Genomic DNA, 57671 nt, shown 5'->3' on the forward strand with positions numbered 1-57671 from the left:
TTTATGTGCCGAATCTGCCGAAGAGCACTGTGCAGATTATTTACAAATGTACCCAGAAAAGTCCGGACAGACGCTATGCCAATATGGCGGAGCTGATTTACGACCTGAAGGAATCGCTGATTAATCCGGACGGAAATTTTGTTCATATTGTGAGCGCCAGCAATACCGGGCGCACGGTCGTCATTTCAAAGGACGAGCTGGGAGCGATCAAGGAGGGCGCGCACAGCGCAGGCGCTGCGGAAGGAAATAAGGAACAGACGGGCGGCTACGGGCAGCCGGGCAGCGCGCCGGGCTACCGGCAGACGCAGAACGGACAGGGCTACGGGCAGCAGCCGGGCTATGGACAGCCGGGCGGAACCCAGGGCTACGGACAGCCGGGCAGCCAGCCCGGTTACGGAAAGCAGCCGTACGACCCCTACGGGCGCGCCTACGGAAATCGGGGTTACGGCTACCAGGATGAATATGACAGCGAAAACCGCTATCAGGAGGACGAGGAGGATGATGGCATTCTGAACCCGAAGCTGGAGAAGATTATGACGGTGGGCGGCATTATCGTCGCGATCCTGATTGCCTGTATTTTCCTGGGTCTGGTGGCGAACGCACTCGGTCTTATCAAATTCAGTCTGCCCTCGATCTTCGGGCAGAAGAGCCAGACTGAGGAGACGACGGAAGAGACGGAGGATTCGGAGCGCGAGACGCAGCAGACGGGCGGCTCGTCCCAGACGCAGAACAACCAGGTGCAGAACCAGACGCAGAGCCAGACACAGGAGACGCAGGCTCCGGTGCAGATCGTGGATGATGTGACGGAGAGCGAAACGCAGACAGAGAGCGAGACGGATGCGGTACTGCAGCGCGGTGACCCGGTGAGCGTGCCGGATGTTGCGGGGCTGGATTACGATACGGCATATGATATGATGATGTCGGCGGGCTTTTATGTGGAGCGCCAGGATGACGAGGACAGCGCGGCGGCGGGAACCGTCATAGACCAGAGCGTTACCGGCACGGCGGTGCCGGGCACGACAGTGATTCTCCGCGTGAGTACCGGCAGCTCCTCCGGGAACGGCACGGCATCCGGAGGTAACGCTGACGGCACCTGGCAGTGTAATGTGCAGCTTGAGGCGCCGCCGGGATATAACGGCGAGGATGCAAGGCTGGAGCTGGTGCAGGGCAATGATACGACAGTGATTGCGCAGGGATCTATCAGCTTCCCCTACGACCTGACAATGACAGGAAAAGCAGGCGAATCACAGGGCACGGTTAATTTTTATGTGATGAACAGCGTAACCGGACAGTATGAGCTGGTGGCGAATTACGCAGTTCCGTTTTCACAGGTAAACTGATTTATGCAGGGAAAAATTATCAGAGGAATTGCCGGATTCTATTATGTGCAGACGGAATCCGGCGTATACGAATGCCGGGCAAAGGGTATTTTCCGCAGGGACGGCATAAAGCCGCTGGTGGGCGACAATGTGGAGCTTAACGTTCTTGATGAGACAGAGCATACCGGCAATATCGAAAAGCTGCTGCCGCGCAGGAATGCCCTTATCCGTCCGGCGGTCGCCAATATCGACCAGGCGCTGGTCATTTTTGCGGCGGCAAAGCCGAAGCCGAATCTCAATCTGCTCGACCGTTTTCTGGTGGCGATGGAGAAGCAGTCGGTAAAGTCGGTAATCTGCTTCAACAAGCAGGATATTGTAGAAAAAGAAGCATGTGAGCGGCTGCGGGAAATCTATGAAAACTGCGGCTGCCGGGTGCTGTTTGTGAGCGCGCTTACGCAGGAGGGCTTATCCGGTGTGCGCGCAATTCTGAAAGGGAAGACGACGGCGGTCGCCGGACCCTCCGGCGTGGGAAAATCGTCGCTTGTCAATCTGCTCGTGCCGCATGCGCAGATGCAGACCGGGGCAATCAGCGAAAAAATTGACCGCGGGAAGCATACCACCCGGCACAGTGAGATACTGGCGGTGGACAACGACACGTTTCTGTGCGATACGCCCGGCTTCAGCTCGCTTTCCGTGTGGGATATGGAAAAAGAGGAATTAAAGGAATATTTCCCGGAATTTGCCCCCTGGCAGGGGGACTGCCGTTTCCTTGGCTGCACGCACACGCATGAGCCGGGCTGCGCGGTGAAGGCGGCGCTCGCGGAAGGGAAAATCAGCCGCCAGAGGTATGAAAATTACCTGGAAATGTATGACGAGCTGAAAAATAAGAGAAAATATTAATGATGCCAGGGATTTTGGAAACGCAAAGCGCGGAAAAGTCCGGGGAATCATATAAAAAGGGGAACGAATATGAAAAATTTACTTGCACCATCAATACTGGCGGCGGATTTCTGTGTGCTCGGAGAGCAGATCCGGGAGGCGGATGAAGCGGGAGCGGATTATATCCATATTGACGTGATGGATGGGATGTTTGTGCCGAGTATTTCTTTTGGAATGCCGGTCGTTTCCTCGATCCGCAGGGCAACCGGAAAGCTGTTTGACGTACATATGATGGTTCAGGACCCGGAGCGTTATCTGAAGGATTTTGCCGCCTGCGGCGCGGATTCCATCACAGTGCACGCCGAGTGCTGCCGTCATCTGGACCGCACACTGCAGGAAATCAGAGAACTGGGGCTGCGCGCGGGCGTCGCCCTCAATCCGGCGACACCGCTGAGCTATCTGGACTATGTGCTGGACAAAACGGACATGGTACTTCTGATGACGGTGAATCCTGGCTTTGGCGGACAGGCGTTTATTGAGAGCAGTCTGGAGAAAATACGGACGCTGCGCCAGCGCCTGGATGCACAGGGACTGGAGACGGATATCGAGGTGGACGGCGGCATCAACCGGAAAACGCTGCCGCGCGTGCTGGAAGCGGGCGCCAATGTCATCGTGGCGGGGTCTGCGGTATTTGGCGGCGATATCTGCAAAAATGTAAAAGAGCTGAAGGAAATGATGAAATGAAGACATTGATTATCGGCGGGGGCAATATCGATTCTGATTTTGCCCTTGCTTTTATGATTGAGAATCCGCATGATTTTGTGATCGCGGCGGACAGGGGGATGGAATTTCTGCGGAAGGCGGACCGTCTGCCCGACTGGATCGTGGGGGATTTTGACTCGGCGGCTCCGGAGGCGCTTGCCTGGTTTGAGAGCAGGGGCGTGCCGGTACGGAGATTCCGGCCGCAGAAGGATTCCACCGATATGGAAATCGCCATTCTGATGGCGCTGGAGCGCGGCAGCACGCAGATTACTATTCTGGGGGCGACCGGCACCCGGATGGACCATATGCTTGGCAGTATTAAGAATCTGTCGCTGGCGCTGCGGGCGGGAGTGCCGTGCAGTATTGTGGACGCCCACAACCGCATCCGCCTTGCGGATAAGCCGCTGACGCTGGAACGGCGGGAGCAGTACGGAAAGTACGTATCGCTCCTTGCCTTCGGGGAGCCGGTGACAAATCTTACGCTGCGCGGATTTTTCTACCCGCTTGACGGGTATACTATGACATGTGACGACGCCATCGGCATCAGCAACCAGATTACGGAGGACGAGGCGCAGATAAGCTTCGATGGCGGACGGCTGCTGGTTATAGAATCGCGCGATTAGGTGAGGGCAGGCTGCGCGTCCGGACGCCTGGCGGCGGAGCTGCCGGTGTGCGTGGGAACATCGTCTGTGACAGGAGCAGCATCCGGAGTAGCTGGCGCATTTCAGTTCATGTATAAAAGGAAGTGACCATATGGCAATACCAACCAGTATTAAAACGCTTCTATCAGGAGCGGTAGTTGAATGGGCGAGAGTTGAATTTAAAGAAACATGGGATGCAGCGGCATCTTTAAAATCAATATGTGCATTTGCAAATGATATTGATAACTGGGGCGGCGGATATATTGTTATTGGTGTACAGGAAGATAATGGCAGACCGGTTTATCCCTTAAAGGGAGTTTCGACAGATAAGCTTGATGCATATCAGAAAAACATATTTGCAAAATGTAAACTGCTCAGACCGGCTTATACACCGATAATTGGTATTGAGACATATCAGGACAGGCAATTTATTGTCATATGGTGTCCGGGTGGGGATAACAGACCGTATTCATCGCCAAAGACAATGGAAAAAGATAACAAAGAGCGTATTCATTACATTCGCAAGGCGTCGAATACAGTGGAGCCTTCGGATGATGAGGAAAAGGATTTGTTCAATCTTGCAAACAGAGTTCCATTTGATGACAGAGTAAATCATCAAGCGGAGCTGGCAGATTTAAATATTACATTGATTCAGAATTATCTCAAAGAGATAGGAAGCTCACTTTACGAAAAATCAAAAACGGAAGATTTTACGGAATTATGCAGTGATATGAATATTATCAGTACACTTCCGGAATACGTAAAACCCAAAAATGTAGGTTTAATGTTTTTTAGTATGGAGCCAGAACGATTTTTTCCCTGCACGCAGATTGACATTGTGCAGTTCCCGGATGGATTAGGTGGTGACAATATTATAGAAAATACATTTAAAGGACCGATTCATCAGCAGCTTAGAGAAGCATTGCAATTTATTAAGAATTCAATCATAACGAAGAAAATTATGAAAAGCGCGGATAAGGCAGAGGCGGACTGGGTGTTTAATTATCCGTATGCGGCATTGGAAGAAGCACTGGCGAATGCTGTTTATCATCGTGCGTATGATATAAGGGAGCCGATTGAGGTAAGAGTTGAAAAGGAAATGATTGAAATTGTAAGTTTTCCAGGCCCGGACCGCTCCGTTACGCAGGAAGGATTAAAACGATACAGAGTATCAAACCGCAGATATAGAAATCGACGGATTGGGGAGATTCTCAAGGAACTGCATTTGACGGAGGGCAGAAACACTGGATTTGGTAAAATACTCAGAGCACTTGAAGAGAATGGGTCTCCTAAGCCGGAGTTTGAAACGGACGATGCTCATAGCTATTTTATTTCAAGAGTGTTTGTTCATAAGGCATTCCTGAAGAATGACGAAGTGGATGATAAACAAAAAGGAGCTGAAAAGGAGCCAAAAAAAGGAGCCGAAAAGGAGCCAAAAAAAGGAGCCGAAAGAAAGCAGGATATATTGTATAGAATGGCAGAGAATCCTGCAATAACACAGGTGAAGCTTATGGAGGAGTTCGGACTTACAAGAAAACAGGTTCAAAGGGTTATAAAAGAACTGCGGGAAGCTGGCTTGCTTGAAAGAGAAGGTTCTAACAGAAGTGGGAAATGGATTGTGAAGAGGTAATATACAAATATACCTTATGTGGAAAATATAAGCTTAACGTGCCGCTGGAAGCCAAATGCTGTCGATTCCTGTCAGAAATCGACGCACGGAAATACTTGCCAGCTTGTCGTATTTTGTGCTAAACTGTTCCATATTAGAAAAATATGTAATTATGTAGTTTAAAAATATCAATTTTCAGGAGGATAAATAGATGAAACTCGGAATCGTGGGGCTTCCGAATGTCGGAAAAAGTACCCTGTTTAATTCCCTTACAAAAGCGGGAGCAGAATCCGCCAACTATCCGTTCTGCACGATTGACCCGAACGTAGGCGTGGTGGCGGTGCCGGACGAGCGTCTGCAGAAGCTGGCAGCGCTGTACAACTCTGTAAAGGTGACGCCGGCGGTGATTGAATTTGTCGATATCGCCGGTCTGGTAAAGGGCGCGTCCAAAGGCGAAGGGCTTGGCAACCAGTTCCTTGCAAACATCCGCGAGGTGGACGCCATTGTGCATGTAGTGCGCTGCTTTGACGACCCTAACGTCATTCATGTGGACGGCAGCGTCGACCCGGTGCGCGACATCGAAACCATCAATCTGGAGCTGATTTTCTCGGACATCGAGATACTGGAGCGCAGGATCGCCAAGGTCTCCAGAGGCGCACGCAACGACAAGGCGCAGGCGAAGGAGCTGGAGCTGCTGAACCGTCTGAAGGAGCACCTGGAGCAGGGCAGATTGGCAATCACCTTTAAGACGGATGATGAGGACGAGCAGGAGTGGCTCTCCGGCTACAATCTGCTCACCGGAAAGCCGGTCATTTTTGCGGCAAACGTGGCGGAGGACGACCTGGCGGACGACGGCGCCTCCAACAAATACGTGCAGGAGGTGCGGGAGTTTGCAAAGGAGCAGGGCAGCGAGGTATTTGTTATCTGCGCGCAGATAGAGCAGGAAATCGCGGAGCTGGAGGAGGACGAAAAGAAAATGTTCCTGGAGGACCTGGGAATCGCCCAGTCCGGCCTGGAAAAGCTGATTCAGGCGAGCTACCATATCCTCGGTCTGATCAGCTATCTCACCTCCGGAGAGCCGGAAACGCGCGCCTGGACGATTAAAAAGGGTACCAAAGCGCCGCAGGCGGCAGGAAAGATACATTCGGATTTTGAGCGCGGCTTTATCCGCGCCGAGGTGGTCAACTACCAGGACCTTCTCGACTGCGGCAGCATCGCGGCGGCGAAGGAAAAGGGTCTGGTGGGACTGGAAGGAAAAGATTATGTGGTGAAGGACGGGGATGTGATTCTCTTCCGCTTCAATGTGTAAGCGGTTCTTTGCCGGTGAAAAAATGGAGTGATGAATTTTGAGTGAACGGACGATTCTTTTTCCGAATCTGGGAATTACCCTTCAGAATGTAGGAAAAACAATCAATCTATTCGGATTTGAAATCGCGTACTATGGAATCATCATTGCCCTTGCGATGGCGTGCGGAATCGCATTGCTGCTGCATGTGGCGAAAAAGACCGGGCAGAATGACGACCAGTATTTTGACGTCAGTCTGATTACGGTTATCACGGCGCTTCTGGGCGCAAGAATCTACTACGTAGTATTTTCCTGGGAATACTACAAAGACAATCTCCTGGAAATCCTGAATTTCCGGGGAGGCGGACTGGCAATTTACGGGGGCGTGATAGCAGGCGCGCTCACCGTGTGGATCTACACGCGGGTAAAGAAGCAGAACTTCGGTCAGTTCGCAGATACCATCTGCGTCGGACTTGTCCTGGGGCAGGTTATCGGCAGATGGGGCAATTTTTTCAACCGCGAGGCATTCGGAGGCTATACGGACAACCTGCTGGCGATGGCTCTCCCGAAGGAAGCGGTGCGCGCAGGTGAAATCACGCAGGAAATGCTGGAGCATATACAGGTAATCGACGGAGTGGAATTTATACAGGTGCATCCTACCTTTTTGTATGAATCCCTCTGGAATCTGGCTCTGCTTATCTTTCTGCTGTGGTTTACCAGCCGGAAACATTTTCACGGTGAAGTGTTTTTGCTTTACCTCACAGGTTACGGCATTGGCAGGGCATGGATCGAGGGGCTGCGGACGGACCAGCTTCTGCTGCCGGTGGTAGGTATCCCGGTTTCGCAGATGCTTTCCGTACTTCTGGCAATCGCCTCAGTGCTCATCATTGCCGTTCGGAGAAGAAAGGAAAGGAACCAGAAAAAAGATGAACCAAATCGAAAGTCTGAAAGTACAGATTGAAAAGGAACGCCGGAAACTGGAGGAAATGCTCAGTACCATGTCACTGACAATGGAGGATGTGCTGACGCAGAGCAGAGAGCTGGACAGATTGATGGAGGAATATATCGGTCTGACCAACTAAAACAAAAAAACACAAGATAATGTGCGCGGGTTTGCACCAGAGACAACATATGGAAAAGTGCCTGGAAACAGGCGCTTTTTTTGTTGCCATGCATGCGACAAAAACGTCCAGTGGACGTTTTTTAGCTGCCAGAGCATCCGGAGGAAGCTGCCTGCGGCAGGCCCGGAAAGTGCAGAAGTTTAAAAAAAAGAAAAAAAACACTTGTCATTTCCCTGAATCTGGTCTATTATTAATGTGTAAGTGGAGAGAAGTGGTGGATTGTGGTACAAAATGGGTGGAAAATCCCAGCAATCCCAATCCGCATCAGAGGGATGCGGTACGAAAGCAGGTGTGTCATATGTTCATGGGTGAATACAATCATGCAATAGACACCAAAGGCAGGCTGATCATCCCCTCCAAATTCAGAGAAGAGCTTGGAGAAGAATTTGTGGTTACAAAGGGATTGGATGGCTGTCTGTTTGTATTTCCCAATGATGCATGGCACGAATTTGAGGAAAAGCTTCGTGCGCTTCCGCTTACTAATAAGAGCGCAAGACAATTTTCACGTTTCTTTGTGGCAGGCGCTACGCCGTGTGAGCTGGACAAGCAGGGGAGAATTCTTCTACCGGGAACGCTTAGAGAATTTGCTGGTCTGGAGAAGGACGTGGTACTGACCGGGATGCTCAACCGGATTGAGATATGGAGCAAGGAAAAATGGAGCGAGAATAATTCGTACGATGATATGGACGAAATCGCAGAACAGATGACAGATATCGGGCTTGTCATATAGCCGGGGGAGGACTGTATGGAATTTAAGCATACCTCTGTACTTCTGGGAGAGACCATAGATGCTCTGAATATTAATCCGGATGGAATCTATGTGGACGGTACCCTGGGCGGCGGCGGACATTCTTATGAGATATGCAGAAGACTGTCCGGCAGGGGACGGCTGGTCGGCATCGACCAGGATGCGGCTGCAATCGCAGCGGCATCGGAGCGCTTAGGGGAGTTTAAAGATAAAGTAACGATTATCCGCAGTAACTACTGCGAGATGAGAGAAAGACTGGCTGGCATAGGAGTGACAGGCGCAGATGGAATTATTTTGGACCTTGGTGTTTCCTCCTACCAACTGGACACGGCAGACCGCGGCTTTACCTACCGGGAGGACGCACCGCTCGATATGAGGATGGACCAGCGTCAGACGCGCACGGCGAAGGACATTGTGAACGGCTACAGCGAGATGGAGCTATACCGCATCATCCGCGATTATGGAGAGGACCGCTTCGCAAAGAACATCGCAAAGCACATCGTGCAGGCACGGGAGGAAAAACCACTGGAAACAACTGGGGAGTTAATTCATGTGATAAAAGCGGCGATACCGATGAAAGTCCGAGCGGTTGGAGGGCACCCGGCGAAAAAGACATTCCAGGCAATAAGGATTGAGTTAAATAATGAACTGGGAGTTCTGTCAGATTCACTGGATGATATGATAGAACTTTTGAATAATAAGGGACGCATTTGCATCATTACATTTCATTCGCTGGAAGACCGTATTGTTAAAAATGCCTTCCGCAAAAATGAAAATCCCTGTATCTGTCCGAAAGAATTTCCGGTATGTGTGTGCGGCAGAAAGCCGAAGGGGAGAGTCCTTACCAGAAAACCAATTCTTCCGGGCGAAGAGGAAATGAAAGAAAACAGCAGGTCAAAGAGCGCAAAGCTGCGTGTTTTTGAACGCGAAATTTAGGAGGAAGCAGTATGGCTGCACCGCGCAGAACGGTAAATCAGAGGCAGGGTACGCGTCAGCATACCGACCGCCGTTATACAACTACATATATAGACGGCAACGTGGTGCGCCATATTCAGACCGCTCCGGGGCAGGAGCGCCAGCAGCGCGCGCGCAGAGCGCAGACGGTAAATACCCGCAGAAACCGCGAGAGGGCGACGAGCATGACAATGCCGTATGTGGCATTTCTCACTGTGGCGGCAGTCGCGACCGTATTTTTGTGCGTGCAGTATCTGCAGCTTCAGGCGCTCGGCACGACCTACCGCAGCGATATCGCGGCGCTGGAGAGCACTTTAAGCGAGGCAAAGCTTGTAAATGACAGCGCGTATGAGGAGGCGATTTCTTCCGTGAGCATGGAGGAAATCAAGGAGATTGCGGTAAACGAGCTTGGCATGGTTTATGCAAACGAGGGACAGGTGATTGTCTACAGCAGCCAGGACAGCGATTATGTCCGGCAGTATAATGAGATTCCGTAAGCTGCAGAATACAGTGAAGGGTGAGCAGATGGCAGCAAGAAAAAAAAGAGAACAGAAATTTACCAGAGAAATGCAAATAAAGCTTATGGCGATATTTGCATTCATTTTATTACTGCTTGTTATTTTAAATTTTCTTATCGCTTATATCAATGCGAAGAGCGGTGACCAGTACGCAAAGGTCGTGTTGTCGCAGCAGACCTACGACAGCAAGACGATTCCTTACCGCAGAGGGGAAATTCTGGACAGGAACGGCAATGTTCTGGCGAAAAGCGATAAGGTATACAACGTGGTGCTGGACTGCAAGGTGATTAACAGCTCGGAGGACTATATAGAGCCGACCATCCGGGCGCTCACGCAGGTCTTCGGCCTGGAGGAGGCGGATGTGCGGAACCGTATTTCCAGTGAGGAGACGAAGGACAGCCAGTATCAGATAGTAAAATACGGGATTACGCTGGAGGAAAAGCAGGCGTATGAGGATTACACGGACCTCTCTGAGGACCGCAGCCTTACACAGGCGCAGCGGGAAGAGCTGGAGAATGTGCAGGGCATCTGGTTTGAGGAGGATTATGTGCGCTCATACCCGATGGACAGCGTCGCCTGCACGGTGCTGGGCTTTTCCAATTCCCTGAACGACGGTATTTTCGGACTGGAAGCCTATTATGACGACGTCCTGAACGGCGTCGACGGAAGAGAGTACGGCTATCTGAATTCGGACCGGGAGCTGCAGGAGAATATTATCGACCCGCAGAACGGAAATAATGTCGTATCGACCATCGATGTCAATATCCAGCAGGTGGTGGAGAAATACATCGCGCAGCTTGAGGAGGAAAATAAAAACGGACCGCAGGAGAGCACGCAGGGACACGCCAGCAAAAACACGGCGGTGATTGTGGCGGACCCCAACACCGGCGAGATTCTGGCGATGGCGACGGATAAGAGCTTTGATTTAAACGACCCGCAGGATCTGTCGAGCTGGTACACGGAAAAAGAGCTGGCGGCGATGACGGACGAGGAAAAGTCGGAGGCGCTGAATGAAATGTGGTATAATTTCTGCGTTTCAGAGGCGTTCGAGGTCGGGTCCACCTACAAGCCAATCGTGGTGGCGTCAGCGCTCGACAGCGGCAGCATCACGACCAGCTTCGGCGTCACCTGCAACGGTTATCTGCAGCCGGTGGCGGAGGAGGATGCCATTGGCTGTACCGGCATCCACGGGGAGGAATCGCTGGGAGACGTTCTGAAAAATTCCTGCAACCCCGGCATGATGACCATCGGTATGGATATGGGCGTGGAGACATTCTGCGAATATCAGGATATTTTCGGTTTCGGAAAACGGACCGGTATTGATTTGCCAAACGAAAATTCCGGTTCCCTTCACGGAGTAAACAAGATGGGAATCATGGAGCTCTGCACCAGCTCCTTCGGACAGGGCTTTACGGCGACGATGGTGCAGGAGCTGGCGGCGTTCTGTGCCGTGGTGAACGGCGGCTATTATTACAAGCCGCATGTCGTGAAGCAGATTCTCGACGAGGATAACAGCGTGGTTTCCAATATCGAGCCGCTGCTGCTTTCACAGCCAATTTCCACGAAAACCTCCTATCAGCTCCGCGAGTATCTGGAGCTGGTAGTTTCGGAGGGTACCGCGACAGACGCGCAGATTGCAGGCTATGATATCGGCGGAAAAACAGGAACGGCGGAAAAGCTGCCGCGTGGAAACGGAAAATATGTAATTTCCTATATCGCTGCGGCGCCGATCGACGACCCGCAGGTGGTGGTTTACGCGGTCATTGACGAGCCGAACATTGAAAACCAGGAGGACGGCAGCTACACGAAAAATCTTGTGAAAAATATTATGCAGGAAATCCTGCCGTATATGGGCATTTACCCGACCGGGGAGCTTACCGAAGAGGAGGAGCAGAGCCTTGGTATGCAGGTGGATACACAGCCGCAGACAGAAATGGAAGTGCAGTATGTGTACGACGAGTGGGGCAATCTGATGTATGATGAGACGACCTGGGAGCCGCTTACCGAGCTGGTACCGGTGGAGGTAACAGAAAGCGGATATGAGGCGGACAATGTGTACGGCAATGTCACGCCGCCGGAGCAGTCGGACGACGGCACGGTGGACGAAAACTGGGCGGACGGCGCCAGCCAGGAAGAGCTGATATACGATGATGCCGGATGATGAGTGTCTGAATCCGCAGCGCGTCCGGACGGACGGAAGAGACAGGCAAAGCGGTAAATTATGGACATAACTCCGCGGAAGAATTCATAAATTACAATGAATATCTTCTGCGGAGCTTTTTCTTTGAGACTGAAAACTTTTCACAAAAAAAAGGTGGTCACGGTGTTTTTTGCCTGTGTGTTCGCGCTGGCGTTCCTGGCGGGCAGGCTGATTGACCTGATGCTGTTTGAATCGGAGTATTACGCGAAAAAAGCGCAGGATCTGCACGAGCGCGAGCGCGATATCAAGGCGGCGCGCGGAAAAATTATCGACGCGTGCGGCAACGTGCTTGCCACCAACCAGACCGTCTGCACGATTTCTGTCATTCACAGCCAGATTGAGGAGCCGGAGAGAGTGATACAGGTGCTGACGGAGGAGCTGGGGCTTCCGGAGGAGACGGTGCGGGCGCGCGTCGAAAAGCGCAGTTCTATCGAGCGCATAAAGACGAATGTAGCGAAGGAGACCGGCGATAAAATCCGGGAAATGAATCTGGCGGGCGTGAAGGTGGATGAGGATTTTAAACGCTGGTACCCCTACGGGACGCTCGCTTCCAAGGTGCTCGGCTTTACGGGCGGCGATAACCAGGGAATCATCGGGCTGGAGGTAAAATACGAGGACATTCTGAAGGGGAGCGACGGAAAGATCCTCACGCTCACGGACGCGCGCGGCGTCGAGCTGCCGGAGGCGGGGGAGAGCCGTCTGGAGCCGGTTCCCGGAAACGATCTTTATATCAGCCTGGATGCCAACATTCAGAAATATGCGGAGCAGGCGGCGGAAAAGGTGATGGAAAAAAAGAGCGCCGACCGCGTCTCCATCATTATCATGCGTCCGTCAAACGGAGAGATTCTCGCAATGACCGACGTGCCGGAATTTGACCTCAACAATCCATTCGAACTGAATATAGAGGTGGATGAGGAGAACAGCTCTGCCCTTCAAGCGGAGGAGACGCAGGGGGCAGCGGCGCTTCTGACGGAGGAGACGCAGGAGGCAGCGGCGCTTCTGACGGAGGAGGCGCAGGAGGCAGCGGCGCTTCTGGCAGAGGACGCCGTGGAGGCGATGACGGCTTCAGAGCAGCAGGACGCCTGGAACCGGATGTGGCGCAACGGCTGCATCAACGATACCTACGAGCCGGGCTCCACCTTCAAGATTATCACAGCCTCCGCCGGACTGGAGGCGGGCGTCGTCTCCCTTACCGACCAGTTTTCCTGTCCGGGCTTTAAAATCGTGGAGGACCGGAAAATCCGCTGCCATAAGGTGACGGGGCACGGCAGCGAAAACTTTGTGCAGGGGGCGCAGAATTCCTGTAATCCGGTGTTCATCGAGGTGGGGCTGCGGCTCGGCGTGGAGCGGTACTACAGCTATTTTGAAAAGTTCGGACTGCTGCAGAAAACCGGTATCGATTTGCCGGGCGAGGCGGCGACCATCATGCATAAAATGGAAAATATGGGACAGGTGGAGCTTGCCACCGTATCCTTCGGACAATCGTTCCAGATTACGCCCCTGCAGCTTATCACCACGGTCAGCTCGCTCATTAACGGAGGCAGGCGCGTCACGCCGCACTTTGGCGTGGAGGTGCGCGACGGGGAGGGCGCGCTTCTGAAGGAGCTGGAATACCCGGCGGGCGATGAGATTCTTTCGGAGGAGACATCGGAAACTCTGCGGTATATCCTGGAGCAGGTGGTGGACGGCGGCTCCGGAAAGAATGCCTACCTGGAGGGCTATCACATAGGCGGAAAGACGGCGACCTCCGAGACGCTGCCGCGCAGCGCCAACAAATATATCTCCTCCTTTATCGGTTTTGCACCGGCGGACGACCCGCAGGTAATCGGACTGTGTGTCATCCATAATCCGCAGGGCGTATACTACGGCGGCACCATCGCGGCGCCCGTTATCCAGGAAATCTTCGCAAATATCCTGCCCTATCTGGGGATTGAAAAAGACAATATGTAACTACTCAGCCAACAAGCCACAGACCGCCTGCTGTGCAGGTTATTCGCTGTTTGCACAGCTCCTGTCTTGCCTGGCATGCGTGAAAAGGTCCAGTGGACCTTTTCTTAGCTGTGACTTATGGCTAAACGCCATATGTCAAATATCAGAAACATCTGCTTACATGCAAGCATGACGCATCTGTTTCTGACATTTGCCGCATGGCTGAGTAGTAGTAACTTTTGGTTGCCTGATAAAGAAAAAAGACTTATAATAGGATACACACGTCTTTTTAGATAACAGGAGGATAACATAATGATAAGTATGGAAGTAGTTTTATCGCTGCTGATTTCTTTTGCGATCAGCGTGATTTTAAGTCCCTTTGTGATTCCGTTTCTCAGAAAGCTGAAGGTGGGAAACACAGAGCGGACGGACGGTGTGCAGTCGCATCTGAAAAAGTCCGGTACGCCGACGATGGGCGGTCTGATTATTCTGATTAGCGTGCTGGTGACGTCGCTTTTATTTATCGGACGGTATCCGCGCATTATCCCGATTCTCTTTCTGACGCTGGGCTTTGGAATTATCGGCTTTCTGGACGACTATCTGAAAGTAGTGCTGCGGCGCTCGGACGGTCTGCTGCCGAAGCAGAAATTTCTTCTCCAGATTGTGGTGACGACGATTTTTGTGATTTACATACTGGTGGTGGACCCGGACTGTCTGCTGATCATGCTGCCTTTCACGGGCGGAATGTATTTTGACTGTGTCTGGGTGACGGTGCCGCTGGTTTATCTGGTGGTGCTCGGCACGGTAAACGGCGTGAACTTTACGGACGGTCTGGACGGGCTTGCCACGGGCGTTACCACGATGGTGGCGGTGTTCTTTACGGTGGTTTCCATCGGCACGAAGGCGGGCATCGAGCCGATCACGGCGGCAGTCTGCGGCGCTCTTCTGGGATTTCTGCTGTTCAATTCGCACCCGGCGCAGGTGTTTATGGGGGATACCGGTTCTCTCGCGCTGGGCGGCTTTGTGGCGGGCTGCGCCTATGTGCTGCAGATTCCGATTCTGATACCGGTGTTTGGATTTATTTATATGATAGAGGTTATCTCGGTGATTATCCAGGTCCTCTACTTTAAGAAAACAGGCGGAAAACGGTTCTTTAAAATGGCGCCGATTCATCATCATTTTGAGCTCTGCGGCTGGTCCGAGACGCAGATCGTGTCCGCCTTTACGGTAATCACGGCGCTGCTTTGCGTAATCAGCCTGTGTGGTCTGCAGGTGTAAAAGAGACGGAGGAAAACAACATGGATCTACAAAATAAAAAGGTACTGGTCTTCGGGACGGGCATCAGCGGCATTGCCGCGGCGCAGCTTCTGGAAAAGATGGGCGCCCTGCCGGTACTTTTTGACGGAAATACGGAACTGAAGAAGGAGGATATCCGGGAAAAGCTTGACGGCACAGAGGCGGAGATCTATCTCGGAGAGCTGCCGCAGGATACGGCAGAGCAGCTTTCCCTGGTGGTGTTAAGCCCCGGCGTACCAACAGACCTTCCGCTTGTAAATGCGCTGCGGGAGCGCGGACTTCCCATCTGGGGAGAGATTGAGCTTGCCTACGAAAACAGCCGCGGCGATGTCCTTGCTGTCACCGGCACAAACGGCAAGACGACCACGACCAGCCTGCTCGGCGCTATCATGAAGCATGCGCGGGATTCGGTGTTTGTGGTCGGCAATATCGGCGTGCCCTACACGCAGATGGTTACGCAGACAACGGAGGATTCTGTGACGGTTGCGGAAATCAGCAGCTTCCAGCTGGAAACTATCGAGGCGTTCCGTCCGAAGGTCAGCGCGATTTTAAATATCACGCCGGACCACCTGAACCGGCACCATACGATGGAGGAATACATCCGGGTAAAGGAGCTGATTACCTTAAACCAGACGCCGGAGGATACCTGCGTGCTCAATTATGAGGATGAAATTTTGCGGGAATTCGGGAAAAGCCTTTCCTGTCGCGTCATATTTTTCAGCAGTCTGCGTACATTAGAAAAGGGAATTTCTTTAAACGGCGACAGAATTGAATACCGCGACGGGGATACCGTTATTCCCTTCTGCAGCACCGGGGAGCTGAAGCTTCCGGGAAGACATAACTATGAAAATGTGATGGCGGCTGCGGCAATGGCGCTGGCATACGGCGTATCCGTGGAGGATATCTGCTATGTGCTGAAGCGCTTCACGGCGGTTGAGCACCGCATTGAGTTTGTGGCGGAGGTGGACGGTGTCGCTTATTATAACGATTCCAAGGGAACCAATCCGGACGCCGCCATCAAGGGAATCCAGGCGATGGACCGCCCGACGCTGCTGATTGGCGGCGGCTACGATAAAAACTCCGATTACGAGGAGTGGATACAGGCGTTTGACGGCAAGGTGCGCTATCTCGTGCTCATCGGTCAGACGCGGGAGAAGATTAAGGAGGCGGCAGAGCGGTGCGGCTTTACGGATACCGTGCTCGCCGATACCTTTGAGGAGGCGTTTGATTTCTGCGCCGGTCATGCCCGCAGGGGCGACGCGGTGCTCCTCTCACCCGCCTGCGCAAGCTGGGGCATGTTCCCCAACTACGAGGTGCGCGGCAAAGTATTCAAAGAGCTGGTGCATAAGCTGGAGCACAGACCGGAGTAAAATGGGCGCCGCTGCCCGCCTGGGCAGACCTTCTGCCCCCGGTCCGTCTGCGGGAAAATTTTGTGACAGGAGTGATTGCTTGCATCCAGGAAAGAAGAATCCGGATTACACACTTCTGATAATTGTGCTTGCCCTGGTTGTTTTCGGGCTGGTGACACTGCAGAGTACAAGCGCATACAACGGCAGGGTCCGCTTTCTGGACGCCGGTTATTATTTTAAGAAACAATTATTCGCCACCGTGCTCGGACTGATTGCGATGGGAATGATTTCCCGCATGGATTACCATATATTTTCCAGATTTGCCGTCTGGGGATATCTGGCATCCCTGGCATTATCGGGCGCTGTGCTGCTGGTGGGGGATTCCTACAACGGCTCAAAGCGCTGGCTCTCGCTGGGACCGTTATCGTTCCAGCCCTCGGAATTTGCCAAACCGGCGGTGATTCTGTTCCTCGCTTATATCATCAGCAGCCGCCGGAAAAAACAGGGAAGCATCGCCATGCTGACAGGCGTTGTGGTGCTTGTGCTGCCGATCGTTGCGCTGGTGGGCACTAATAACTTAAGCACCGCGATCATCATTCTGGGAATCGCCGTGATTCTGGCGTTTGTCTCAAATCCAAAATATCTGCAGTTTGTGTGGCTCGGTCTGACAGGAGTCGGCTTTATCGCTGTTTTTCTGAGCATGGAGCAGTACCGCCTGGAGCGTCTTGCCATCTGGCGCAATCCGGAGGCTTACGAAAAAGGCTTCCAGACCATCCAGGGACTGTATGCCATCGGCTCCGGCGGTCTCTTTGGCAGGGGACTTGGCGAGAGCCTGCAGAAGCTGGGCTTTGTGCCGGAGGCGCAGAACGATATGATTTTTTCGATTATCTGCGAAGAGCTCGGACTGATGGGAGCGCTGCTTCTGCTGTTTATTTTTCTCTTGATGCTGTGGCGGTTTATGGTAATTGCCACGCACGCGCCCGATTTGTTCGGCGCGCTGATCTGCGCCGGAATTATGGGGCATATTGCAATCCAGGTGATTTTAAATGTTGCGGTGGTAACAAATACGATTCCGAATACTGGCATTACGCTGCCGTTTATCAGCTATGGAGGAACGTCCGTGCTGTTTCTGCTTGCGGAAATGGGGCTGGCGCTTTCTGTCAGCAGGTGGCAAAAAGGAAACTCCGGCATATACTAACGTATGCGTTGTATAGTGCGGAGGTAAAGGCGTGAATCGGATACAGACCAGAGGCAACATTCCGCTGTGCGGAGAAGTGACAATACAGGGAGCGAAAAATGCTGCTCTGCCGCTGATGGCGGCGGCGGTTCTTCACAGAGGAACGACGGTACTTCACCGCTGCCCGCAGATCCTGGATGTGGAATACATGAGCGGGATTCTGCGCGGGCTTGGCTGCACGGTGCGAAGAGAGGGGCAGACGCTGATAATTGATGCGCGGGAAATCTCGGATTTCTGCGTGGCGGCGCAGCCTGCCACCTGTCTGCGCGCGTCCGTGCTTCTGATGGGGAGCCTGCTTGGCAGATGCGGCTGTGCGCGGCTGCCATATCCGGGCGGCTGCACGATCGGCGAGCGCCCGATTGATTTGCACCTGCAGGTATTTGAGCGCATGGGCGCGCAGATTCTTCCGGAGGAGGAAGGAATCGGAGTGTACGCCGGAAAAGGATGCGCGAAAGAACCGGGGTGCGCCAGAGCGGATGGCGCGGCGCCGCCGGACCGGGCGCGTCTGCAGGGCTGCAGTCTGCGGCTCTCGTTTCCAAGTGTGGGCGCCACGGAGAACGCCATTCTCGGAGCGGTTCTTGCCGAGGGCACGACGGAGCTGGACGGCTGCGCAACGGAACCGGAAATTGCGGAGCTGTGCCGCTTTTTAAATCAGAAGGGAGCAAAAATCGAGGGAGTCGGCAGGCAGAGGCTTGTCATCACCGGTGTGACCTGTCTGCAGGATTCGCAGTATACGCTGATGCCCGACAGGATTGTGGCAGGTACATATCTGCTGGCGGCGGCAGGAACCAGGGGCAGGATTTCCGTGCGCGGCGTATGCCCGGAGCATCTGGGCGCACTGACGGAGGTGCTGCAGAAAAGCGGCGCGAAGCTGAAAACCGGGCGGGATGTTATCTGCATGGACGCCAGGGAGGCGTATCTTCCGGTATCCTCTGTGCGGACAGAGCCTTATCCGGGGTTCCCGACGGACCTGCAGTCCCAGCTCATGGTATTCCTGACCGGAGCGCGCGGGGTGAGCACGCTGGAGGAGCGGCTCTTTGAATCGCGGTTTCTGATTGCCGGGGAGCTGCAGAAAATGGGGGCGGAGCTTGCCATACACGGGCGGCTGGCTGTGATAAAAGGAACGTGCGGACTGCGGGGCGCCATCGTGCAGGCGCGTGAGTTGCGCGGGGGAGCGGCACTGGTAGCTGCCGGCCTGATGGCGGAGGGAGAGACCCTTGTCCTGGACAGTCATTTTATAAAGAGAGGCTATGAAGATATCTGCCGCGACCTTTCCGGTCTTGGGGCGGATATAAAAGAACTATGAGAGGTGTTTGAGCATGGAGCTGCAGAGGAGGAAAAAACGAAATCTGCTGAAGCTGCCGCTGCTGGTTTTCTTTGCTGTAGTTGTTATCGGCTTTGCGGTGATTTTCGGGCTGTTTCATATCCGCACGGTGGATGTGACTGGCAATCAGTTCTACTCAGCGGAAGAAATACAGAAAATGGTGATGTCGGATTCGCTGGCGGAAAATACGATTTACCTCACCTGGAAATACAGCGACCCGGCGGCAGCGGAAGAGCTTCCGTTTCTGAGCGCCGTGGAGATATCGATGATAGAGCCCTGGCATGTACAGATACGGGTGTATGAAAAAACAATCGCCGGGTATCTGATGTTCTCCGGTTCCAGGGTTTACTTTGATACGGACGGAAACGTGGTGGAAATTTCCGGGGAGGAGCGCGAGGGCGTTCCGCCGGTTTCCGGAATTTCCATCGGGCAGCCGGTGGTCGGTGAGGCACTGCCGGTGGCGGACGGAGGCTTTCTCGATGATATTGTGGCAAATGCCCGCGCGTTGCATCAGAGCGGTCTGACACCGGATGAGATCCACTACGACGACCAGCAGGAGCTGATACTCTACTTTGGCGAAAGCCGGGTGCTGCTGGGCGATACCTCGTATATGGAGGAAAAGCTGGAGGAGCTTTCCGCCATCTATCCGCAGATGGAGGGCATGTCCGGCACGCTCCACATGGAAAATTACACGCCGGATATCACATCCGTGCGCTTTGTTCCGGGAGAGCGCGGCGAGGAAGAGCAGGAGCTGATTATCAATCTGAACAGGACTTCCCAGGAAGCGGAAACGAATGAGGCGGGAGAGCCGGTGCAAAATGAAGACGGCACGCCACAGACGGATACGTCGGAGACGTCAGAGACCACAGCGGAGGAGGGCGGCAGCGGCTACGTGGAAGATTCCTCAAGATTCTCCACCGATGCCAACGGCAACGAAATCTATACGGACGAGGCGGGCAACACCACCACAAACCTCGATCAGCCCTATCTTGGGGACGACGGGCAGATTATCACCGACGGCTACGGCTACATCGACCCGTACACAGGCGCCTATATCCTGAATTAATGCAAATTCAAAAAATCAACGTGTCTGCGGGAGAAGCATGACATCCGGTTCCTGCAGAAGGTCTGCAAATACATGGATTGTGACCGGAGCCGGGCGGTCTGTATAAAAAACATTGAAAAAATACTTGATAATTCGCACGAAAACTTATATTATAGAAGAAATAGTGGGAAAATACTGTCATAGGACAGAGGACAAGAAGGAGGAAATACCTTGTTAGAGATTATGTCAAATGAAGCAGAGTCTGCGGCAAAGATTATTGTCATCGGAGTTGGCGGCGCAGGCGGGAATGCAGTAAATAGAATGGTAGACGAGGCGATTGCCGGTGTGGAGTTCATCGCTATCAATACAGATAAACAGGCGCTTGATTTATGCCGTGCGCCGCATACGATACAGATTGGTGAAAAAGTGACCAAGGGACTTGGCGCAGGCGCAAAGCCGCAGGTTGGACAGCAGGCGGCGGAGGAGAGCACGGAGGAGATCAAACAGGCGATCTCCGGCGCGGACATGGTATTCGTTACCTGCGGTATGGGCGGCGGCACCGGAACCGGAGCGGCTCCTGTTGTGGCAGGTCTTGCAAAAGAAATGGGTATTCTCACAGTCGGCGTTGTCACGAAGCCGTTCCGCTTCGAGGCGAAGACGCGTATGAACAACGCGCTCGCAGGCATTGAAAAATTAAAAGACAACGTAGATACACTCATTGTGATCCCGAACGACAAGCTTCTGGAAATTGTGGACAGGCGTACCACCATGCCGGAGGCGCTTAAAAAAGCGGACGAGGTGCTGCAGCAGGCAGTACAGGGAATCACAGACCTTATCAATCTGCCGGCGCTGATCAATCTGGATTTTGCGGATGTACAGACCGTTATGACAGATAAGGGAATCGCGCACATCGGTATCGGACAGGCAAAGGGCGACGACAAGGCGCTGGAGGCAGTAAAGCAGGCGGTATCCAGTCCGCTGCTGGAGACGACCATCAGCGGCGCTTCCCACGTTATTATCAATATTTCCGGAGACATTTCCCTTATGGATGCCAACGACGCGGCAAGCTATGTACAGGAAATGGCGGGAGAAAACGCAAACATTATCTTTGGTGCGATGTACGATGATACATACGCTGACGAGGCAAGTATCACCGTTATTGCAACCGGACTGAGCGACCAGAATAAAGAACAGGAACCGGCTCCGAAGAAGACGGGCACGGGCAGAAGAATCGTTCCGGATTTTAACTACCAGGCAAATACCGCCAAAACGGAAATGCCGTCCGGAATGCGCACACCGACACCGCTTGCGGGGCTGAACAACAGTGGCTCTTCCTCCACGGGAAGGCTGCGTACTCCGGAGAGCAAGGTGCAGGAGAGAGACATCCAGATTCCGGACTTCCTTAAAAGAAGATAGAAAAAGACAGGCAGGACTGCACGAAAAGGGCGGTTGTCCTGCCTTTTTGTCTCATGAGGTTTTTTGGGAGAAAACGCTTCGTGGGGCACAGGGAAAGAGAGAGTTTTAAACGGGGGATAAAAGATGAAAAAGATTGTAAAGAAGAGCCTTGGCATGCTTGTGCTGCTGTTTGCGTTTCTGATGCTTCCGACGGGACAGGCGAAGGCGGAAAATGTTGTGGTCGTGCTCGACCCCGGCCACGGCGGTGCGGAAGCCGGCGCGCGCAGTACCTGGGACGGCGTCAATTACTATGAAGAAGTTCTGAATCTGAAGATCGCCATGTACGCGAAGGAGGAGCTGGAGACTTACAGCGGCGTCACCGTCTATATGACGCGCACCACAAACACGGGCGTGTCGATGGACCGCGAGGCGCGCGTGAAGTTTGCAAAGAGCAGAAACGCGGACGCCCTGGTGAGCATCCACCTGAACAGCGGCGGCAAGGGCAAGGTGAGCGGCGCGCTCGCAATGGTACCGTCACTGTCCGGTTATCCGTACCAGGAGGCGTCGGAGGCGCAGGCTCTCGCTAAGGTTATCCTTGCGCAGCTTCACAGCAGTACGGGAGTGACGAACCGCGGCTTCCAGTACGACGATGAACTGGGCATTATTCTGTATGGAATGAAAAAGCAGAACGAGACGATTAAGACGAGCCTCGGCAAGCTGAAGGGCGTCGGTACCTACCGTCTGCCAAGCATGATTATTGAGCACTGCTTTCTGGACTGCAAAAGCGACTGCATCAAATATCTGAGCAGCGAGGCGAAGCTGAAAAAGCTTGGCGTTGCGGACGCCACCGGAATCGCAAAGTATTACGGGCTGAAAAAAGGCGGAGGAACGCAGGAGCCGCAGCCGGAGCCGGTTGTGAAAAACGGCTGGCAGACCGAGAACGGAAAGAAATGCTACTACATAAATGATGTCAAAGTAAAGAGCAAGTGGAAGTCCATCGGCGGGAAATATTATTATTTTGATGCCAGTGGCTATCTGAAGACGGGACCGTTTAAGATTGGTAAGAAAATGTACATTACCGACGAAAACGGTGTGCGCCAGACGGGGCTTGTGGAATACAAAGGCAGGCACTACTACGCCAGCAGCAAGGGAACCCTGTACACCGGCTGGCAGACGATAAACGGCAAAAAGTATTATTTCAGCCCTACCACCGGCAGGGCGCAGAAGGGGCTGAAGAAGATTGGGAAAAATACCTACTACTTCCATCCCACGACCGGCGTGATGCAGACCAAGTGGGTGAAGCTTGCGAACGGCAAAAAGATGTATTTCCGCAAGGCGGACGGCGTGCAGGTGAAGAGCAAATGGCTGCGGATCAATAAAAAATATTACTATATCGGCAGCAATGGCTATGCTTACGTGAACACAAAGAAGCGTATCAGCGGTAAGGTATATAAATTCAATGCAATCGGTGTCTGCACAAACCGAAAATAAAAGGGCGAAAGCCGCGCAGAGTGCGGCTTTCGCCGGAAGGAGGATATTATGAACAAGCCAGCACTGGTAATTATGGCAGCAGGAATGGGGAGCCGCTATGGCGGACTCAAACAGATCGACCCGGTCGATGAGCAGGGGCACATCATTATGGATTTTTCCATTTATGACGCAGTCCGCGCCGGCTTTGAAAAGGTGGTATTCATCATCAAAGAGGAGAACGAGGCGGATTTTAAAGCCTGCATCGGGGACCGCATGGAGAAGCAGGTGGAGGTGGCGTATGCTTACCAGCGTCTGAATGACCTGCCGGAGGGCTTTTCGGTGCCGGAGGGTCGTGTGAAGCCGTTTGGAACCGGTCAGGCGGTGCTTTCCGCTATCGACTGTATCGACGGACCGTTTGCGGTTATCAATGCGGATGATTACTATGGAGCAAATGCCTATCGCATGATGTATGATTATCTGACGACGCATGAGGACGATGAAAAATACCGCTATGCGATGGTGGGCTATATTCTGGAAAACACCCTCACAGAGAACGGTCATGTTGCGCGCGGCATCTGTGTGACGGATGAGAAGGGTTTTCTGACTGATATTCATGAGCGCACGCGCATAGAGCGTCACGGTGACGGGACGGCGTATACCGAGGACGAGGGAAAGACCTGGCACATGATTCTGGCGGGCAGCATTGTTTCCATGAACCTGTGGGGCTTCAGCCGCAGTATACTGCAGGAGCTGAAAAACGGTTTCCCGCGCTTCCTGGAGGAGAATCTGCCGGTAAATCCGCTTAAATGCGAATACTTCCTGCCGTTTGCCGTGGACGACCTGATCAAGGCGGGCAAGGCATCCGTGCAGGTGCTGGAGACAAAGGACCGCTGGTACGGTGTTACCTACAAGGAGGACAAGCCGGTGGTCGTGCAGGCGCTGCGCGATTTAAAGGCGGCGGGGCTGTACCCGGAGAAACTGTGGGAGTAAAACCCGTTTACGACTGTTAAAAAAAGTTCATAAAGAAAATAGAAAAGTATATACCATTTTCCTGTAAAATGGTATATACTTATTTTTGCAGGAAAAGAATCAGAGAAAACTGCAAAAAGATAAACAGGGAGGAAGATTCGAATGGCTATTTTAGTAACGGGCGGAGCCGGTTATATCGGGAGCCACACATGTGTAGAACTGCTGAATGAGGGTTATGAGGTTGTTGTAGTAGATAATCTTTATAACGCCAGCGAAAAAGCGCTGGAGCGCGTTGAGCAGATTACCGGGAAAAAAGTGAAATTTTATAAGGTGGACCTGCTGGACAAGGAAGCTCTGGCGGAAGTATTTGACAAAGAGGATATCGAATCGGTTATTCATTTTGCAGGTTTAAAGGCGGTGGGTGAATCGGTTGCGAAGCCGCTGGAATATTATCACAATAACATGACAGGCACCTTCAACCTCTGCGATGTGATGAGAAACCACGGCGTAAAGGACATTGTATTCAGCTCCTCGGCTACGGTTTACGGAGACCCGGCGTTTGTTCCGATCACGGAGGAGTGCCCGAAGGGTAAGATTACTAATCCGTATGGTCAGACAAAGGGAATGCTGGAGCAGGTGCTGACAGACCTGAATGTGGCGGACCCGGAGTGGAACGTGGTGCTTCTGCGCTACTTTAACCCGATCGGCGCGCACGAGAGCGGTCTGATCGGCGAGGACCCGAAAGGTATTCCGAACAATCTGGTGCCGTATATCGCACAGGTGGCGGTCGGCAAGCTGCAGGCGCTCGGTGTGTTCGGAAACGATTATGATACGCCGGATGGTACCGGTGTGCGCGACTACATTCATGTAGTGGACCTGGCAAAGGGACATGTGAAGGCGATTGAGAAGCTGAAAAAGAAGGAAGGCGTCAGCATCTACAATCTGGGCACCGGCAAGGGCTACAGTGTGCTGGATGTGCTGCATGCATTTGAAAAGGCGTGCGGAAAAGAGCTTCCGTATGTAATCAAGCCGCGCCGCGCAGGCGATATCGCGACCTGCTATGCAGACCCGACAAAGGCGAAAAACGAGCTTGGCTGGGTAGCGGAAAAAGGAATCGAGGAAATGTGCGCAGATAGCTGGAGATGGCAGAGCAAAAATCCGAACGGTTATGCCGATTAAGCTGTGCTGTGCATACTGCAGGGTAAGGGGCAGTTATGTTTGATATCCAGGAGGAATTAAAAAAACTCCCGGCTAAGCCGGGAGTTTATATTATGCACGACGAAAAAGATGCCATCATCTACGTCGGGAAGGCAGTCAGCCTTAAAAACCGGGTGCGGCAGTATTTTCAGAGCAGCCGCAACAAGGGTGTGAAAATAGAACAGATGGTGACAAAAATCAGCCGTTTTGAGTATATTGTCACCGACTCCGAGCTGGAGGCGCTGGTGCTGGAGTGCAATCTGATAAAGGAGCACCGCCCGAAATACAACACCATGCTGAAGGATGATAAGACGTATCCGTTTATTAAGGTAACGGTGAATGAGCCGTTTCCGCGGGTGCTTTTTTCGCGTACCATGAAAAAGGACAAGTCCCGCTATTTCGGTCCCTACACCAGCGCGGGCGCCGTCAAGGATACTATCGAGCTGATTAACAAGCTCTATAAGCTGCGCACCTGCAGCCGCGTTCTGCCGCGGGATACCGGGAAGGAGCGCCCGTGCCTGAATTATCATATCAAACAGTGCCAGGCGCCCTGCCAGGGCTATGTAAGCCAGGAGGAATACGCAAAGCGGGTGGCGCAGGCGGTGGAATTTCTGAACGGAAATTATAAGCCGGTGCTGAAGATGCTGGAGGAGCGCATGAATGAGGCGGCGGAACGGCTGGATTTTGAGGCGGCGATTGAGCAGCGGGAGCTGCTCGCCAGCGTGAAGCAGGTCGCGCAGAAGCAGAAGATCACCTCCGGCGACGGGGAGGATAAGGATGTCATCGCTCTTGCTGCCGACGACCGGGACGCCGTGGTCCAGGTGTTCTTTGTGCGCTCCGGACGATTGATAGGGCGGGACCATTTCTATCTGCGCGTCGCACCGCACGATACGCCGGGCGCGATTCTGGACAGCTTCCTGAAGCAGTTTTACTCCGGCACACCCTTTATACCGCATGAGATTATGCTGCAGGAGGAAATCGAGGATAAAGAAATCATCGAGGAGTGGCTCACAAAGCGGCGCGGCGGCAGAGTATATCTGCGCGTGCCGAAAAAGGGAACCAAGGAAAAGCTGGTGGAGCTGGCGGCGCAGAACGCACGCATGGTACTGACGCAGGACAGGGAGAAAATCAAGCGGGAGGAAGGCAGAACCATCGGCGCCATGAAGGAGATTGCCTCTCTGCTGGGACTGGAGAACGTGGTGCGCGTTGAGGCGTTTGATATTTCCAATATCAGCGGCTTCGAATCGGTAGGCTCCATGATCGTCTATGAAAAGGGCAGACCGAAGACAAGCGATTACCGCAAATTCAAAATTAAGACCGTGAAGGGACCGGACGACTACGCCAGCATGGAGGAAGTGCTCGGACGGCGGTTTGCGCACGGTCTGGCGGAGCGGGAGGAGAACGCGCAGTTCGGCAGCTTCAGTCGTTTTCCGGATCTGATTATGATGGATGGCGGCAAGGGGCAGGTAAACGTGGCGCTGCGCGTGCTGGATGAGCTGCATCTGGATATCCCGGTCTGCGGCATGGTAAAAGATGACAATCACCGCACACGCGGTCTGTACTACCAGAACGAGGAAGTCCCCATCGACCGCAGCTCCGAGGGCTTCCGGCTGATCACGCGCATCCAGGACGAGGCGCACCGCTTTGCTATTGAATATCACCGCTCGCTTCGCAGCAAGCAGCAGGTGCATTCTGTGCTGGACGACATTGAGGGCATCGGTGAGACGAGACGCAAGGCGCTGCTGCGCCGTTTTAAATCGCTGGAGGCGATACGCGACGCCTCCGTGGAGGAGCTCGCCTCCACGGAAACCATGAACCGGCAGGCGGCGCAGAAGGTATACGACTTCTTCCACTGATAATTGTGACATATTTTTTTTCGGGGCAGCGGTTTTCTGCCGTTGAAGTTCCCGGCGCTGTGTGCTATACTTTTTATAGCATAATGTCTAGTGGAGCCTGCGTCAGCAGGCACGAAGGTTAAGTTAAGGAGAAAGAACATGGCAAGCAGTGTATCACTGACCAGTATGGTAGAAAAGATGAACCTGAAGAATGTGACGCCGGAGGTAGATCTGAGCCAGATTCGCATCACAGTGCCCGACATCAACCGTGCGGCGCTGCAGCTTGCGGGTTATTTTGAGCATTTTACTTCAGAGCGCGTGCAGATTGTCGGATATGTGGAGTACACCTATCTGATGGGGCTTCCCCTGGAGGAAAAGCTGCCGGTTTACGAGCGCTTTGTTTCTTACAAGAGCCCCTGCATTATTTATACGACCAGGACGAAGCCGGAGGAGGAGCTTCTGCGGCTGGCGGTCCAGTATGGTGTTCCGGTCTTTATAACGGATAAGGAGACCTCAGCGTTTTCCGCAGAGCTGCAGCGGTGGCTGAATGTGGAGCTTGCGCCGTGTATTTCCATTCACGGTGTTCTGGTGGATGTATACGGCGAGGGCGTTCTGATCATGGGCGAGAGCGGCATCGGCAAGAGCGAAGCGGCGCTGGAGCTTATCCGGCGGGGACACCGTCTGATTTCTGACGATGTCGTGGAAATCCGCAAGGTAAGCGACGTCAGCCTGGTGGGAAGCGCGCCGGATATCACGCGCCACTTTATCGAGCTGCGCGGTATCGGTATCATTAATGTAAAGACCTTGTACGGCGTGGAGGCGGTGAAAAATACGCAGACCATTGATATCGTCATCAAGCTGGAGGAATGGGACAAGGATAAGGATTACGACCGCCTTGGACTGGAGGAGGAGTACACGGAATTTCTCGGAAACCGTGTGGTATGCCATTCGCTTCCCATCCGTCCGGGCAGAAATCTTGCGATTATCGTGGAAGCGGCAGCCGTCAACCACCGTCAGAAAAAGATGGGCTACAATGCGGCGCAGGAGCTGTACAACCGCGTGCAGCAGAACTTGACGAGAAAGCGGGAATTATAACAAAAGGAAAGAGACTGGCGAAAAATTTGCCGGAAAAGTGGAGGATGGGACATGAAGAAGTATTGCTTTGGAATCGATGTGGGCGGAACCACCGTAAAGTGCGGTCTGTTTGATGTAAAGGGAACCGTGCTCGATAAATGGGAGATTAAGACGCGGACGGAAAACAACGGCTGTAATATCCTGCCGGATGTGGCGGACACCATTTCCGATAAAATCCGCGAGAAAAATCTGGACCGCGATGAGATCGCCGGTATCGGACTGGGCGTTCCGGGACCGGTAAACGAGGAGGGCGAGGTGCCGGCTGCGGTAAATCTGCACTGGGGCTATGTGCATCTGGTGGACCAGATGGAGCGCCTTACCGGACTGAATGTCAAGGCGGGAAATGACGCCAATGTCGCTGCGCTCGGCGAAATGTGGAAGGGCGGCGGCGCCGGATATCACAATGTGGTTCTGGTTACGCTCGGCACCGGCGTGGGCGGCGGAATCATCAACAACGGACAGATCGTCACCGGTACGCACGGAGCGGGCGGCGAGATTGGACATATCCACGTCACCGATTCCCTTGACGTAAATTGTAACTGCGGAAACTGCGGCTGTCTGGAGCAGGTGGCATCGGCAACCGGCATCACCTTCCTGGCGAAACGCCGTCTGGAAAAGGATGATGCGCCGTCCGTACTGCGCAGGAGAAATCTTTCTGCAAAGTCCGTGTTTGACGCCGTCAAAGAGGGCGATGCGGTGGCAGTCGAAATCGCGGAGGAGTTTGGACATTATCTCGGCACCGCGCTTGCAAACGTCGCGGGCATCACAGACCCGGATATTTTTGTAATCGGCGGCGGTGTTTCCAAAGCCGGTCCTATTCTGCTGGAATTCATCCAGAAATATTATAAGCAGTACGCTTTCATGGCATGTAAAGAAACGCCGTTTGCGCTCGCGGAGCTCGGAAACGACGCCGGCATCTATGGAGCGGCAAAGCTCGTATTATAAAAATCATAACAGTCCAGCCTGGCAAAGCTGCGACAGAAAAGGCGCTTCCCCTGCGGGAGGCGCCTTTTCTGGCAGTATGGCGGCAGGCTAATAAATGGTGATTACCCCGTCGTCGTAATAATCGTCCGCCGGAATGTCATCAAAGGAAGTACCGCCTCCGGCATCCGGCTGCGCAGCGCCGCCATTTCCGGAACCGGAGCTGCCGCCGTTATTTCCGGAGCCGCCGATTTCGATGACGCCGTCTGTATTTCCGCCGCCGTTACCGCCGGTGTTTCCGCCGGAGTTATTTCCACCGGCGGCATTGCCGTCTTTCTTTTCTGTTTCCGATTCGGATTCTTTTTCCGTAAGAATTTCTATCGCATCCTTGTGTCCCGGACATATCTGGGTGGGCGGCGCGTAGCTGGAATCGTCCGTGGTGCCGGTGCTTCCTTCCGGGCGCTGGACGAATACTTTCGTGGTGGAAGAGCAGGTCTCCGAGGCACGCAGCCCCGTTTCCGTGCAGACGGAAACCGCAACATGGACATCGCAGGTTTCGGTCGGAACCGTATCAGTGGTGAAATATTCCGTGTAAACCTGGCTGCCGCGCTGGTCCGCGGTGCACAGCCCTTCCACGGCGAGCTTACCGGATTTTTTGCAGACCGTCGCCGTCGTGATGTTCTCCGGCTGCGTAAAGGAGACGGCGGGAAGCTCTGCGTGAATGCGGCTCATAATCGCGTTCCAGAGCGTTTTTGCGTAGCCGCTGAAGCTTCTGTCATAATCGGGTAGCGCGTCGTTGTTATCGTAGCCGCCCCATACGCCGCAGGTGTAGTAGGGCGTGTAGCCCTCAAACCAGATATCCTTTGACTCGTCGGTGGTGCCGGTTTTTCCTGCCACAGGCATATCGCCGAGGGTGATGTCGCCGTAAGCGGTGCCCTCCGGATTTTTGATGACGTCCTCCAGCGCTTTGGTGATGAGAAAAGCCGTGGTATCCTTTACCACACGCGTCGGTTCGCTGGTGTTGTCCAGAATCACATTTCCCTGGCTGTCCTCGATGCGGGAGTAAAATTTCGGTTCGATGTAGCTGCCGCCGTTCGCCAGAGCAGCGTAAGCGCCTGTCAGCTCCAGATTTACCACGCCGTCCGTGATGCCTCCGAGCGCAAGCGGCTGGTAGGCGTCGGAGAGCAGATTTCCGTTCTCGTCCAGATCATTATTATAAAGCGTTGTGATGCCGAAGCGCTCCAGGTAATCCATGCCGACCTGGGGCGTGATTTCCGTCAGACACTTTACGGCGACCACATTTATCGATTTTACCAGCGCGAAATGGATGGTCTCCAGACCGCTGTAGCCGTAATCGCTGTCCCAGTTGCGCAGTTCCGTGCCGGAGGAATAGGCGTAGGGCTCGTTGTCGTAAACGGTGGCAAGCGTTTTGCCGCTGCTGTCGATTGCCGGGGCGTAGGAGGCAAGCGGCTTGAAGGTGGAACCGGGCTGCCGTCTCGTGGAGGTGGCGCGGTTCAGCGTAAGGCTGGCTTCCTTTTCGCCTCTGCCGCCGACGATTGCTTTTACGTAACCGGTCGACTGCTCGATCACCACGACGGAAGCCTGCGGCTGCGGAACGAGGGAAATGCGCTCGCCAAGCAAAGCATCGCCCTCAGCGGTCATCGCTTCCTTAAACTGAGCCGCATAGGAGCGGGCGGTGTCTTCATCGTAAAACATCATATTGAAGGAAGCGTCCTGCGCTTCAAAATAATCCTGCACATCGGAGCTGCCGTAGTTGACCGTGGTGCCGTCCGCCTTCTGGAGGCTGAGGGCGTAGTCCAGCCCGATCAGCGTCTCGACAGGATAATTCGCTTCGTTGGCAAATTCCTCGTCGCAGATCTGCTGGATAGCTTCATCCTGCACGCTGAAAATGCGCAGACCGCCGGAATAGAGCGCGTTGTACGCCTGGCTGTCCGTATAACCGGCGTCGTCGACAAGGTCCTCCAGCACCTGCGCAATCAGCGCGTCGGTGTAGTAGGAATAAATCTCTGTCGTGCCGGTCTGAAGGTCGGTCTCCTGGATGCGCGAATAAACATCGTCGGCGAGCGCCTCATCACGCTCCGCCTGAGTGATGTAGCCCTGCTCCAGCATGGCATTCAGAATCTTTTCGCGGCGGGCGGCGTTTGCCTCCGGGTAGACGATCGGATTGTAGCCGGTCGGGTTCTGCGTGATACCGGCAATGACCGTGGATTCCGAGAGCGTAAGCTCTGAGACATCCTTATTAAAATAGCGGTGGGCGGCAGCCTGCACGCCGTATGCGCCCGCGCCGAGATTGATGGTGTTCAGATAATCTTCGAGGATTTTTTTCTTTGCTTCCTCCTTCGTCATGGTCTCTTCCAGATTCTTTTCCAGCTCCAGCGCCAGATACTGCTCCTGGAATTTCCGCTTGAAGCTCTCCGCAAGGGAGGATTCGTTTACCCAGTCCGGAAATACGCTGTTTTTCAGAAGCTGCTGCGTGATGGTGCTGGCGCCCTCCGAGAAGCTGCCGCCGGTGATACCCACCACAAAGGCGCGGAGAATACCGCGGATATCGATGCCGTTGTGCTCATAAAAGCGCTCATCCTCCACGGCGACTATCGCGTTCTGCAGATGCTCCGGCACCTGGTCGAGCGAGACCGGCGTGCGGTTTGAGGTGGGCGCCGTCAGTTTCTGGACGGCTTCACCGTTGGCATTATAAATATAAGTAGCCATTTCCTCCGGGGCGGTGCTGAGCGAGGAAATATCCGGTGCGCTCTGCAGAAGCCCCTGCATTGCCCCGTAGCCAGCGCATACGCCGGCAATGACCAGCGCGAACAGAGCGATGAGAAAGATGCGCAGAAGCGTCATGCCTGCTTTCTGCTCCACCTTTTCCGCCGTCATATTCCGCTGTTTTTTTTCAATATCGTATCTGCCATATTTCATGTGCAGCAATCCTTTCTTTTGAGTGAAGGCATATTCCGGCGTCCGGCTCACCTGCCTGTCAGAAGACGGATTCCTGTGCGGATTAAAGCCGCCGCATGACGCCGGATGGCCGGACTGTTACCACAAATTCTGCCCGGTTTTGCAAACAGTTATCCATAGTATAGCAGAAATTGAAAATAAATGCTATACTAAATAAAACAGGCAACCTGACAAGGAGAAAAATATGGCATATAATATTGTTTACAGAGGCGGAGAGGGCGAGATAACGGAGAAGAAATCCCGCTTTATCGCGACGGTGCAGCCGGTGCATTCCGAGGAGGAGGCGCTGGAGTTTATCAACGGATTAAAGAAGAAATACTGGAATGCCACGCACAACTGCTCGGCGTTTGTGGTGGGAGAGCGTCAGGAGCTGCAGCGCTGCAGCGACGACGGAGAGCCGCAGGGAACGGCGGGCAGACCGATGCTGGAGGTGCTGCTGGGTGCGGACATCCACGATGCGGCGGTGGTGGTGACGCGGTATTTCGGCGGAACGCTGCTGGGCACGGGCGGACTGGTGCGCGCCTACTCGAAGGCGGTGCAGGCGGGGCTTGCAGAGAGTGAGGTCATCGAGAAGATAAAGGGAAGCAGGCTGACGATCGGCACCGACTACAACAGTATTGGAAAGCTGCAGTATCTGCTGGGGCAGCGGGGCATTCCAGTGGTGGATTCGGTTTACGCCGAGGCGGTGGAGACTACGGTGCTGGTGCGCCGGGAGCAGGCGGCAGAGCTGATAGATGCGGTTACGGAGGCGACAAACGGAAAGGCGGTCTGCCGCGAGGAGCAGAATGTGTACTTTGCCTTTGCGGGGAAGGAGCCGGTGCTTTTCTGAGGCGTATCACTTTCTTACGGACTTTGCCCACAGGACTAGCTGCGCGTCGCAGTGAATGCAAAGTCCTGACCTGAACAGTAACGTAGCGCTTCAGATACCTGTTGCAGTGAGAGGTTTCGCTTGTCATTTACTGCGGATAGAGCTATAATGTAATGAACCGGAGGACAGGCGGGCAAAAAAGCATGTCGGCGTGTTCTTCTGTGTATGCCAGGATTCGTTTGCCGGGCAACTCATGATATGAAAAACAAGGGGATTATTTATGGGAGTCAGAGAAAGGGAAAGACCGGTCGGGATTTTTGATTCCGGCGTAGGCGGTCTGACAGTCACACGCGAGGTAATGCGCAATATACCGGAGGAGCGGATTGTGTATTTCGGAGATACGGCGCGTGTGCCATATGGAAGTAAATCAAAAGAGACGATTCTGCGCTACTCCAGGCAGATTGTACGCTTCCTGCTGACGCAGGATGTAAAGGCGATCGTGGTGGCGTGTAATACGGCGAGCGCCTTTGCGCTGGAGGAAATCCGTCACGAGCTGCCGGTCCCGATTATCGGCGTGGTCAGACCGGGAGCGAAGGTGGCGTGCGCGGCGACAAAAAATAACCGCATCGGCGTTATCGGCACGAAGGGAACGATTGCCAGCGGGCTGTATACGGAGCTCATCCGGCAGATTAAACCGGACGCCGAGGTCATTGGAAAGGCGTGCCCGCTGTTTGTGCCGCTGGTGGAAGAGGGCATGATGAAGGACACAGTGACGGAGGAGGTCGCGAGACGTTATCTTGCCGGGCTGCAGGAGCAGGATATTGACACGCTGATTCTCGGCTGTACGCATTATCCGCTGCTGCGCTCCATGATTGGAAAAATCATGGGAGAGGGTGTGACGCTGGTAAATCCGGCTTACGAGACGGCGTGCAGTCTGCGCACGCTGCTGATACAGGAAGGACTGCAGAATACGGAGCCGCTGGCGGAGGGAGAAAATCCGCACCGCTTCTATGTGAGCGATGCGCCGGAGAGTCTGATTGGCTTTGCAAACTCTATTCTGCCGGTTAATATTGAGAATGTACAGAAAATTAATATTGAGGAGTATTAGATGACAGAAGATGTTTTGGTGAGTATCCGGGGAATGCAGATGCTCGAAATGAATGACCAGGACGAGGTGGAGATAGTCACAAATGGAAAATACCTCCACAAAAACGGGAAGCATTATATCAGCTACGAAGAAGTGATGGAAGGCATGGAAGGTACCACACGCAATCTGATTAAGGTGGGCGAGGACGGCATGGAGGTATCGAAGCGCGGGCTGACAAATGTCCATATGGTGTTTGAGAAGGATAAGAAGAATGTCACATATTACGAGACACCGTTCGGGAATCTGATGGTGGGGATCGCCGCGACAAACATTGCGGTGAAAAACGATGAGAAGAATATTGATGTGACCGTAAATTATGCGCTGGATGTCAATTATGAGCATCTGGCGGACTGCACCATTAACATGAGCATCCAGTCAAAGGACGGCGGAAGCTTCCGGTTAAGCTGAAGAGAACGGCGGGACGGCTATGATGAAAAGAGCATTGATTTTAGGCGGCAGCGGGGGACTGAGCGGCATGCTGGCGAAGATGGCAGAAGCCTGCTATGAGGAGGTCTGGATTCTGACACGGGGCAGGAGAAAGACAGAGGGCGCATATCACCGGCTGACAGCGGACAGAAATGATGAGGCGGCTTTTGAGCGCTGTATTCTGGATGCGGGGGTACACTGGGATGTGGTGTTTGACTGCATCTGCATGAATGAAGCGCATGCCCGGCAGGATATCGGGATCCTGGGGCAGCGGACACAGCGTCTTGTGGTGATATCCACGGATTCGGTGTACGCGTCGGAATATAAAAAGGTGCTCCAGACCGAGGAGGGCATCTTTGTGGGGGACAGACCCGCCAGGATAGAAATCCCGTCGTATGCGATGGACAAGCGCCGCATGGAAAAGGTTTTTGAAAGCTATTTTGCACAGCAGAGGACGGACGGGCAGAGGGGAATGCAAATCACGATTTTCCGTCCGGGGCATATATTTGGTCCGGGCTTTCTGTCCGGCTGCTTTCCGATGCAGAGCAGGCAGGCGGATTTGCCGGAGACAATGAAAAAGGGAAAGCTTTCCCTGGTGGGCGGAGGCTGTTATCTCATCCATCCCATTTATGTGGAGGACCTTGCCGGTGTCATGCTGGACTGTGTGGAAAAGGAGCGCACCTTCCAGGAGATTTTCTGTGTCGGAGGACCGGAAATCATAGAAAACAGGACGTACTATGAGATTCTCGCCCGGATTATGGGCGTGGAAACAGAAATTGAAGAAATACCGCTTACCGGGTTTGTGGAGAGCCATCCGGAATATTACGGGCATCTCTGCCACCGGGCTTACGATCTGACAAAGCTTGCCCGCGCCGGGGTCACGCTTCCGTCCACGACGGTGGAGGAAGGACTGCGGGCGCAGTACCGGTACTGGCGGCAGAGGGAAATGATATGACGGGTGTTGGAATTATCGGAATGGGTTCCATTTCAGAGAGCCACATCCGGGCTTACCGGCAGTTTGACGGGTGCTGCCGCATTGCGGCGCTGTATGACCGGAAGCTGGAGAAGGCGCTGGAGAAAAAGAAGGCTTTTCATCTGGAGGCGGAGATATACGCGGACTACCGGGAGCTATTGAAAAATCCGGAGGTACAGCTGGTGAGCATCTGCCTGCCGCCATATCTGCACGCCGGCGTGGCGGTGGAATGTATGCGGGCGGGAAAGCATGTGCTGCTGGAGAAGCCGATGGCGCCGTCTCTGGAGGAATGCGACCGGATGCTTACAGAGCAGAAAAGAGCGGGCTGCTATCTTGGCGTTATCTCGCAGAACCGCTACCGGAAGGAGAATCTGTTTCTGAAAAGAATGGTGGAGAGCGGGGTGGCTGGCCCTGTTTTATCCGGGGAGGTGAGATCCTGCTGGTACCGAGGAAATGCCTATTATGCGCCTGCCTGGAGAGGAAACTGGGAAACGGAGGGCGGAGGCTGCCTCTTAAACCATGCGATCCATCAGATTGATCTGCTGGACTGGATACTCGGAAAGCCCTGCGAGGTGTACGCGGTCATGAAAAATCTGGCACATCCCGGCTCGGAGGTGGAGGACATGGCGGCGGCGATTTTAAGATATCCCTCCGGGGCGGTGATTACGCTGGAAGTGTCGCTGGTATCCCACGGGGAGAAGCAGTCCATCGTGCTGCAGGGAACGGAGGCGGCTTTATCCGCGCCGTTTTCCGTGGAATGCAGCAGGGAGAATGAAACGGGATTTCCGGAGGAGAACAGGGAACTGAAAGACCGTCTGATACGGGAATACCAGAGCATGGAGGAGCCGCCCTTTTCCGGCTTTGCAGGGCAGATAGACGCGGTACTGAGTGCGCTGGAGAGCGGGAAGACCTGCGGCGTCACCAAAGCGGATGGAAGAGACGCCGCCGGGGTGGCGACGGCACAGAAGATATGGGAGCGCTGCGGTGTCACCAAAGCGGATGGAAGAGACGCCGCCGGGGTGGCGACGGTGCAGAAGATATGGGAGCGCTGCGGCGTCACCGGAGAGGATGGAAGAGATGCCATCGAGGTTGTGACGGCGCTGTACGAATCGGCGGTGACGGGGACGGCGGTAAAATTACCGTCAGGAATACAGTCCGGTTTTTACAGCCGGGACGGACGGCTGATGAGATTAAAAGAGAAAACACTGTAAAAAAGTGCCGGCAGGTTCATCCTGCCGGCATTATAGCTTCAGGGGGCTGCCCCGAAACCACAGTTATTCTTTTATACACATTTTTCAGGCATTTTCTTCTTTTTTCGGCATTTCTATGCGGATGTGCACATCCTCAAGCTGCTTCGGCTCTACCGTTGCCGGAGCGCCCATCATAACATCCTGGGCATTTTTGTTCATCGGGAACGGAATAATCTCGCGGATGCTTTCCTCGCCCGCAATCAGCATGACCATACGGTCCACGCCCGGTGCGATTCCGGCATGGGGCGGAGCACCGTAGCAGAAAGCGTTGTACATGGCCGGGAATTTTGCCTTTACGTCATCCTCGCCAAGTCCCACAAGATTGAACGCCTTTACCATGATTTCCGGGTCGTGGTTACGCACAGCGCCGGAGGAGAGCTCCACGCCGTTGCAGACGAGGTCGTACTGGTAAGCAAGAATCTCCAGCGGCTCCTGCTCTTCCAGCGCTTTCATACCGCCCTGCGGCATGGAGAACGGGTTGTGGCAGAATTCCAGTTCGCCGGATTCCTCGCCGATCTCGTACATCGGGAAATCCACGATCCAGCAGAATTCGTAGCGGTCGGTCTTCATGTGGGCGGGGCAGGCTGCGCCGAGCATTTTGCGCAGAACGCCGGCGGTTTTCTGTGCTGCACTCTTTTTGCCGGCGGACAGTCCGATGAAATCGCCCGGTTTTAAGCCGAGAGCCTCTGTCACCTGTGCTTTGCGCTCCTGCAGGAATTTGGAGATACCGCCGGCAAAATCGCCGTTAGCATCCACTTTAAACCAGTAAGCTTTATTTCCGCTCTGTACCTCGACGTCAGCGCACAGCTTGTCGATGACCTTGCGCGTACCCTCAAAGCCGGAGACAACGACAGCCTTTACGGTCTGACCGGCGAATGGTCCGAAGCCGCAGTCCGCCATGCAGGCGGTCGCATCCTGCACCAGCAGATCAATCCGCAGATCCGGCTTGTCCGTGCCGTACTGCTCCATCGCCTCCAGGTAGGAGATACGCTTAAAGGGAGCGGCGGACGCGGTATGGTAAACGCCGTATTTTGCAAAGATGGGCGGCAGCACATCCTCCAGGATTGCAAACACATCCTCCTGGTCGGCGAACGCCATTTCCATATCAAGCTGATAAAACTCACCCGGAGAGCGGTCCGCACGCGCGTCCTCATCGCGGAAGCACGGCGCGATCTGGAAATAACGGTCGAAGCCGGACGCCATCAGAAGCTGTTTAAACTGCTGCGGAGCCTGCGGCAGCGCGTAAAATTTGCCGGGATGATTTCTGGACGGTACCAGATAATCCCGCGCGCCCTCCGGAGAAGAGCAGGTGAGAATCGGGGTGGTAATCTCCAGAAAATCGTGTGCTATCATACTCGCGCGCAAATCAGCGACGATTTTGCTTCTCAGTGTAATTTTATCCTTCACCGCCGGATTGCGCAGATCCAGATAGCGGTATTTCAGACGGGTATTTTCGTCCGCCTCTTTGGAGCGGGCAATCTGGAACGGCAGCTCATTGTAGCGGCATTTGCCGAGCAGCTCGATTTTTTCCGGAACCACTTCAATCTCACCGGTCGGGAGCGCCGCGTTTTTGCTGGAGCGCTCGCGCACCGTGCCGCAGACGGAAATCGTGGATTCGTAGTTGATTCCGTCCACGATATTCATCATTTCTTCCGTTTCAATAACGACCTGTGTAACGCCGTAATAGTCTCTCAAAATTAAAAATCCCAGATTTTTGCTTACTTTTCTGAGATTGTCAAACCAGCCGACAATTTTCACCTGTGCGCCGACATCGCCGAGGCGGAGTGCGCCGCAGGTATGTGTTCTTCCCTGCATATCTTTAACCATCCTTTTCCTGCATGTTTTCCACGCTAAATTTCGCTGTTCATTATACTATCTGGCGGGAAGGAAGTCAATGTTTGGGCAGAAATTTATTCTCGCGGACAACGAGCCAGGCGGACACGGTCCAGGCTGTCCTCCCTTGCCGCATGCGGCAATTCCCATTGTACCTGTATGTCCATTTGGTTAAAGCTTTTCGGGGATTATGTACGAATTGATAAAAAATACTTGCGTTTATCGAACATAAGTTCTATAATAGAAGCAGAACTTATGTTCTTTTTGATGCCATGTATACGACAAAAATGTCCAGTGGATATTTTTTGAGATTTATAGAAAGCATTTGGAAAAAGGAGACGCATCATGGAAATTGTATCGGATATATCGCTGAAAGAAAAACTGCATATTCTGGCGGACGCGGCAAAGTATGATGTCGCCTGCACCTCCAGCGGGGTGGACCGGAAGGGAAAGGAGGGCTTTCTGGGAAATTCTGTCTCCTGTGGCATCTGCCACAGCTTTGCATCGGATGGACGCTGTATTTCGCTTTTAAAGATTCTGCTGACGAATCACTGCGTGTATGATTGCAAATACTGCATCAACCGTGTATCGAACGATGTTGTGCGCACCGCATTCACACCGCAGGAAGTCTGCCAGCTGACGACGGAATTTTATAAACGGAATTATATAGAAGGATTGTTCTTAAGCTCTGGAATCTGGAAAAATCCGACGTACACGATGGAGCAGATCTGCCAGACGCTCTATCTGCTGCGCACGGAATATAAGTTCAACGGGTATATTCATGTGAAAGCGATTCCGGGAGCGCCGGAGGAGCTGCTGGCGGCGGCAGGCTATCTGGCGGACCGCATGAGCGTCAATCTGGAGCTGCCGACGGGCGAGGGGCTGAAAAAGCTGGCGCCCAACAAAAGCCACCGGGCGATACTAAAACCGATGCGCATGATGACGGATACCATTGCCGGGCACCGGCTTGCGATTGGAAAGAGCGCGCAGATGGAGCGCAGCGGAGGCAACCGCTACCTGTCGAACAGTATTTTCCGGACGGCGCAGCTTGAGCAGCAGGCGTCCGACGCGGAGAGAGGAAACTCCGGCGGGGCGTCATCTGCCACGGGTGCGGGAATGTCCGACGGGGCGGCATCTGCTACGGGTGCGGGAACGTCCGGCGGGTCGGCGACTGTTATGGGTGCGGGAACGTCCGTACAGAGGGATGACGCGCGGCAGATCGTCATGCCGGAGAAGCCTGGCGCCTCCGGAGATTTTGCTCTGCCGGGCAGGCTGCGCAAAATGGACTGGAAGCGTCCCTTTGCGCCGGCAGGTCAGAGCACGCAGATGATTATCGGCGCGACGCCGGAGACAGATTACCATCTGCTGAAAACGACGCAGCATCTGTACCAGACCTACGATCTGAAGCGTGTGTTTTTTTCCGCCTATGTTCCGCTCAATGAGGACAGCGCGCTGCCGGCGCCAGGCACGCCTGCGCCGCTGCTGCGGGAGCACCGTCTGTACCAGGCGGACTGGCTGCTGCGCTTTTACGGGTTCCAGGCGGATGAGCTTCTCACGATAGAACGCCCCAATTTTAATGAGCAGCTCGACCCGAAATGCGACTGGGCGCTCCGCCATCTGGAATTGTTTCCGGTGGAGATCAACCGCGCTCCTTACGATATGATTCTGCGTGTTCCGGGCGTGGGGCCAAAATCTGCAATGCGGATCGTGCAGGCGCGCAGACACGGGGCACTCGATTTCCAGCATCTGAAGCGTATCGGGGTGGTGCTGAAGAGAGCGCATTATTTCATCACCTGCTCCGGAAAAATGATGTACAGAACGCCGATAGAGGAGCAGTACATCACGCGCCAGCTCGTGGGCGCAAATCAGAAAGAAAACTGGCAGATTATGCATCAGAATGAGCAGAGCTTCCGGCAGATGTCACTGTTCGATGATTTTCAGATGCAGGTATAAATTACATGCACAGACGGCGGGAGCGTCTGCGGGAAAGGGAGGAAGAGAAACATGACCGTTTATACATGCGGGGAATCATTTGAGGAAATGATGACCTGTATTTATGAGGCGTGGGCGGGCAGAAGAGGGCACGCCAATATAAAACTGCAACTGGAGCCGGTCGACCAGCCGGAGCTGTTCTGCGAATATCTGTCTGTGTGCGCGGATGCGGAGAAAGCAGAGAAGGTGGTCCGCGCCATCCGGCAGAAAATTTCCGCGGAGGCATACCGGCAGGTGTTTTATGCGGCAATGTCTGTCTTTCCGGACAGGCTGGAGGCGATTTACCGTTTTCTGATTCTGGGTTTTGCCTGCGGAGCGAAGGTAACGCATATGCTTTCGGAGCCGTCTGTGATGCGCGTGCTGGAGCTGAGCCGCAAATGCAGTAATGAAATGCATTACTTCCGGGAGTTTACCAGATTTACGGCAATAGATACAGCTCCCGGAGGGCAGGTCTTTGGCACGGGGGAGGAATTTTCATCTGAAAAAGTGTATGTCGCCCATATTGAACCAAAGTGCAATATTACAGCGCTGACCGCCGGACATTTTGCGGACCGGATGCCGTCGGAGCACTGGATGATTATTGACGATAACCGCCGGATCGCGGCAGTGCATCCGAAGAACCAGCCGTTTTATATGACGGCGCTCTCCGGTGCGGAAATGCAGCGACTGGCAGAGACGGAGCAGCGGGGAGACTGCTTCACAGAACTCTGGCAGGAGTTTTTCCGGACCATCGGGATTCGGGAGAGAAGGAATGAAAAATGTCAGAAAAATCTGATGCCGCTCTGGTACCGTAAGCATATGACGGAATGCAGACAGTAAATATATTTTTACTTGCTTTTCCCGCAATGCCCTGTTATATTTGACTGGGAAAGATATATCAGAAAAGCGGTATTTTCAGCGGATATGGGCGCGGAAGAGACCGCGGACGTGGCATTTTGGAAAGGGGGAGTACCGTATGCCGGTATGTGATTATGAAGTGGTGATGATTGACGGTGATTATGCGCATCTTCGCAGACTGGAGGACGACGGGGAAACGAAGCTGGTAGCGCGTGCGCTGCTTCCGCCGGAAATCCGGGAGGGAAGCATTCTGCATTATGAGATGCTGCAGTACAGTATCATCGGATGAGCGGACTGCGGGAGTCTGCCAGAGTTTCCGGCAGAGGGCTTTCGTGCGGTTGGCGCCTGAATGAAGCGGGGGATAAAAATGACAGAGAAGGAAATGAAGGAACTTGCCCTGGCGGAAGGATTTACAGAGGCAGAGATTATAGAGACAGAGGAGCTGACGTTTATACATAGCCTGCGCGCATGCTGCGAGGCGAATGAATGCGGAAATTACGGAAGAAATTATGCCTGTCCACCCGACTGCGGAAGTCCGGAGGCGATGGAAGCACGGGTAAGACAATACCGGAAGGCGCTGGTTCTGCAGACTGTCCAGCAGGTAGACGATATTATGGACAGCGCGCAGACAAAAGAGGCAAAGAAGTTTCATAATATGATATCCTGGGAGCTGATAGGAAGGCTGCGGGAGGAGGGGCTGGAGGGACTGCCGGTTATGGCGGGACCGTGTTCTGCATGTGCCGTCTGCGCAAAAACGGAAGGAAAGCCATGCCGTTTCCCGGAAAAGATTGCCTCCTGTCTTTCCGCCTACTGTATTCATGCGGCGGACATGGCGGAAAAATGCGGGATGGACTACTGGTGCGGAAGAAGCAGAGTGGCGTTTTTCAGTATATATCTGTTTAATTAGATAAAGGAGAATGTTGATGAGTTTAGAAGAATATGGGAAAGCATTAAAGCTTGGCAAGAAAGAGGTTGCCGCGAGGTCGGCAAGGGGACTGTATCCTTATCTGGAGGTGCTCGACGATATTCCGGAGGCGGCGAATTCCATCATGGAATATCCGCTGGGACTGGTGCAGATTCCGACGGACCAGATCGTCGGTACGAAAACAGAGGGCAGAAGCAAGGCATTTGCCGCAAATTTTATGCCGGTTCTGTCAGAGTATTCCGAGTTTGCGCGCAAGTGGGCGAATCTCTGCGAATCGCATCTGACGGAGGGAATCCGCGACCCGATTAAAGCCTACGAATTCATGAATAAGTTTTACGTTCTGGAAGGAAATAAGCGCGTCAGTGTGCTGAAATATTTTGACGCGGTATCGATTCCGGGTACGGTTACGCGCATTGTTCCGCCGCGCACCGAGGAGAAAGAAAATAAAATTTATTATGAATTTATGGATTTTTACAATCTTTCCAGCGTGAATTACATCTATTTTTCCGAGGAAGGACGCTTTGCGAAGCTGCAGAGGCTGCTGGGCAAGCAGCCCGATGAGATGTGGACGGACGAGGACCGCCAGACCTTCAGCTCGCTGTATTCCAGCTTCAGCTCCGGTTACCGGGCAATGGGTGGGGATAAGCTGGGGATTACGGTCGGCGACGCTTTCCTGGACTTCATAGAGATTCAGGGCTACGACGAGCTGGATAAGATGACCACCTCGGAATTTAAGGAGACGCTGGCAAAGAGCTGGAAGGTGTTTGACACCCTGGCGGACAGCGATGCGGTGGAAATCCAGATGACCCCGAAGGAAAACAAAAAGCCGCTTCTGCAGCGTCTGATTCCGCTCAGCTCGCCGGAGCTGAAGATAGCCTTTGTGCATGAGACGGACCCGCAGAAATCGGGCTGGACATATGCGCACGACCTTGGCAGAATGCACCTGGAGCAGGTTTTTCCGGACCAGGTGAAAATCAGGGAATATCATATGGAGGAGCAGAGTGAGAAGGCGGCGGAGGCGATGATCAACCGCGCGGTGCAGGATGGCAGCACGCTGATTTTCACGACTTCGCCGGTGCTTGCACACGCCAGCATCAAGGCGGCGATGGAGTATCCGGATGTAAAAATTCTGAACTGTTCGCTGCTTGCCAGTCACGGTTACATCCGTACCTACAGCGCAAGAATGTATGAGGCGAAATTCCTTATCGGCGCGATTGCCGGGGCAATGGCGGAAAACAACCGCATCGGCTATATGGCGGACTATCCGATTTACGGTACGGTTGCCAATGTCAACGCTTTTGCGCTGGGGGCGAAAATGGTAAATCCGCGGGCAAAGATCTATGTGGAGTGGACGGCAAAGAAAAACGTGGATATTTACGAGCATTTCCGGGAGCAGGGCGTTTCCTATGTGTCGGGAAGAGATATCATTATTCCGGGCAAGAGCCAGGGCTCGCGTCATTTCGGGCTGTTTAAGCTGGATGAGGTGTCGCCGCACAATCTTGCCATGCCAATCTGGCACTGGGGCAAATTTTATGAGAAGATGATTCGTCAGATTCTGAGCGGTACCTGGAAAAATGAGGAGAACTCCAGAGTAAAAACGGTGAATTACTGGTGGGGTATGTCCTCCGGCATGGTCGATGTTATCTGTTCACAGAATCTGCCGCTGGGAACCTCCAGACTGGTGGAGCTTCTGAAGAACACGATCAGCTCCGGAGAATTCAATCCGTTTTCCGGCGTTCTGTATTCGCAGGACGGTCCGATACAGGAGGACGGCGACGACGTTCTGACGCCGGAGAAAATCATCACGATGGACTGGCTTGCGGAAAATGTGATTGGAGAAATACCGAAAATTGCCGATTTGCAGGAGAAGGCAAGGGCGGTTGTGCTGCAGCAGGGCGTCGAGTCAACAGAAGAATAACGGAAAACCGGATATAGGAGGTCCGGTATGGAAGGAATACTGGACATATGAAAATACTTGCGATTGCAGATGAAGAATCCAAATATCTGTGGGATTATTATGAAAGGAATAAGCTGGAAGGAGTGGACCTGATACTTTCGGCAGGAGATCTGAAGCCGGAATATCTGTCCTTCTTGACAACCATGTATGCGATTCCGGTGCTCTATGTGCCGGGAAATCATGACGATAAGTATGAGCAGCATCCGCCGGAGGGTTGTATCTGCGTGGACGACGATATCTATGTCCACGATGGCATCCGTATCCTGGGGCTGGGCGGTTCCATGCGTTACCGCACGGGCGGAAACCAGTATACGGACCAGCAGATGCACCGGCGTGTCCGCAGACTCTGGTGGAAGCTGAAGAAAAATAAAGGCTTTGACATTCTGCTGACGCATTCGCCCGCCTACCAGCTGAACGATGGCAGGGACCTGCCGCACCAGGGCTTTCAGGATTTTGTCTATCTGATGGAAAAATACAATCCGCGTTTTTTCATCCACGGTCATGTGCATGTGACATACGGGCGTCAGCACAAACGCTATGACAAATACCAGAACACCCATATCATCAATGCATATGAAAGATGCATCTTCGATTATGATGATGAAAATCTGAAGGACCATATCCGTTAGGTACTGTCGCGGCAGAAGGAAGTCCTGCGGGGATGCAGGCTGCAGCGCGGAAAAAAGAACTCGCAGATATGCGGACCGCAGCGCGGAAAAAAGAACTCGCAGATATGCGGATTGCCGCGGAAGGACAGAGCAGCGCGGATGTGCAGAACGTCCGGCGGGCGCAGGCACACCCGGCATCCATGAGCCCTGCCGAGGCAGGGCGCGCCGGACTACACTCCGAAGAATTTCTGTATCCGCGGCAGCGCTTTTTTGGCGTCGTGCCTGCCGAGCATATACATCAGACGGATTTTTTCGCGGTCCTTTTCCATGCGGTGAACGTGCAGGTCACGGCTGGGACGGATAACGAGAATTTCTCCGGCGGCTTCCTCCTTTTTGATTCTGGCAAGTGTTTCGTTATACTGCTGCGGACGGTCGAGCAGTGCTTTGCGGAAGTTCGGATATTTCCGGTAAGCGTCTACTTTGTCGAGGCGGGAGCCGTGCTTCTGATAGCCGTCTACCTGTGTCAGTACCACCAGGTTGCGGTTGAAGCCCAGCGACTGGAAGGCTTCCAGCGGAATGCTGTCGGCAACGCCTCCATCCAGATACGGGGTGCCGTTCAGATAAACCGGTCTGGAAACATACGGCATAGATGCGGAAGCGCGCATACAGTCAATCTGACGATGGAGGTCTGTACAGCGGATATATTCCGCTTTTCCGGTTTTCATGTTCGTGCAGGTTACATAAAATTCGATACCGGAGGTAATAAATTTCTGGTAGTCGAACGGGTCCAGCCGCTCCGGAATTTCCTGGTAGCAGAAACGGGTATTGACAATGTTTCCGGTGAGAAGCAGTGAACGGAAGCTCATAAACCGCCAGCTTTTGCAGTATTTCATGTAATAACGGATGCTGCGCCTGGGCTGATGGGATACATACGAGCATCCGTGGATAGCTCCGGCGGATACGCCGATTACGCCGTCCGTATAAATATCATTTTCCATCAGAATATCCAGTACGCCTGCGGTATAAATGCCGCGCATGGCGCCTCCCTCTAATACAAGTCCTGTTTTCATAAAATGCCTCCCTGTCTGTAAATATGAATATAATGTCTGGAAGATATGCTGTTATTATACACCATCTGCTTCGGATTTTAAATATTATTTTGCTGTCACTGCCAGGTGAGGATTTTGTTGAAACAGCATATTATGCATGCTACTATGAAATCATAGAAGTAAGGTATGCGGATCAAAGAGAGTATTTGTGGCAAAGAGGGGAAAGAAAAATATGAAAGAAGAGATATATTTTTATCAGGCGCCTTTCGGGCGGCTTACGCTGGCGTCTGACGGGGAGGCTCTTACCGGCTTGTGGATAGACGGGCAAAAATACGACCGGGCGACGCTGACACAGCCATATGAAACGTCGCGGGAGCAGCTATGCGCGCCGGAAATACAGCCATATGAAACGCCGCGGGAGCAGCTATGCGCGCCGGAAATTCAGCCATATGGCGCGCCGTTGGAGCAGATGCGTGCCGTATCGCCGGAACAGTTATGGGGCGCGCCTCCCGTCATTGCAGATACCATGCGCTGGCTGGACATTTATTTTTCGGGAAAACAGCCGGATTTTCTTCCGCCGCTCAGACCGAAGGGCAGTGCATTCCGGCAGGAGGTGTGGAAGATTTTACTGAAAATCCCTTACGGAGAGACGACCACCTATAAGAAGATTGCCGGGGAAATCGCGGCGGCGCATGGGAGAAGCAGCATGTCGGCGCAGGCGGTCGGCGGTGCGGTAGGGCACAATCCAATCAGTATCCTGATTCCGTGCCATCGCGTGCTCGGAACAGACGGGAGTCTTACAGGATACGCCGGCGGTCTGACAGTAAAGGGATATCTGCTCCGGTTGGAAGGATACCTGCCGGGAGAGATAAAACCCTGACGGGGATGCTGACAGATGGAAGCATCTCTGCATAGAGGGGGAGTACCAGGAAAAGAAGGAGAAGCTGAGCCTGATGCTGGAAGCGACGACCACAGGGGACGGCAGGCAGAGCGGCGAAACACAGTAAGTGGAAGGCTGCAGAAATTTTTTCTGGAAAAATTCGCAGATGTGATAGAAATGACGTTTTTTTTGCGAATATATAGTGAAAGCATTTAAGGCGCTGCCGGCAGTCGATGCTGGCGGCGCGATTTTATAACATGCTTTACAGCTTGTGGAAGATGGCGCCATACTGCTGCGAAAGGAGCGAATATGAAAATTACAGAACAGAATTTTGTCACGTAGATGATACACGGCAATGAAAAAGCGCTGGAATATGTCATGCTGCATTATGGAGGACTGGTGAAATCCGTGGTGCACCGGTATCTTTCTATGCTGCCGCAATATGAGGAGGAATGCATCAGCGATGTGTTTCTGGCGGTATGGAATCATGCCGCGTCCTATATGCCGCAGAAGAATCCCTTTGCAAACTGGATTGCCGGGGTCGCCCGCATCAAAGCGCTGGATTACAAGCGCCGATATGCCGCGCGGCTTCTGGAAATGAGCTGGGAGGAAGCGGAGCGCTGCAGCGGAAAGGATATGATGGCGGAAATCTCTCAGATAGAAGAGGAATTTTCCGAAGAAACCAGACAGATGCTGGAGTGCTTAAACCCGCAGGACCGGGAATTATTTCTGAAAATTTACGTCGAGGAAGAAAATGTGGAAACGGTCAGCGCGCAGAGCGGACTGAGCAGACCGGTCATATACAACCGCCTCTCCCGCGGAAAAAAGAAAATCCGGCGGCTGTTTTCCCGGACATGACGGATGTACGGAAAGCTTTAAGGAAGGTGCCGGAGGGGCATGTGACGAAGCAGAATGCAGAGCGGAAATGAAAGGAGCAGATTATATGAAACAGGAAGTTTATACGCTGTTAAATGAAATGGAACATAGTGCAGACAGCTACGGAGAATTCCGGGCGGATGCAGACGATGTAAGAAACTGGAAAAAAACGATTCCGGTCAGAAGCAGCAGAAGAAAGAGCTGGAAACGATATGCGGCGGCTGCAGCGTGCATCTGTGTACTGGGGACAGCAATCAGCCCTGTGGGGCAGAAGGCTTATGCCGGAGTGAGCGCCGCCATGTACAGTCTCTCAAAGGTGCTGGGAATCCGGGAGGATTTGAGCCCGTATCTGTCGGTGGTTGGAGAAACGGTGGAAAAGGATGGAATTTCCGCCACCTTAAATGAGGTGATTCTGGACGATGAGACATTGCTGGTTTCCTACGCGATTCATTCAGAGGAGGCACTGGATTCGCTGGAGGTGGAAGGCGGCATGCATCCGGGGGTGAGCGTAAGCATTGACGGCGCGCAGGTCTCCTTTGCGTTCGGAGGCGGTATGGAAGAAGCGGATGAGCACACGATGGCGGTATACGGCGAGCTGGAGGTTCCCGGAATAAGCACGGAAAAGCAGATGGATATGGAAATGGAATTTTATTTCGGGGAAGAAGTGCTGGGGACGATTGGTTTTACCGTGTCGGGAGCGGAGCTGCTGGCGGATACAAAAACAGTTGAGCTGGATAAGACCTTCCGCCTTCCGGACGGAACAGGCGTGACACTGGAAAAATATACGACAAGCGATGTAAATCAGAAGGTGTACTTCACAACTTCCACGGGTGAGTGCGGGTATGATTTGAAGCTGGAGGGAACGGACGACCTGGGTAATGCAGTGGAAATCAATATGAGATCCTTCCTGGAAGGAAAGGGGCGCATGGAAGTAAATACCATTGATAACGGCTACATCCGGAAAGATGCAAAGGCGCTGACACTGACGCTGTATGCAGTCGCGTTTCCGGAGGAAAGCGGACAGATGAGCAACGATTACCAGCAGGTAGGCGAGCCGTTTACGATTGCGCTTGAGTAAGCAGTCTGTTAATAAAAATCCGGCAAATCTAAAATGTGAATTTAGATTTGCCGGATTTATGCCGGTTGCCAGGATATCAAGTATCACGACTGGCGGGAATTTTTTACAGAAAATGCTTGACTGTAAACCCTGTTTATAGCTTATATTCAAGGTAACATCCAGGTATCAGGGAAGAGGGGGACAGCATGACAATAAAAGAGGTTGAGGAGCAGACCGGGTTATCACGCTCCAATGTGCGTTTTTATGAAAAAGAAAAACTGATTGCTCCGGCAAGAAACGAAAGCAATGGTTACAGGGATTATTCTGAGAGCGATATAGAGAATATAAAAAAGATTGCATATCTTAGAACTCTGGGGATTTCTATTGAGGATATCCGGAACCTTATAGCGGAAGAGGCAACCCTGCACGAGGTACTTCAGAAGCAAAATGATATATTAGGAAGTCAGATTGCGGATTTGAACACGGCAAAAATATTGTGTGAAAAGATGCTTGACGATGAAAGTATATCATATAAAGACCTGAAGGTAGAACAATATGTGACCGAACCAGAGGAATACTGGAATGATAATAAGCCGGTGTTCAAAATGGATTCCGTCAGCTTCCTATATATATGGGGAAGCTTTTTTACATGGGCAGTTATTACGGTAATATGTTTACTGACAGCTTTGTTGTCTTACGCAAAGCTTCCACTGGAAATTCCGGTGCAGTGGAGTGATGGGGCGGCGTCCGCACTGGTGGACAGAAGATTTATTTTTGCTTATCCGGCAGCGTGCATTGTAATCCGCTATTTCATCAGACCGCTTATTTATGGAAAATTGCAGATGAAAGCCTTTCATAGCAAAGTTATGACAGAGTACCTGACAAACTATATCTGCTTCGCTGCGTTATCGGTGGAAATCTTCACCGTACTGTTTGTTTATGGCAGGGTAAAAAATGTTGTGATAGTCCTGGCTGTCGATACAGCAGTGCTGATTGGCGTATTGCTGAGAGGGTTTACAAAAAACAAGCCGCTTCTTTAGCGCTCCCGGCGTCCGGGAAGCCCCCCTTCAGCGATTCCAGCATCCAGAAGCCCCCCTTCAGCACTCACGGCGGCCAGAAGCCGCTTCTTTAGCGCTCCCAGCGTCCGGAAGCGCCGCAGGGCAGCACCAGACCATTAGAGGATACCGGCAGACCGACCTCCTGCGCGTCCACATGCCCGCCAAGCGATTTCAATTCCGTCGCTATCATATAGGAAAGAACTGCGGGGGCAAGTCCGGTGGTGTACGAATTAATAAGGAAGAAAAGCGGTTCATCGCTGAGCAGCTTTGCACAGAGCTGCACCAGCGGATAAATGGCGTCCTCTATCTTCCAGATTTCTCCTTTGGGACCGCGTCCGTAGGAGGGCGGGTCCATGATAATGGCATCGTAATGATTGCCGCGGCGGATCTCACGTTCCACAAACTTTACGCAGTCGTCGACGATCCAGCGGACAGGAGCGCTCTCAAGAGCGGAAGCGCGCGCGTTCTCCTTCGCCCAGCCGACCATGCCCTTTGAGGCGTCGACATGGGTGACAGAAGCTCCGGCGGCTGCGGCGGCCAGCGTGGCGCCGCCTGTATAAGCGAAGAGGTTCAGCACCTTCACAGGTCTGCCTGCCGTTTTTATTTTCTCTGAAAACCAGTCCCAGTTTGCCGCCTGTTCCGGGAAAAGACCGGTGTGCTTAAAGCTGAACGGTTTCAACTGGAACGTCAGCGATTTATAATGAATGCTCCACTGTTCGGGCAAATCAAAAAATTCCCATTCGCCGCCGCCTCTTTTGCTGCGGTGGTAATGCGCGTTCGGATGCTTCCAGCCGCGCTCCTTCCGGGGCGTATTCCAGATGACCTGCGGGTCCGGGCGCACCAGAATATAATCTCCCCAGCGCTCCAGCTTTTCTCCCGCTGACGTATCAATCACTTCATAATCCTTCCAGCCATCGGCAATCCACATAATCTATTCCTCCGTAATTTCTGTCTTTTTCACGCTCATAGGATTTACTCCGTTCACAGTAACCAGGATGCTTCTCCGTTACGGGTGTGGGCTACAGACCTTTTGACCCTGGCATCATTATATGGTATAATACAAAAATATGCAAGTTTTATGGCAGAACATTCTTAATGCCTCCGGACTGGGAAAAACGGAGCAAAAAGAATAAAAAACAGGATTGTACGAAAAAAAATACAATATTTTTAAAAAACTCCTTGCATATGGTTAAAATTTCATATATAATGCAGATGTTGTGACCTTGATAGCGTTGAAGCGTGAGGTTGCTGCGGGAAAAGGAAAAACCGCAGGTTTTCCGTGGAGCGAATGTCAAGTTCTGAGAAACTGGCGACAAGTCACTGTACAAGAACAACTGTCCGGCAAAGACCGGAAACAACGTGTGGATTATTCAGGATACACACGGGAGCGTGTACAGTCACCGCTTGTCGTACTGATGTTAAGTGCGAAAAGGAGGCGACTTTTTTTATGGCAAGTCAAGTAATGAGAATCACACTGAAAGCGTATGACCATCAGCTGATTGATGCATCCGCAAAGAAAATCATCGAAACTGTAAAAAAGAACGGATCACAGGTGAGCGGACCGGTGCCCCTTCCGACAAAGAAGGAAGTAGTTACCATTCTCCGTGCTGTACACAAGTACAAAGATTCCAGAGAACAGTTCGAGCAGAGAACTCATAAAAGACTGATTGATATCATCACACCGACCCAGAAGACGGTGGATGCGCTGTCCAGACTGGAAATGCCGGCTGGCGTATATATCGATATCAAGATGAAGACCAAATAAGGTTTTCGCCAAAGTAAATTATCCTATGGGTTAATATAGAAGCAACGCGGCAATATGCCAAAGTTCCACTTATATTGACTGTTTTACTAGGATGATTGCACCACACAGTGTAATCCGCTGTAGAAAAACAGGAGGGAAAGAAATGAAGAAAGCAATTTTAGCAACAAAAGTCGGAATGACTCAAATCTTCAACGACGACGGAGTGCTCACTCCGGTAACGGTTCTTCAGGCTGGTCCGTGCGTGGTTACGCAGATAAAGACCGTGGAGAATGACGGTTACAGCGCAGTGCAGGTCGGCTATGTTGACAAGAGAGAAAAGCTTGTGAATAAGCCGCTGAAAGGGCATTTCGACAAAGCGGGTGTTTCTTACAAGAGATATCTGAGAGAATTTAAGCTTGACAATGCAGAAGAGTACCAGGTAGCACAGGAAATCAAAGCGGACATTTTTGCAGCGGGCGACAAGATCGACGCTACAGCAATCTCCAAAGGAAAAGGCTTCCAGGGTGCTATCAAGAGACACGGTCTCCACAGAGGACCGATGGCTCATGGTTCCAAATATCACCGTCATGCGGGTTCCAACGGCGCCTGCTCCGATCCGAGCAAGGTATTCAGAGGCAAAAAGATGGCGGGTCACATGGGACATAAGCGCGTAACCATCCAGAATCTTGAAGTGGTAAGAGTAGATGCGGAAAACAATCTGCTTCTTGTAAAGGGCGCTGTACCGGGACCGAAGAAATCTTTGGTATCAATTAAGGAGACAGTAAAAGCCGGTAAATAAGCTTTTATAGGAAAGGAGGAACACACAGATGGCAAACGTATCTGTTTACAATATGGAAGGCAAAGAAGTTGGCACGATGGAGCTCAGTGATGCCGTGTTCGGTGTGGAAATCAACGAACATCTGGTACACATGGCAGTGCTCAGCCAGCTTGCAAATAATCGTCAGGGAACACAGAAAGCGAAAACCCGTTCCGAAGTTTCCGGCGGCGGCAGAAAACCGTGGAGACAGAAAGGAACCGGTCATGCAAGACAGGGTTCAACAAGAGCACCGCAGTGGAAGGGCGGCGGAGTTGTATTCGCTCCGGTTCCCAGAGACTATTCTTTCAAGATGAACAAGAAAGAAAAGAGAGCGGCTCTGAAGTCTGCACTTACATCCAGAGTACAGGAAAACAAGCTGGTAGTGCTTGATGAGTTGAAGCTGGATGCAATCAAGACAAAGAGTATGGTAAATGTTCTGAAAAATGTAAACGCAGAAAAAGCGCTGGTTGTTTTGAACGAGAACGATGAGAACGTGGTAATGTCTGCAAGAAATATCGCAGGCGTAAAGACCGCGCTGACAAATACCATTAATGTATACGACATTCTGAAGTATAACACGCTGGTTATGACGAAAGCAGCCGCAGAGGCGATTGAGGAGGTGTACGCATAATGGCAGCTATTCAGTATTATGACGTAATTCTGAAACCTATCGTGACAGAAAAAAGCATGAACGCGATGAGCGAAAAGAAATATACTTTCCAGGTACACACCGAAGCAACCAAGAACCAGATTAAGGAAGCTGTTGAAAAAATGTTCGAAGGAACAAAAGTAAAGAGCGTAAATACCATGAATCTGGACGGTAAGAAGAGACGCCGTGGTATGACAGTCGGCAGAACGGCGAAGAGCAAAAAAGCAATCGTCACCCTCACAGAAGATTCCAAGGATATTGAGATCTTCGAAGGGTTATAAGACTTGACGAAGTCGAGGCGTAGCCGATGACTGAGTCTTAGTCGGACCCTGTTCGCGAACCTTAGTGAGAACGAGCGATAGCGAAGTTTGAGCTTAGTTGAGCGAACGTACCCGTCACAGGGGAACACACCTGTTCGCAGCGAGAACTTAGCTGAGCGAACACACCCGTTGCGATAGCGACGGGAACCTATGCACAGAACAGTGCGATAATAAATCGTTGAAAGGAGAAACATCATGGGAATTAAAACCTACAGACCATATACACCGTCGAGAAGACATATGACTGGTTCTGATTTCTCTGAGATTACAAAATTTGAGCCGGAGAAGAAGCTTCTTGTTTCCCTTAAGAAGAATTCCGGACGTAATAACCAGGGTAAAATCACAGTGAGACACCGCGGAGGCGGTTCCAGAAGAAAATACAGAATTATCGATTTCAAGAGAAACAAAAAGGACGGAATCCCGGCTTACGTTGCCGGAATCGAGTACGATCCGAACAGAACGGCAAACATTGCGCTGATTGTTTACGCGGATGGCGAAAAGTCCTACATCCTTGCACCGCAGGGACTGAAGGATGGCATGAAGGTTATGAGCGGTCCGGAAGCGGAAATAAGAATTGGAAACTGTCTGCCGCTTTCAGAAATTCCGGTTGGTACAATGATTCACAACATCGAGCTGTATCCGGGTAAGGGCGGTCAGCTTGTAAGAAGCGCAGGAAACAGCGCGCAGCTTATGGCTAAAGAAGGAAAATATGCGACCCTCCGTCTTCCGTCCGGTGAGATGAGAATGGTTCCGATTATCTGCAGAGCAACCATCGGTGTTGTTGGAAATGCAGACCACAACCTGATTAATATCGGTAAAGCAGGAAGAAAACGTCACATGGGTATCCGCCCGACAGTACGCGGTTCCGTTATGAACCCGAATGACCATCCGCATGGTGGTGGTGAAGGTAAGACTGGTATCGGACGTCCGGGTCCGTGCACTCCGTGGGGCAAACCGGCACTCGGTCTGAAGACGAGAAAGAAAAAGAAAGCGTCTAACAAACTGATTGTAAGAAGAAGAGACGGTAAAGCAATCAACTAATATTAAAGGAGGTTAAACCTATGGCTCGCTCACTGAAAAAAGGACCATTTGCAGATAAAAGCTTACTGAAAAAAGTAGATGCTATGAATGCGGCAGGCAGCAAACAGGTCATCAAGACCTGGTCCCGCCGGTCTACGATTTTCCCGCAGATGGTTGGACATACCATTGCGGTTCATGATGGAAGAAGACATGTTCCGGTATATATCACGGAGGATATGGTAGGACACAAGCTCGGAGAGTTCGTTGCTACCAGAACCTACAGAGGACATGGTAAAGACGAGAAAAAATCCCGCTAGGATAGATTTGCGTCTCCGGGTGTCCCGGAAATACCCGGAGAAAGATGCAAATGCATGAAATAAAGGAGGTTTCATTCATGGCAAGAGGACACAGATCCCAGATTAAGAGAGAAAGAAATGCTCAGAAGGACACAAGACCGTCCGCAAAGTTATCTTATGCGAGAGTTTCTGTCCAGAAAGCATGCTTTGTTTTAGATGCCATCAGAGGCAAAGACGTGCAGACGGCACTCGGAATCGTAACCTACAATCCGAGATATGCGTCTACACTGATTAAAAAACTTTTGGAGTCGGCGATTGCGAATGCGGAAAACAACAACGGCATGAGCAGAGAAAATCTGTATGTTGAGGAGTGCTACGCAAACAAAGGACCGACAATGAAGAGAATCAGACCGAGGGCACAGGGTAGAGCTTATCGTATCGAGAAGAGAATGAGCCACATCACCGTTGTGCTGAATGAGAGATAGGAGGTAAAGCATGGGACAGAAAGTTAATCCGCACGGACTTAGAGTCGGCGTAATTAAGGACTGGGATTCCAAATGGTATGCAGAGTCTGAATTTGCTGATTACCTTGTTGAAGATAACAAAATCAGAACATACCTGAAGAAAAAATTATACAGTGCCGGTGTTTCAAGAATTGAAATTGAGAGAGCATCCGGCAGAGTGAAAGTGATTATCTATACTGCAAAACCGGGCGTAGTAATCGGCAAGGGCGGTTCTGAGATTGAAAAAGTAAAAGCAGAAGTGCAGAAGCTGACAAAAGAAAAACTTCTGGTAGATATCAAAGAAGTGAAGAGACCGGACAGAGATGCGCAGCTCGTTGCGGAAAATATCGCACAGCAGCTGGAAAACCGTGTATCCTTCCGTCGCGCTATGAAGTCTACGATGGGCAGAACCATGAAGACTGGCGCAAAGGGTATCAAGGCAGCAGTTTCCGGACGTCTGGGCGGCGCGGATATCGCACGTACCGAGTTCTACAGCGAGGGAACGATTCCTCTTCAGACACTGCGCGCAGATATTGACTATGGATTCGCAGAGGCAGATACCACATACGGCAAGCTTGGCGTAAAAGTATGGATCTATAACGGCGAAATCCTTCCCACAAAAACAGCAAAGGAATAAGGAAGGGAGCGATAAATCATGTTAATGCCAAAGAGAGTAAAAAGACGTAAACAGTTCCGTGGAAGCATGAGAGGTAAAGCATTAAGAGGCAATACCATTTCCAACGGTGAATACGGTCTTGTTGCAATAGAACCGTGCTGGATCAAGTCCAATCAGATTGAGGCAGCCCGTGTTGCCATGACACGTTACATCAAGCGTGGCGGTAAAGTCTGGATCAAAATTTTCCCGGACAAACCGGTAACGGCAAAACCGGCAGAAACCCGTATGGGTTCCGGTAAAGGAACACTGGAGTACTGGGTTGCAGTTGTAAAACCGGGACGCGTTATGTTTGAGATCGCAGGCGTACCGGAGGAGGTTGCCCGTGAAGCATTGCGTCTCGCTATGCATAAGTTACCCTGTAAATGTAAAATCGTTTCTCGTGCGGATTTAGAAGGCGGTGATAACAGTGAAAATTAATAAGTATGTAGAAGATTTAAGAAACAAATCAGCTGCAGAATTAAATGAAGAATTAGTAGCTGCTAAAAAGGAACTTTTCAATTTAAGATTCCAGAACGCAACCAATCAGTTAGATAACACAAGCAGAATCAAAGAGGTTCGCAGAAACATTGCCAGAATCCAGACTGTTATCACTGAGCAGGCGAATGCGTAAGAATAACCACGAAAGGAGCAAATGGACGTGGAAAGAAATCTTAGAAAAACCCGTACAGGTAAGGTTGTCAGCAACAGAATGGAAAAAACGATCGTTGTTGCAGTAGAAGACCATGTAAAGCATCCGCTTTATAAAAAGGTTGTTAAGAGCACCTATAAATTAAAAGCACATGATGAGAACAATGAGTGCAATATCGGTGATACCGTAAAGGTTATGGAAACGAGACCGCTGTCTAAGGACAAGAGATGGAGACTTGTGGAAATCGTCGAGAAAGCAAAATAACACTGGAACAAAACAGATAGGAGGTATATCAGCATGATTCAGCAGGAAAGCAGACTGAGAGTTGCTGATAACACTGGTGCCAAAGAGCTGCTTTGCATCAGAGTTATGGGCGGTTCTACAAGAAGATATGCAAGTATTGGAGATATTATCGTTGCTACGGTCAAAGATGCAACACCAGGCGGCGTTGTAAAGAAGGGCGATGTTGTGAAAGCGGTTGTGGTACGTACCGTCAACAAGACCCGCCGTAAAGACGGTTCTTATATCAGATTTGATGAAAATGCTGCAGTCATCATCAAGGATGACAAGAATCCGAGAGGAACCCGTATTTTTGGACCGGTTGCGAGAGAGCTTCGTGATAAGCAGTTTATGAAGATCGTATCTCTGGCTCCGGAAGTATTATAAGGAGGTACCAGATGTCATCGTTAAAAATCAAAAAGGGCGATACTGTTAAGGTAATCGCAGGTAAAGATAAAGACAAAGAAGGCAAGGTTCTTGCGGTTGACGCAAAGAACAACAAAGTCCTGGTTGAAGGTGTGAACATGGTTGTAAAGCACACAAAACCTTCTGCAGCAAACCAGCAGGGCGGCATTGTGAACAAAGAAGCTTACATTCATATCTCCAACGTAATGCTGCTGGTTGGCGGCAAGGCAACAAGAGTTGGCTTCAGAATGGATGGCGACAAGAAGGTCCGCGTGGCTAAGGCTACCGGCGAAGTAATTGATAAATAAGAGAGGAGGCCATACAGTTGAGTAGACTCAGAGATACTTACCAGAACGAGATCGTAGATGCTATGATCAAAAAGTTCGGATATAAGAATATCATGGAAGTTCCGAAGCTTGACAAGGTTGTTATCAACATGGGCGTTGGCGAAGCAAAAGAAAACGCGAAGCTGCTCGAATCAGCCGTAAAGGATTTGGAAACCATCACAGGACAGAAAGCAGTCCTCACAAAAGCAAAGAAAT

At 52.4% G+C, this 57671-nt stretch carries 59 protein-coding genes (2 of these 59 running past the window's edge); 55 read left to right on the plus strand and 4 right to left on the minus strand.

Annotated features, from left to right (window positions below; translation table 11 throughout):
* The 25 genes from pknB to NQ534_RS15680 all read left to right on the plus strand — a co-directional run.
* Positions 1–1340 carry the 3' portion of a Stk1 family PASTA domain-containing Ser/Thr kinase gene (gene pknB / locus NQ534_RS15560; protein WP_006862685.1) on the plus strand. It extends 691 nt beyond the left edge of the window, so only the last 1340 of its 2031 coding nucleotides appear in the window; its start codon lies beyond the left edge, outside the window; its stop codon occupies positions 1338–1340.
* A 3-nt stretch (positions 1341–1343) separates the two neighbouring features.
* Positions 1344–2219 (plus strand): ribosome small subunit-dependent GTPase A, encoded by an 876-nt coding sequence (gene rsgA / locus NQ534_RS15565; protein WP_006862686.1) that lies wholly within the window; start codon positions 1344–1346, stop codon positions 2217–2219.
* A gap of 69 nt (positions 2220–2288) precedes the next feature.
* A complete protein-coding gene (gene rpe / locus NQ534_RS15570) occupies positions 2289–2942 on the plus strand; it encodes a ribulose-phosphate 3-epimerase (RefSeq protein ID WP_006862687.1) in 654 nt (217 codons plus the stop codon).
* Positions 2939–3583, plus strand: coding sequence for a thiamine diphosphokinase (locus NQ534_RS15575; RefSeq protein WP_006862688.1), 645 nt, complete (start codon positions 2939–2941; stop codon positions 3581–3583). The genes rpe and NQ534_RS15575 overlap by 4 nt, the downstream gene beginning before the upstream one ends.
* A 130-nt stretch (positions 3584–3713) precedes the next feature.
* Positions 3714–5231, plus strand: coding sequence for an RNA-binding domain-containing protein (locus NQ534_RS15580; RefSeq protein ID WP_006862690.1), 1518 nt, complete (start codon positions 3714–3716; stop codon positions 5229–5231).
* A 190-nt stretch (positions 5232–5421) separates the two neighbouring features.
* Entirely contained in the window at positions 5422–6519 is a 1098-nt protein-coding gene (gene ychF / locus NQ534_RS15585; RefSeq protein ID WP_006862692.1) for a redox-regulated ATPase YchF, read from the plus strand.
* A 37-nt stretch (positions 6520–6556) separates the two neighbouring features.
* The gene (gene lgt / locus NQ534_RS15590; protein ID WP_006862693.1) at positions 6557–7456 is read left to right on the plus strand and encodes a prolipoprotein diacylglyceryl transferase; all 900 of its coding nucleotides are present in this window, start codon (positions 6557–6559) and stop codon (positions 7454–7456) included.
* Positions 7422–7577: an aspartyl-phosphate phosphatase Spo0E family protein gene (locus NQ534_RS15595; protein WP_006862694.1), complete on the plus strand. Its 156-nt coding sequence runs from the start codon at positions 7422–7424 to the stop codon at positions 7575–7577. Before lgt ends, NQ534_RS15595 begins: the two co-directional genes overlap by 35 nt.
* A 337-nt stretch (positions 7578–7914) precedes the next feature.
* Positions 7915–8346, plus strand: coding sequence for a division/cell wall cluster transcriptional repressor MraZ (mraZ, locus tag NQ534_RS15600; RefSeq protein ID WP_040783859.1), 432 nt, complete (start codon positions 7915–7917; stop codon positions 8344–8346).
* Between the two features lie 15 nt (positions 8347–8361).
* The gene (gene rsmH, locus NQ534_RS15605; protein ID WP_006862697.1) at positions 8362–9300 is read left to right on the plus strand and encodes a 16S rRNA (cytosine(1402)-N(4))-methyltransferase RsmH; all 939 of its coding nucleotides are present in this window, start codon (positions 8362–8364) and stop codon (positions 9298–9300) included.
* 11 nt (positions 9301–9311) lie between these two features.
* The gene (locus NQ534_RS15610) at positions 9312–9815 is read left to right on the plus strand and encodes a hypothetical protein (protein ID WP_006862698.1); all 504 of its coding nucleotides are present in this window, start codon (positions 9312–9314) and stop codon (positions 9813–9815) included.
* A gap of 28 nt (positions 9816–9843) precedes the next feature.
* Positions 9844–11997: a peptidoglycan D,D-transpeptidase FtsI family protein gene (locus NQ534_RS15615; protein ID WP_040783932.1), complete on the plus strand. Its 2154-nt coding sequence runs from the start codon at positions 9844–9846 to the stop codon at positions 11995–11997.
* 123 nt (positions 11998–12120) lie between these two features.
* A complete protein-coding gene (locus NQ534_RS15620) occupies positions 12121–13986 on the plus strand; it encodes a peptidoglycan D,D-transpeptidase FtsI family protein (RefSeq protein ID WP_074680087.1) in 1866 nt (621 codons plus the stop codon).
* A 294-nt stretch (positions 13987–14280) separates the two neighbouring features.
* Positions 14281–15243, plus strand: a complete 963-nt coding sequence (gene mraY, locus NQ534_RS15625) for a phospho-N-acetylmuramoyl-pentapeptide-transferase (protein WP_040783937.1) — start codon at positions 14281–14283, stop codon at positions 15241–15243.
* Between the two features lie 20 nt (positions 15244–15263).
* Positions 15264–16631: a UDP-N-acetylmuramoyl-L-alanine--D-glutamate ligase gene (gene murD, locus NQ534_RS15630; RefSeq protein ID WP_040783862.1), complete on the plus strand. Its 1368-nt coding sequence runs from the start codon at positions 15264–15266 to the stop codon at positions 16629–16631.
* Between the two features lies 1 nt (position 16632).
* The gene (locus NQ534_RS15635) at positions 16633–17808 is read left to right on the plus strand and encodes an FtsW/RodA/SpoVE family cell cycle protein (RefSeq protein WP_006862703.1); all 1176 of its coding nucleotides are present in this window, start codon (positions 16633–16635) and stop codon (positions 17806–17808) included.
* A 31-nt stretch (positions 17809–17839) separates the two neighbouring features.
* Entirely contained in the window at positions 17840–19153 is a 1314-nt protein-coding gene (locus tag NQ534_RS15640; protein ID WP_006862704.1) for a UDP-N-acetylglucosamine 1-carboxyvinyltransferase, read from the plus strand.
* A 13-nt stretch (positions 19154–19166) separates the two neighbouring features.
* Complete coding sequence (locus tag NQ534_RS15645; protein ID WP_006862705.1) at positions 19167–20237, plus strand: cell division protein FtsQ/DivIB; 1071 nt, start codon at positions 19167–19169, stop codon at positions 20235–20237.
* Between the two features lie 222 nt (positions 20238–20459).
* The gene (ftsZ, locus tag NQ534_RS15650) at positions 20460–21632 is read left to right on the plus strand and encodes a cell division protein FtsZ (protein ID WP_006862706.1); all 1173 of its coding nucleotides are present in this window, start codon (positions 20460–20462) and stop codon (positions 21630–21632) included.
* 123 nt (positions 21633–21755) lie between these two features.
* The gene (locus NQ534_RS15655) at positions 21756–23102 is read left to right on the plus strand and encodes an N-acetylmuramoyl-L-alanine amidase (protein WP_006862707.1); all 1347 of its coding nucleotides are present in this window, start codon (positions 21756–21758) and stop codon (positions 23100–23102) included.
* A 48-nt stretch (positions 23103–23150) separates the two neighbouring features.
* The gene (locus NQ534_RS15660; protein ID WP_006862708.1) at positions 23151–24071 is read left to right on the plus strand and encodes a nucleotidyltransferase family protein; all 921 of its coding nucleotides are present in this window, start codon (positions 23151–23153) and stop codon (positions 24069–24071) included.
* A gap of 141 nt (positions 24072–24212) precedes the next feature.
* Positions 24213–25229 carry a UDP-glucose 4-epimerase GalE gene (galE, locus tag NQ534_RS15665; RefSeq protein WP_006862709.1) on the plus strand — a complete coding sequence of 339 codons (1017 nt, stop codon included), beginning with the start codon at positions 24213–24215 and terminating at the stop codon, positions 25227–25229.
* Positions 25230–25264: 35 nt separating this feature from the next.
* Positions 25265–27103, plus strand: coding sequence for an excinuclease ABC subunit UvrC (uvrC, locus tag NQ534_RS15670; RefSeq protein ID WP_006862710.1), 1839 nt, complete (start codon positions 25265–25267; stop codon positions 27101–27103).
* A gap of 138 nt (positions 27104–27241) precedes the next feature.
* Positions 27242–28177 (plus strand): HPr(Ser) kinase/phosphatase, encoded by a 936-nt coding sequence (gene hprK, locus NQ534_RS15675; RefSeq protein ID WP_040783870.1) that lies wholly within the window; start codon positions 27242–27244, stop codon positions 28175–28177.
* A 51-nt stretch (positions 28178–28228) separates the two neighbouring features.
* Positions 28229–29161 (plus strand): ROK family glucokinase, encoded by a 933-nt coding sequence (locus NQ534_RS15680; protein ID WP_006862712.1) that lies wholly within the window; start codon positions 28229–28231, stop codon positions 29159–29161.
* A gap of 87 nt (positions 29162–29248) precedes the next feature.
* On the opposite strand, the gene NQ534_RS15685 is transcribed toward NQ534_RS15680, so the two are convergent.
* A complete protein-coding gene (locus NQ534_RS15685; RefSeq protein WP_006862713.1) occupies positions 29249–32077 on the minus strand; it encodes a transglycosylase domain-containing protein in 2829 nt (942 codons plus the stop codon).
* Between the two features lie 223 nt (positions 32078–32300).
* Here NQ534_RS15685 and NQ534_RS15690 point away from each other — a divergent pair, with 223 nt between their 5' ends.
* From NQ534_RS15690 to NQ534_RS15710, 5 genes are all read left to right on the plus strand, one after another.
* Positions 32301–32945, plus strand: a complete 645-nt coding sequence (locus tag NQ534_RS15690) for a YigZ family protein (protein WP_006862715.1) — start codon at positions 32301–32303, stop codon at positions 32943–32945.
* A 259-nt stretch (positions 32946–33204) separates the two neighbouring features.
* A complete protein-coding gene (gene murI, locus NQ534_RS15695; protein ID WP_006862716.1) occupies positions 33205–34032 on the plus strand; it encodes a glutamate racemase in 828 nt (275 codons plus the stop codon).
* Complete coding sequence (locus NQ534_RS15700) at positions 34033–34479, plus strand: YwiB family protein (protein WP_006862717.1); 447 nt, start codon at positions 34033–34035, stop codon at positions 34477–34479.
* Positions 34480–34498: 19 nt separating this feature from the next.
* Entirely contained in the window at positions 34499–35452 is a 954-nt protein-coding gene (locus tag NQ534_RS15705) for an NAD-dependent epimerase/dehydratase family protein (protein WP_006862718.1), read from the plus strand.
* Positions 35449–36681: a Gfo/Idh/MocA family protein gene (locus NQ534_RS15710; protein ID WP_006862719.1), complete on the plus strand. Its 1233-nt coding sequence runs from the start codon at positions 35449–35451 to the stop codon at positions 36679–36681. The genes NQ534_RS15705 and NQ534_RS15710 overlap by 4 nt, the downstream gene beginning before the upstream one ends.
* Positions 36682–36765: 84 nt before the next feature.
* Here NQ534_RS15710 and aspS read toward each other — a convergent pair whose 3' ends face one another.
* The gene (gene aspS / locus NQ534_RS15715; RefSeq protein ID WP_040783945.1) at positions 36766–38535 is read right to left on the minus strand and encodes an aspartate--tRNA ligase; all 1770 of its coding nucleotides are present in this window, start codon (positions 38533–38535) and stop codon (positions 36766–36768) included.
* A gap of 363 nt (positions 38536–38898) precedes the next feature.
* Here aspS and NQ534_RS15720 point away from each other — a divergent pair, with 363 nt between their 5' ends.
* The 6 genes from NQ534_RS15720 (at position 38899) to NQ534_RS15745 (ending at position 44893) form a co-directional block, all read left to right on the plus strand.
* Entirely contained in the window at positions 38899–40506 is a 1608-nt protein-coding gene (locus tag NQ534_RS15720) for a putative DNA modification/repair radical SAM protein (protein WP_006862721.1), read from the plus strand.
* Between the two features lie 51 nt (positions 40507–40557).
* The gene (locus NQ534_RS15725) at positions 40558–41364 is read left to right on the plus strand and encodes a TIGR03915 family putative DNA repair protein (protein WP_006862723.1); all 807 of its coding nucleotides are present in this window, start codon (positions 40558–40560) and stop codon (positions 41362–41364) included.
* Positions 41365–41500: 136 nt separating this feature from the next.
* A complete protein-coding gene (locus NQ534_RS15730) occupies positions 41501–41671 on the plus strand; it encodes a hypothetical protein (protein WP_040783873.1) in 171 nt (56 codons plus the stop codon).
* A gap of 78 nt (positions 41672–41749) precedes the next feature.
* Positions 41750–42289, plus strand: coding sequence for a DUF2284 domain-containing protein (locus NQ534_RS15735; RefSeq protein ID WP_040783948.1), 540 nt, complete (start codon positions 41750–41752; stop codon positions 42287–42289).
* 16 nt (positions 42290–42305) lie between these two features.
* Complete coding sequence (locus NQ534_RS15740; RefSeq protein WP_040783876.1) at positions 42306–44225, plus strand: BMP family ABC transporter substrate-binding protein; 1920 nt, start codon at positions 42306–42308, stop codon at positions 44223–44225.
* Positions 44226–44272: 47 nt separating this feature from the next.
* A complete protein-coding gene (locus tag NQ534_RS15745) occupies positions 44273–44893 on the plus strand; it encodes a metallophosphoesterase family protein (RefSeq protein ID WP_006862727.1) in 621 nt (206 codons plus the stop codon).
* A gap of 209 nt (positions 44894–45102) precedes the next feature.
* On the opposite strand, the gene NQ534_RS15750 is transcribed toward NQ534_RS15745, so the two are convergent.
* Positions 45103–45942 carry a patatin-like phospholipase family protein gene (locus NQ534_RS15750; RefSeq protein ID WP_040783882.1) on the minus strand — a complete coding sequence of 280 codons (840 nt, stop codon included), beginning with the start codon at positions 45940–45942 and terminating at the stop codon, positions 45103–45105.
* 211 nt (positions 45943–46153) lie between these two features.
* Between NQ534_RS15750 and NQ534_RS15755 the strand changes: the two genes are divergently transcribed.
* The 5 genes from NQ534_RS15755 to NQ534_RS15775 all read left to right on the plus strand — a co-directional run bounded on the left by NQ534_RS15755 (position 46154) and on the right by NQ534_RS15775 (position 49774).
* Complete coding sequence (locus tag NQ534_RS15755; RefSeq protein WP_006862730.1) at positions 46154–46801, plus strand: methylated-DNA--[protein]-cysteine S-methyltransferase; 648 nt, start codon at positions 46154–46156, stop codon at positions 46799–46801.
* Between the two features lie 15 nt (positions 46802–46816).
* Positions 46817–47017: a hypothetical protein gene (locus NQ534_RS15760; protein ID WP_006862731.1), complete on the plus strand. Its 201-nt coding sequence runs from the start codon at positions 46817–46819 to the stop codon at positions 47015–47017.
* Positions 47018–47143: 126 nt separating this feature from the next.
* Positions 47144–47659 (plus strand): sigma-70 family RNA polymerase sigma factor, encoded by a 516-nt coding sequence (locus NQ534_RS15765; protein ID WP_006862734.1) that lies wholly within the window; start codon positions 47144–47146, stop codon positions 47657–47659.
* 85 nt (positions 47660–47744) lie between these two features.
* Positions 47745–48755, plus strand: coding sequence for a DUF4179 domain-containing protein (locus NQ534_RS15770; protein ID WP_157200740.1), 1011 nt, complete (start codon positions 47745–47747; stop codon positions 48753–48755).
* Between the two features lie 185 nt (positions 48756–48940).
* Complete coding sequence (locus NQ534_RS15775; protein ID WP_006862737.1) at positions 48941–49774, plus strand: MerR family transcriptional regulator; 834 nt, start codon at positions 48941–48943, stop codon at positions 49772–49774.
* Positions 49775–49862: 88 nt separating this feature from the next.
* Here NQ534_RS15775 and NQ534_RS15780 read toward each other — a convergent pair whose 3' ends face one another.
* Positions 49863–50720: a class I SAM-dependent methyltransferase gene (locus NQ534_RS15780; protein WP_006862738.1), complete on the minus strand. Its 858-nt coding sequence runs from the start codon at positions 50718–50720 to the stop codon at positions 49863–49865.
* Positions 50721–51239: 519 nt separating this feature from the next.
* On the opposite strand from NQ534_RS15780, the gene rpsJ reads away from it, so the two are divergent.
* The 14 genes from rpsJ to rplE all read left to right on the plus strand — a co-directional run.
* Positions 51240–51557 carry a 30S ribosomal protein S10 gene (gene rpsJ / locus NQ534_RS15785; RefSeq protein WP_006862740.1) on the plus strand — a complete coding sequence of 106 codons (318 nt, stop codon included), beginning with the start codon at positions 51240–51242 and terminating at the stop codon, positions 51555–51557.
* Positions 51558–51699: 142 nt separating this feature from the next.
* On the plus strand, positions 51700–52335 hold the full coding sequence (gene rplC, locus NQ534_RS15790) for a 50S ribosomal protein L3 (RefSeq protein WP_006862741.1): 636 nt from the start codon (positions 51700–51702) through the stop codon (positions 52333–52335).
* Between the two features lie 28 nt (positions 52336–52363).
* The gene (gene rplD / locus NQ534_RS15795; RefSeq protein WP_006862742.1) at positions 52364–52984 is read left to right on the plus strand and encodes a 50S ribosomal protein L4; all 621 of its coding nucleotides are present in this window, start codon (positions 52364–52366) and stop codon (positions 52982–52984) included.
* A complete protein-coding gene (rplW, locus tag NQ534_RS15800; protein WP_006862743.1) occupies positions 52984–53283 on the plus strand; it encodes a 50S ribosomal protein L23 in 300 nt (99 codons plus the stop codon). The genes rplD and rplW overlap by 1 nt, the downstream gene beginning before the upstream one ends.
* A 234-nt stretch (positions 53284–53517) precedes the next feature.
* Complete coding sequence (gene rplB, locus NQ534_RS15805) at positions 53518–54363, plus strand: 50S ribosomal protein L2 (RefSeq protein WP_040783885.1); 846 nt, start codon at positions 53518–53520, stop codon at positions 54361–54363.
* 20 nt (positions 54364–54383) lie between these two features.
* Positions 54384–54659: a 30S ribosomal protein S19 gene (gene rpsS, locus NQ534_RS15810; protein ID WP_006862745.1), complete on the plus strand. Its 276-nt coding sequence runs from the start codon at positions 54384–54386 to the stop codon at positions 54657–54659.
* A gap of 77 nt (positions 54660–54736) precedes the next feature.
* On the plus strand, positions 54737–55123 hold the full coding sequence (rplV, locus tag NQ534_RS15815; RefSeq protein ID WP_040783889.1) for a 50S ribosomal protein L22: 387 nt from the start codon (positions 54737–54739) through the stop codon (positions 55121–55123).
* Positions 55124–55133: 10 nt separating this feature from the next.
* Entirely contained in the window at positions 55134–55778 is a 645-nt protein-coding gene (gene rpsC / locus NQ534_RS15820) for a 30S ribosomal protein S3 (protein WP_006862747.1), read from the plus strand.
* A gap of 18 nt (positions 55779–55796) precedes the next feature.
* Positions 55797–56234, plus strand: coding sequence for a 50S ribosomal protein L16 (gene rplP / locus NQ534_RS15825; protein ID WP_006862748.1), 438 nt, complete (start codon positions 55797–55799; stop codon positions 56232–56234).
* Positions 56224–56427, plus strand: coding sequence for a 50S ribosomal protein L29 (gene rpmC, locus NQ534_RS15830; RefSeq protein ID WP_006862749.1), 204 nt, complete (start codon positions 56224–56226; stop codon positions 56425–56427). The genes rplP and rpmC overlap by 11 nt, the downstream gene beginning before the upstream one ends.
* A gap of 27 nt (positions 56428–56454) precedes the next feature.
* Entirely contained in the window at positions 56455–56709 is a 255-nt protein-coding gene (gene rpsQ, locus NQ534_RS15835; protein WP_465220230.1) for a 30S ribosomal protein S17, read from the plus strand.
* A 33-nt stretch (positions 56710–56742) separates the two neighbouring features.
* A complete protein-coding gene (gene rplN, locus NQ534_RS15840) occupies positions 56743–57111 on the plus strand; it encodes a 50S ribosomal protein L14 (RefSeq protein ID WP_006862751.1) in 369 nt (122 codons plus the stop codon).
* Between the two features lie 11 nt (positions 57112–57122).
* Complete coding sequence (rplX, locus tag NQ534_RS15845) at positions 57123–57437, plus strand: 50S ribosomal protein L24 (RefSeq protein ID WP_006862752.1); 315 nt, start codon at positions 57123–57125, stop codon at positions 57435–57437.
* 17 nt (positions 57438–57454) lie between these two features.
* Positions 57455–57671, plus strand: the start of a protein-coding gene (gene rplE, locus NQ534_RS15850) for a 50S ribosomal protein L5 (RefSeq protein ID WP_040783892.1). The gene runs 326 nt beyond the window's last position; the window shows 217 of its 543 coding nt (coding positions 1–217); it begins with the start codon at positions 57455–57457; the stop codon falls past the right edge of the window.

This window comes from Marvinbryantia formatexigens DSM 14469 (assembly GCF_025148285.1).
GTDB classification, from domain to species: Bacteria; Bacillota; Clostridia; order Lachnospirales; family Lachnospiraceae; genus Marvinbryantia; species Marvinbryantia formatexigens.

What these genes read in the sequence shown, in the direction of transcription:
- rsgA (WP_006862686.1), top strand. Translation starts at nt 1,344, where the DNA reads ATGCAGGGAAAAATTATCAGAGGAATTGCCGGATTCTATTATGTGCAG.
- rpe (WP_006862687.1), top strand. Translation starts at nt 2,289, where the DNA reads ATGAAAAATTTACTTGCACCATCAATACTGGCGGCGGATTTCTGTGTG.
- NQ534_RS15575 (WP_006862688.1), top strand. Translation starts at nt 2,939, where the DNA reads ATGAAGACATTGATTATCGGCGGGGGCAATATCGATTCTGATTTTGCC.
- NQ534_RS15580 (WP_006862690.1), top strand. Translation starts at nt 3,714, where the DNA reads ATGGCAATACCAACCAGTATTAAAACGCTTCTATCAGGAGCGGTAGTT.
- ychF (WP_006862692.1), top strand. Translation starts at nt 5,422, where the DNA reads ATGAAACTCGGAATCGTGGGGCTTCCGAATGTCGGAAAAAGTACCCTG.
- NQ534_RS15595 (WP_006862694.1), top strand. Translation starts at nt 7,422, where the DNA reads ATGAACCAAATCGAAAGTCTGAAAGTACAGATTGAAAAGGAACGCCGG.
- mraZ (WP_040783859.1), top strand. Translation starts at nt 7,915, where the DNA reads ATGTTCATGGGTGAATACAATCATGCAATAGACACCAAAGGCAGGCTG.
- rsmH (WP_006862697.1), top strand. Translation starts at nt 8,362, where the DNA reads ATGGAATTTAAGCATACCTCTGTACTTCTGGGAGAGACCATAGATGCT.
- NQ534_RS15610 (WP_006862698.1), top strand. Translation starts at nt 9,312, where the DNA reads ATGGCTGCACCGCGCAGAACGGTAAATCAGAGGCAGGGTACGCGTCAG.
- NQ534_RS15615 (WP_040783932.1), top strand. Translation starts at nt 9,844, where the DNA reads ATGGCAGCAAGAAAAAAAAGAGAACAGAAATTTACCAGAGAAATGCAA.
- murD (WP_040783862.1), top strand. Translation starts at nt 15,264, where the DNA reads ATGGATCTACAAAATAAAAAGGTACTGGTCTTCGGGACGGGCATCAGC.
- NQ534_RS15635 (WP_006862703.1), top strand. Translation starts at nt 16,633, where the DNA reads ATGGGCGCCGCTGCCCGCCTGGGCAGACCTTCTGCCCCCGGTCCGTCT.
- NQ534_RS15645 (WP_006862705.1), top strand. Translation starts at nt 19,167, where the DNA reads ATGGAGCTGCAGAGGAGGAAAAAACGAAATCTGCTGAAGCTGCCGCTG.
- ftsZ (WP_006862706.1), top strand. Translation starts at nt 20,460, where the DNA reads ATGTCAAATGAAGCAGAGTCTGCGGCAAAGATTATTGTCATCGGAGTT.
- NQ534_RS15655 (WP_006862707.1), top strand. Translation starts at nt 21,756, where the DNA reads ATGAAAAAGATTGTAAAGAAGAGCCTTGGCATGCTTGTGCTGCTGTTT.
- NQ534_RS15660 (WP_006862708.1), top strand. Translation starts at nt 23,151, where the DNA reads ATGAACAAGCCAGCACTGGTAATTATGGCAGCAGGAATGGGGAGCCGC.
- galE (WP_006862709.1), top strand. Translation starts at nt 24,213, where the DNA reads ATGGCTATTTTAGTAACGGGCGGAGCCGGTTATATCGGGAGCCACACA.
- uvrC (WP_006862710.1), top strand. Translation starts at nt 25,265, where the DNA reads ATGTTTGATATCCAGGAGGAATTAAAAAAACTCCCGGCTAAGCCGGGA.
- hprK (WP_040783870.1), top strand. Translation starts at nt 27,242, where the DNA reads ATGGCAAGCAGTGTATCACTGACCAGTATGGTAGAAAAGATGAACCTG.
- NQ534_RS15680 (WP_006862712.1), top strand. Translation starts at nt 28,229, where the DNA reads ATGAAGAAGTATTGCTTTGGAATCGATGTGGGCGGAACCACCGTAAAG.
- NQ534_RS15685 (WP_006862713.1), bottom strand. Translation starts at nt 32,077, where the DNA reads ATGAAATATGGCAGATACGATATTGAAAAAAAACAGCGGAATATGACG.
- NQ534_RS15690 (WP_006862715.1), top strand. Translation starts at nt 32,301, where the DNA reads ATGGCATATAATATTGTTTACAGAGGCGGAGAGGGCGAGATAACGGAG.
- murI (WP_006862716.1), top strand. Translation starts at nt 33,205, where the DNA reads ATGGGAGTCAGAGAAAGGGAAAGACCGGTCGGGATTTTTGATTCCGGC.
- NQ534_RS15700 (WP_006862717.1), top strand. Translation starts at nt 34,033, where the DNA reads ATGACAGAAGATGTTTTGGTGAGTATCCGGGGAATGCAGATGCTCGAA.
- NQ534_RS15705 (WP_006862718.1), top strand. Translation starts at nt 34,499, where the DNA reads ATGATGAAAAGAGCATTGATTTTAGGCGGCAGCGGGGGACTGAGCGGC.
- NQ534_RS15710 (WP_006862719.1), top strand. Translation starts at nt 35,449, where the DNA reads ATGACGGGTGTTGGAATTATCGGAATGGGTTCCATTTCAGAGAGCCAC.
- aspS (WP_040783945.1), bottom strand. Translation starts at nt 38,535, where the DNA reads ATGCAGGGAAGAACACATACCTGCGGCGCACTCCGCCTCGGCGATGTC.
- NQ534_RS15720 (WP_006862721.1), top strand. Translation starts at nt 38,899, where the DNA reads ATGGAAATTGTATCGGATATATCGCTGAAAGAAAAACTGCATATTCTG.
- NQ534_RS15725 (WP_006862723.1), top strand. Translation starts at nt 40,558, where the DNA reads ATGACCGTTTATACATGCGGGGAATCATTTGAGGAAATGATGACCTGT.
- NQ534_RS15730 (WP_040783873.1), top strand. Translation starts at nt 41,501, where the DNA reads ATGCCGGTATGTGATTATGAAGTGGTGATGATTGACGGTGATTATGCG.
- NQ534_RS15735 (WP_040783948.1), top strand. Translation starts at nt 41,750, where the DNA reads ATGACAGAGAAGGAAATGAAGGAACTTGCCCTGGCGGAAGGATTTACA.
- NQ534_RS15740 (WP_040783876.1), top strand. Translation starts at nt 42,306, where the DNA reads ATGAGTTTAGAAGAATATGGGAAAGCATTAAAGCTTGGCAAGAAAGAG.
- NQ534_RS15745 (WP_006862727.1), top strand. Translation starts at nt 44,273, where the DNA reads ATGAAAATACTTGCGATTGCAGATGAAGAATCCAAATATCTGTGGGAT.
- NQ534_RS15750 (WP_040783882.1), bottom strand. Translation starts at nt 45,942, where the DNA reads ATGAAAACAGGACTTGTATTAGAGGGAGGCGCCATGCGCGGCATTTAT.
- NQ534_RS15755 (WP_006862730.1), top strand. Translation starts at nt 46,154, where the DNA reads ATGAAAGAAGAGATATATTTTTATCAGGCGCCTTTCGGGCGGCTTACG.
- NQ534_RS15760 (WP_006862731.1), top strand. Translation starts at nt 46,817, where the DNA reads ATGGAAGCATCTCTGCATAGAGGGGGAGTACCAGGAAAAGAAGGAGAA.
- NQ534_RS15765 (WP_006862734.1), top strand. Translation starts at nt 47,144, where the DNA reads ATGATACACGGCAATGAAAAAGCGCTGGAATATGTCATGCTGCATTAT.
- NQ534_RS15770 (WP_157200740.1), top strand. Translation starts at nt 47,745, where the DNA reads ATGAAACAGGAAGTTTATACGCTGTTAAATGAAATGGAACATAGTGCA.
- NQ534_RS15775 (WP_006862737.1), top strand. Translation starts at nt 48,941, where the DNA reads ATGACAATAAAAGAGGTTGAGGAGCAGACCGGGTTATCACGCTCCAAT.
- NQ534_RS15780 (WP_006862738.1), bottom strand. Translation starts at nt 50,720, where the DNA reads ATGTGGATTGCCGATGGCTGGAAGGATTATGAAGTGATTGATACGTCA.
- rpsJ (WP_006862740.1), top strand. Translation starts at nt 51,240, where the DNA reads ATGGCAAGTCAAGTAATGAGAATCACACTGAAAGCGTATGACCATCAG.
- rplC (WP_006862741.1), top strand. Translation starts at nt 51,700, where the DNA reads ATGAAGAAAGCAATTTTAGCAACAAAAGTCGGAATGACTCAAATCTTC.
- rplD (WP_006862742.1), top strand. Translation starts at nt 52,364, where the DNA reads ATGGCAAACGTATCTGTTTACAATATGGAAGGCAAAGAAGTTGGCACG.
- rplW (WP_006862743.1), top strand. Translation starts at nt 52,984, where the DNA reads ATGGCAGCTATTCAGTATTATGACGTAATTCTGAAACCTATCGTGACA.
- rplB (WP_040783885.1), top strand. Translation starts at nt 53,518, where the DNA reads ATGGGAATTAAAACCTACAGACCATATACACCGTCGAGAAGACATATG.
- rpsS (WP_006862745.1), top strand. Translation starts at nt 54,384, where the DNA reads ATGGCTCGCTCACTGAAAAAAGGACCATTTGCAGATAAAAGCTTACTG.
- rplV (WP_040783889.1), top strand. Translation starts at nt 54,737, where the DNA reads ATGGCAAGAGGACACAGATCCCAGATTAAGAGAGAAAGAAATGCTCAG.
- rpsC (WP_006862747.1), top strand. Translation starts at nt 55,134, where the DNA reads ATGGGACAGAAAGTTAATCCGCACGGACTTAGAGTCGGCGTAATTAAG.
- rplP (WP_006862748.1), top strand. Translation starts at nt 55,797, where the DNA reads ATGTTAATGCCAAAGAGAGTAAAAAGACGTAAACAGTTCCGTGGAAGC.
- rplN (WP_006862751.1), top strand. Translation starts at nt 56,743, where the DNA reads ATGATTCAGCAGGAAAGCAGACTGAGAGTTGCTGATAACACTGGTGCC.
- rplX (WP_006862752.1), top strand. Translation starts at nt 57,123, where the DNA reads ATGTCATCGTTAAAAATCAAAAAGGGCGATACTGTTAAGGTAATCGCA.